Annotated in this window: 68 protein-coding genes (2 of these 68 running past the window's edge); 61 read left to right on the forward strand and 7 right to left on the reverse strand. The window is 28.8% G+C overall.

Features of this window, described 5'->3' with window-relative positions:
- The 10 genes from ACWJJ7_RS00610 to ACWJJ7_RS00655 all read left to right on the forward strand — a co-directional run.
- On the forward strand, positions 1 to 499 hold the final stretch of the coding sequence (locus tag ACWJJ7_RS00610) for a type II secretion system F family protein (protein WP_462963461.1). 503 nt of this gene lie to the left of the window's left edge; 499 of the gene's 1,002 nt are visible here — the last part of the coding sequence; its start codon lies beyond the left edge, outside the window; its stop codon occupies positions 497 to 499.
- A gap of 162 nt (positions 500 to 661) precedes the next feature.
- Positions 662 to 1,795 carry a tyrosine-type recombinase/integrase gene (locus tag ACWJJ7_RS00615; RefSeq protein WP_462963462.1) on the forward strand — a complete coding sequence of 378 codons (1,134 nt, stop codon included), beginning with the start codon at positions 662 to 664 and terminating at the stop codon, positions 1,793 to 1,795.
- On the forward strand, positions 1,788 to 3,764 hold the full coding sequence (locus tag ACWJJ7_RS00620; RefSeq protein ID WP_462963463.1) for a tyrosine-type recombinase/integrase: 1,977 nt from the start codon (positions 1,788 to 1,790) through the stop codon (positions 3,762 to 3,764). The genes ACWJJ7_RS00615 and ACWJJ7_RS00620 overlap by 8 nt, the downstream gene beginning before the upstream one ends.
- The gene (locus tag ACWJJ7_RS00625) at positions 3,764 to 4,141 is read left to right on the forward strand and encodes a DUF6262 family protein (protein ID WP_462963464.1); all 378 of its coding nucleotides are present in this window, start codon (positions 3,764 to 3,766) and stop codon (positions 4,139 to 4,141) included. Before ACWJJ7_RS00620 ends, ACWJJ7_RS00625 begins: the two co-directional genes overlap by 1 nt.
- Positions 4,142 to 4,218: 77 nt before the next feature.
- A complete protein-coding gene (locus ACWJJ7_RS00630; protein ID WP_462963465.1) occupies positions 4,219 to 5,118 on the forward strand; it encodes a hypothetical protein in 900 nt (299 codons plus the stop codon).
- Positions 5,119 to 5,134: 16 nt separating this feature from the next.
- Positions 5,135 to 5,476, forward strand: coding sequence for an STAS-like domain-containing protein (locus ACWJJ7_RS00635; protein ID WP_462963466.1), 342 nt, complete (start codon positions 5,135 to 5,137; stop codon positions 5,474 to 5,476).
- On the forward strand, positions 5,469 to 6,014 hold the full coding sequence (locus tag ACWJJ7_RS00640; protein WP_462963467.1) for a type II toxin-antitoxin system VapC family toxin: 546 nt from the start codon (positions 5,469 to 5,471) through the stop codon (positions 6,012 to 6,014). Before ACWJJ7_RS00635 ends, ACWJJ7_RS00640 begins: the two co-directional genes overlap by 8 nt.
- Before the next feature lie 316 nt (positions 6,015 to 6,330).
- Positions 6,331 to 7,185 carry a P63C domain-containing protein gene (locus tag ACWJJ7_RS00645; RefSeq protein WP_462963468.1) on the forward strand — a complete coding sequence of 285 codons (855 nt, stop codon included), beginning with the start codon at positions 6,331 to 6,333 and terminating at the stop codon, positions 7,183 to 7,185.
- 105 nt (positions 7,186 to 7,290) lie between these two features.
- Complete coding sequence (locus ACWJJ7_RS00650) at positions 7,291 to 7,542, forward strand: hypothetical protein (RefSeq protein ID WP_462963469.1); 252 nt, start codon at positions 7,291 to 7,293, stop codon at positions 7,540 to 7,542.
- 32 nt (positions 7,543 to 7,574) lie between these two features.
- Positions 7,575 to 8,234, forward strand: a complete 660-nt coding sequence (locus tag ACWJJ7_RS00655) for a hypothetical protein (RefSeq protein ID WP_462963470.1) — start codon at positions 7,575 to 7,577, stop codon at positions 8,232 to 8,234.
- A gap of 227 nt (positions 8,235 to 8,461) precedes the next feature.
- Here ACWJJ7_RS00655 and ACWJJ7_RS00660 read toward each other — a convergent pair whose 3' ends face one another.
- Positions 8,462 to 8,788: a hypothetical protein gene (locus ACWJJ7_RS00660; protein ID WP_462963471.1), complete on the reverse strand. Its 327-nt coding sequence runs from the start codon at positions 8,786 to 8,788 to the stop codon at positions 8,462 to 8,464.
- Positions 8,789 to 9,094: 306 nt separating this feature from the next.
- Between ACWJJ7_RS00660 and ACWJJ7_RS00665 the strand changes: the two genes are divergently transcribed.
- From ACWJJ7_RS00665 to spo0A, 30 genes are all read left to right on the forward strand, one after another.
- Positions 9,095 to 9,298, forward strand: coding sequence for a type II secretion system F family protein (locus tag ACWJJ7_RS00665; RefSeq protein WP_462965052.1), 204 nt, complete (start codon positions 9,095 to 9,097; stop codon positions 9,296 to 9,298).
- Entirely contained in the window at positions 9,298 to 9,753 is a 456-nt protein-coding gene (locus ACWJJ7_RS00670; RefSeq protein ID WP_462963472.1) for a prepilin-type N-terminal cleavage/methylation domain-containing protein, read from the forward strand. Before ACWJJ7_RS00665 ends, ACWJJ7_RS00670 begins: the two co-directional genes overlap by 1 nt.
- On the forward strand, positions 9,746 to 10,180 hold the full coding sequence (locus ACWJJ7_RS00675) for a prepilin-type N-terminal cleavage/methylation domain-containing protein (protein ID WP_462963473.1): 435 nt from the start codon (positions 9,746 to 9,748) through the stop codon (positions 10,178 to 10,180). Before ACWJJ7_RS00670 ends, ACWJJ7_RS00675 begins: the two co-directional genes overlap by 8 nt.
- A complete protein-coding gene (locus tag ACWJJ7_RS00680; protein WP_462963474.1) occupies positions 10,177 to 10,620 on the forward strand; it encodes a prepilin-type N-terminal cleavage/methylation domain-containing protein in 444 nt (147 codons plus the stop codon). Before ACWJJ7_RS00675 ends, ACWJJ7_RS00680 begins: the two co-directional genes overlap by 4 nt.
- Positions 10,610 to 11,056: a hypothetical protein gene (locus tag ACWJJ7_RS00685; protein WP_462963475.1), complete on the forward strand. Its 447-nt coding sequence runs from the start codon at positions 10,610 to 10,612 to the stop codon at positions 11,054 to 11,056. The genes ACWJJ7_RS00680 and ACWJJ7_RS00685 overlap by 11 nt, the downstream gene beginning before the upstream one ends.
- A 30-nt stretch (positions 11,057 to 11,086) precedes the next feature.
- Positions 11,087 to 11,863 (forward strand): hypothetical protein, encoded by a 777-nt coding sequence (locus tag ACWJJ7_RS00690; protein ID WP_462963476.1) that lies wholly within the window; start codon positions 11,087 to 11,089, stop codon positions 11,861 to 11,863.
- A gap of 6 nt (positions 11,864 to 11,869) precedes the next feature.
- Entirely contained in the window at positions 11,870 to 12,319 is a 450-nt protein-coding gene (locus ACWJJ7_RS00695; RefSeq protein WP_462963477.1) for a hypothetical protein, read from the forward strand.
- 2 nt (positions 12,320 to 12,321) lie between these two features.
- Positions 12,322 to 12,744 (forward strand): hypothetical protein, encoded by a 423-nt coding sequence (locus tag ACWJJ7_RS00700; RefSeq protein WP_462963478.1) that lies wholly within the window; start codon positions 12,322 to 12,324, stop codon positions 12,742 to 12,744.
- Positions 12,745 to 13,015: 271 nt separating this feature from the next.
- Positions 13,016 to 13,573 carry an elongation factor P gene (gene efp, locus ACWJJ7_RS00705; protein WP_165412085.1) on the forward strand — a complete coding sequence of 186 codons (558 nt, stop codon included), beginning with the start codon at positions 13,016 to 13,018 and terminating at the stop codon, positions 13,571 to 13,573.
- A gap of 174 nt (positions 13,574 to 13,747) precedes the next feature.
- Positions 13,748 to 14,668, forward strand: coding sequence for a stage III sporulation protein AA (gene spoIIIAA, locus ACWJJ7_RS00710; protein WP_462963479.1), 921 nt, complete (start codon positions 13,748 to 13,750; stop codon positions 14,666 to 14,668).
- A gap of 1 nt (position 14,669) precedes the next feature.
- A complete protein-coding gene (gene spoIIIAB / locus ACWJJ7_RS00715) occupies positions 14,670 to 15,188 on the forward strand; it encodes a stage III sporulation protein SpoIIIAB (RefSeq protein WP_462963480.1) in 519 nt (172 codons plus the stop codon).
- A gap of 15 nt (positions 15,189 to 15,203) precedes the next feature.
- The gene (gene spoIIIAC / locus ACWJJ7_RS00720) at positions 15,204 to 15,401 is read left to right on the forward strand and encodes a stage III sporulation protein AC (RefSeq protein WP_165412083.1); all 198 of its coding nucleotides are present in this window, start codon (positions 15,204 to 15,206) and stop codon (positions 15,399 to 15,401) included.
- A 9-nt stretch (positions 15,402 to 15,410) separates the two neighbouring features.
- Positions 15,411 to 15,794, forward strand: a complete 384-nt coding sequence (gene spoIIIAD / locus ACWJJ7_RS00725; RefSeq protein WP_462963481.1) for a stage III sporulation protein AD — start codon at positions 15,411 to 15,413, stop codon at positions 15,792 to 15,794.
- A 48-nt stretch (positions 15,795 to 15,842) separates the two neighbouring features.
- The gene (gene spoIIIAE / locus ACWJJ7_RS00730) at positions 15,843 to 16,988 is read left to right on the forward strand and encodes a stage III sporulation protein AE (RefSeq protein ID WP_462965053.1); all 1,146 of its coding nucleotides are present in this window, start codon (positions 15,843 to 15,845) and stop codon (positions 16,986 to 16,988) included.
- Positions 16,989 to 17,048: 60 nt separating this feature from the next.
- Entirely contained in the window at positions 17,049 to 17,642 is a 594-nt protein-coding gene (gene spoIIIAF / locus ACWJJ7_RS00735) for a stage III sporulation protein AF (RefSeq protein WP_462963482.1), read from the forward strand.
- Positions 17,643 to 17,694: 52 nt separating this feature from the next.
- Positions 17,695 to 18,345: a stage III sporulation protein AG gene (gene spoIIIAG / locus ACWJJ7_RS00740; protein WP_462963483.1), complete on the forward strand. Its 651-nt coding sequence runs from the start codon at positions 17,695 to 17,697 to the stop codon at positions 18,343 to 18,345.
- A 38-nt stretch (positions 18,346 to 18,383) separates the two neighbouring features.
- Positions 18,384 to 18,887 (forward strand): SpoIIIAH-like family protein, encoded by a 504-nt coding sequence (locus ACWJJ7_RS00745; RefSeq protein WP_462963484.1) that lies wholly within the window; start codon positions 18,384 to 18,386, stop codon positions 18,885 to 18,887.
- Positions 18,888 to 18,968: 81 nt separating this feature from the next.
- The gene (locus tag ACWJJ7_RS00750) at positions 18,969 to 19,358 is read left to right on the forward strand and encodes an Asp23/Gls24 family envelope stress response protein (RefSeq protein WP_462963485.1); all 390 of its coding nucleotides are present in this window, start codon (positions 18,969 to 18,971) and stop codon (positions 19,356 to 19,358) included.
- A 97-nt stretch (positions 19,359 to 19,455) separates the two neighbouring features.
- Entirely contained in the window at positions 19,456 to 19,851 is a 396-nt protein-coding gene (nusB, locus tag ACWJJ7_RS00755; RefSeq protein WP_462963486.1) for a transcription antitermination factor NusB, read from the forward strand.
- Positions 19,852 to 19,999: 148 nt separating this feature from the next.
- Positions 20,000 to 20,848, forward strand: coding sequence for a bifunctional 5,10-methylenetetrahydrofolate dehydrogenase/5,10-methenyltetrahydrofolate cyclohydrolase (locus ACWJJ7_RS00760; RefSeq protein WP_462963487.1), 849 nt, complete (start codon positions 20,000 to 20,002; stop codon positions 20,846 to 20,848).
- Positions 20,838 to 22,043, forward strand: a complete 1,206-nt coding sequence (gene xseA, locus ACWJJ7_RS00765; protein WP_462963488.1) for an exodeoxyribonuclease VII large subunit — start codon at positions 20,838 to 20,840, stop codon at positions 22,041 to 22,043. Before ACWJJ7_RS00760 ends, xseA begins: the two co-directional genes overlap by 11 nt.
- Positions 22,043 to 22,276: an exodeoxyribonuclease VII small subunit gene (locus ACWJJ7_RS00770; RefSeq protein WP_462963489.1), complete on the forward strand. Its 234-nt coding sequence runs from the start codon at positions 22,043 to 22,045 to the stop codon at positions 22,274 to 22,276. Before xseA ends, ACWJJ7_RS00770 begins: the two co-directional genes overlap by 1 nt.
- A 47-nt stretch (positions 22,277 to 22,323) precedes the next feature.
- Positions 22,324 to 23,193, forward strand: a complete 870-nt coding sequence (locus ACWJJ7_RS00775) for a polyprenyl synthetase family protein (RefSeq protein WP_462963490.1) — start codon at positions 22,324 to 22,326, stop codon at positions 23,191 to 23,193.
- 157 nt (positions 23,194 to 23,350) lie between these two features.
- Entirely contained in the window at positions 23,351 to 25,213 is a 1,863-nt protein-coding gene (gene dxs, locus ACWJJ7_RS00780; protein WP_462963491.1) for a 1-deoxy-D-xylulose-5-phosphate synthase, read from the forward strand.
- A gap of 35 nt (positions 25,214 to 25,248) precedes the next feature.
- A complete protein-coding gene (locus tag ACWJJ7_RS00785; RefSeq protein WP_462963492.1) occupies positions 25,249 to 26,082 on the forward strand; it encodes a TlyA family RNA methyltransferase in 834 nt (277 codons plus the stop codon).
- Between the two features lie 38 nt (positions 26,083 to 26,120).
- Complete coding sequence (locus ACWJJ7_RS00790) at positions 26,121 to 27,002, forward strand: NAD(+)/NADH kinase (RefSeq protein WP_462963493.1); 882 nt, start codon at positions 26,121 to 26,123, stop codon at positions 27,000 to 27,002.
- Complete coding sequence (locus ACWJJ7_RS00795) at positions 26,971 to 27,423, forward strand: arginine repressor (RefSeq protein ID WP_462963494.1); 453 nt, start codon at positions 26,971 to 26,973, stop codon at positions 27,421 to 27,423. Before ACWJJ7_RS00790 ends, ACWJJ7_RS00795 begins: the two co-directional genes overlap by 32 nt.
- Before the next feature lie 11 nt (positions 27,424 to 27,434).
- Positions 27,435 to 29,123 carry a DNA repair protein RecN gene (recN, locus tag ACWJJ7_RS00800; RefSeq protein ID WP_462963495.1) on the forward strand — a complete coding sequence of 563 codons (1,689 nt, stop codon included), beginning with the start codon at positions 27,435 to 27,437 and terminating at the stop codon, positions 29,121 to 29,123.
- Positions 29,124 to 29,625: 502 nt separating this feature from the next.
- Entirely contained in the window at positions 29,626 to 30,837 is a 1,212-nt protein-coding gene (gene spoIVB / locus ACWJJ7_RS00805; protein WP_462963496.1) for a SpoIVB peptidase, read from the forward strand.
- 205 nt (positions 30,838 to 31,042) lie between these two features.
- Positions 31,043 to 31,858: a sporulation transcription factor Spo0A gene (spo0A, locus tag ACWJJ7_RS00810; RefSeq protein ID WP_462963497.1), complete on the forward strand. Its 816-nt coding sequence runs from the start codon at positions 31,043 to 31,045 to the stop codon at positions 31,856 to 31,858.
- A 427-nt stretch (positions 31,859 to 32,285) separates the two neighbouring features.
- Here spo0A and ACWJJ7_RS00815 read toward each other — a convergent pair whose 3' ends face one another.
- Positions 32,286 to 33,113: a hypothetical protein gene (locus tag ACWJJ7_RS00815; RefSeq protein WP_462963498.1), complete on the reverse strand. Its 828-nt coding sequence runs from the start codon at positions 33,111 to 33,113 to the stop codon at positions 32,286 to 32,288.
- Positions 33,114 to 33,515: 402 nt separating this feature from the next.
- Between ACWJJ7_RS00815 and spoIIM the strand changes: the two genes are divergently transcribed.
- The 5 genes from spoIIM (at position 33,516) to scpB (ending at position 38,379) form a co-directional block, all read left to right on the forward strand.
- Positions 33,516 to 34,166: a stage II sporulation protein M gene (gene spoIIM / locus ACWJJ7_RS00820; RefSeq protein WP_462963499.1), complete on the forward strand. Its 651-nt coding sequence runs from the start codon at positions 33,516 to 33,518 to the stop codon at positions 34,164 to 34,166.
- A 267-nt stretch (positions 34,167 to 34,433) separates the two neighbouring features.
- On the forward strand, positions 34,434 to 35,312 hold the full coding sequence (locus ACWJJ7_RS00825; RefSeq protein WP_462963500.1) for a tyrosine recombinase: 879 nt from the start codon (positions 34,434 to 34,436) through the stop codon (positions 35,310 to 35,312).
- A gap of 240 nt (positions 35,313 to 35,552) precedes the next feature.
- Positions 35,553 to 36,734 (forward strand): serine hydrolase, encoded by a 1,182-nt coding sequence (locus tag ACWJJ7_RS00830; RefSeq protein ID WP_462963501.1) that lies wholly within the window; start codon positions 35,553 to 35,555, stop codon positions 36,732 to 36,734.
- A gap of 306 nt (positions 36,735 to 37,040) precedes the next feature.
- Positions 37,041 to 37,778: a segregation/condensation protein A gene (locus ACWJJ7_RS00835; protein ID WP_462963502.1), complete on the forward strand. Its 738-nt coding sequence runs from the start codon at positions 37,041 to 37,043 to the stop codon at positions 37,776 to 37,778.
- A gap of 1 nt (position 37,779) precedes the next feature.
- The gene (gene scpB, locus ACWJJ7_RS00840) at positions 37,780 to 38,379 is read left to right on the forward strand and encodes an SMC-Scp complex subunit ScpB (protein ID WP_462963503.1); all 600 of its coding nucleotides are present in this window, start codon (positions 37,780 to 37,782) and stop codon (positions 38,377 to 38,379) included.
- Positions 38,380 to 38,511: 132 nt separating this feature from the next.
- Here scpB and ytfJ read toward each other — a convergent pair whose 3' ends face one another.
- On the reverse strand, positions 38,512 to 38,934 hold the full coding sequence (ytfJ, locus tag ACWJJ7_RS00845) for a GerW family sporulation protein (protein WP_462963504.1): 423 nt from the start codon (positions 38,932 to 38,934) through the stop codon (positions 38,512 to 38,514).
- Positions 38,927 to 39,499: a DUF2953 domain-containing protein gene (locus tag ACWJJ7_RS00850; protein WP_462963505.1), complete on the reverse strand. Its 573-nt coding sequence runs from the start codon at positions 39,497 to 39,499 to the stop codon at positions 38,927 to 38,929. Before ACWJJ7_RS00850 ends, ytfJ begins: the two co-directional genes overlap by 8 nt.
- Before the next feature lie 99 nt (positions 39,500 to 39,598).
- Here ACWJJ7_RS00850 and ACWJJ7_RS00855 point away from each other — a divergent pair, with 99 nt between their 5' ends.
- Positions 39,599 to 40,729, forward strand: coding sequence for a D-alanyl-D-alanine carboxypeptidase family protein (locus tag ACWJJ7_RS00855; protein WP_462963506.1), 1,131 nt, complete (start codon positions 39,599 to 39,601; stop codon positions 40,727 to 40,729).
- Between the two features lie 303 nt (positions 40,730 to 41,032).
- On the opposite strand, the gene ACWJJ7_RS00860 is transcribed toward ACWJJ7_RS00855, so the two are convergent.
- Positions 41,033 to 42,631: a recombinase family protein gene (locus ACWJJ7_RS00860; protein ID WP_462963507.1), complete on the reverse strand. Its 1,599-nt coding sequence runs from the start codon at positions 42,629 to 42,631 to the stop codon at positions 41,033 to 41,035.
- 228 nt (positions 42,632 to 42,859) lie between these two features.
- Between ACWJJ7_RS00860 and ACWJJ7_RS00865 the strand changes: the two genes are divergently transcribed.
- Both ACWJJ7_RS00865 and ACWJJ7_RS00870 read left to right on the forward strand, forming a co-directional pair.
- Entirely contained in the window at positions 42,860 to 43,012 is a 153-nt protein-coding gene (locus ACWJJ7_RS00865) for a hypothetical protein (protein WP_462963508.1), read from the forward strand.
- Positions 43,013 to 43,224: 212 nt separating this feature from the next.
- Complete coding sequence (locus tag ACWJJ7_RS00870; protein WP_462963509.1) at positions 43,225 to 45,543, forward strand: ATP-dependent Clp protease ATP-binding subunit; 2,319 nt, start codon at positions 43,225 to 43,227, stop codon at positions 45,541 to 45,543.
- Positions 45,544 to 45,592: 49 nt separating this feature from the next.
- On the opposite strand, the gene ACWJJ7_RS00875 is transcribed toward ACWJJ7_RS00870, so the two are convergent.
- Positions 45,593 to 46,279 (reverse strand): phosphatase PAP2 family protein, encoded by a 687-nt coding sequence (locus ACWJJ7_RS00875; protein ID WP_462963510.1) that lies wholly within the window; start codon positions 46,277 to 46,279, stop codon positions 45,593 to 45,595.
- A gap of 127 nt (positions 46,280 to 46,406) precedes the next feature.
- Here ACWJJ7_RS00875 and ACWJJ7_RS00880 point away from each other — a divergent pair, with 127 nt between their 5' ends.
- Genes ACWJJ7_RS00880 through ACWJJ7_RS00890 form a run of 3 tightly spaced genes read left to right on the forward strand, consistent with a single transcriptional unit; the run spans position 46,407 to position 49,113 of the window.
- On the forward strand, positions 46,407 to 47,369 hold the full coding sequence (locus ACWJJ7_RS00880) for a sulfide/dihydroorotate dehydrogenase-like FAD/NAD-binding protein (RefSeq protein ID WP_462963511.1): 963 nt from the start codon (positions 46,407 to 46,409) through the stop codon (positions 47,367 to 47,369).
- Complete coding sequence (locus tag ACWJJ7_RS00885; protein WP_462963512.1) at positions 47,366 to 48,643, forward strand: FAD-dependent oxidoreductase; 1,278 nt, start codon at positions 47,366 to 47,368, stop codon at positions 48,641 to 48,643. The genes ACWJJ7_RS00880 and ACWJJ7_RS00885 overlap by 4 nt, the downstream gene beginning before the upstream one ends.
- Positions 48,644 to 48,690: 47 nt before the next feature.
- Positions 48,691 to 49,113: a putative ABC transporter permease gene (locus ACWJJ7_RS00890; RefSeq protein WP_462963513.1), complete on the forward strand. Its 423-nt coding sequence runs from the start codon at positions 48,691 to 48,693 to the stop codon at positions 49,111 to 49,113.
- Between the two features lie 128 nt (positions 49,114 to 49,241).
- Here ACWJJ7_RS00890 and ACWJJ7_RS00895 read toward each other — a convergent pair whose 3' ends face one another.
- Positions 49,242 to 49,427, reverse strand: coding sequence for a hypothetical protein (locus ACWJJ7_RS00895; protein WP_462963514.1), 186 nt, complete (start codon positions 49,425 to 49,427; stop codon positions 49,242 to 49,244).
- A 322-nt stretch (positions 49,428 to 49,749) separates the two neighbouring features.
- Between ACWJJ7_RS00895 and ACWJJ7_RS00900 the strand changes: the two genes are divergently transcribed.
- From ACWJJ7_RS00900 to coaBC, 10 genes are all read left to right on the forward strand, one after another.
- The gene (locus ACWJJ7_RS00900) at positions 49,750 to 49,896 is read left to right on the forward strand and encodes a hypothetical protein (protein ID WP_462963515.1); all 147 of its coding nucleotides are present in this window, start codon (positions 49,750 to 49,752) and stop codon (positions 49,894 to 49,896) included.
- A gap of 269 nt (positions 49,897 to 50,165) precedes the next feature.
- Entirely contained in the window at positions 50,166 to 50,366 is a 201-nt protein-coding gene (locus ACWJJ7_RS00905) for a hypothetical protein (RefSeq protein ID WP_462963516.1), read from the forward strand.
- 248 nt (positions 50,367 to 50,614) lie between these two features.
- On the forward strand, positions 50,615 to 51,610 hold the full coding sequence (locus ACWJJ7_RS00910) for an asparaginase (protein ID WP_462963517.1): 996 nt from the start codon (positions 50,615 to 50,617) through the stop codon (positions 51,608 to 51,610).
- 149 nt (positions 51,611 to 51,759) lie between these two features.
- A complete protein-coding gene (locus ACWJJ7_RS00915) occupies positions 51,760 to 53,115 on the forward strand; it encodes an NCS2 family permease (protein ID WP_462963518.1) in 1,356 nt (451 codons plus the stop codon).
- Between the two features lie 167 nt (positions 53,116 to 53,282).
- Positions 53,283 to 54,437 (forward strand): aminotransferase class I/II-fold pyridoxal phosphate-dependent enzyme, encoded by a 1,155-nt coding sequence (locus tag ACWJJ7_RS00920; RefSeq protein WP_462963519.1) that lies wholly within the window; start codon positions 53,283 to 53,285, stop codon positions 54,435 to 54,437.
- A gap of 342 nt (positions 54,438 to 54,779) precedes the next feature.
- The gene (locus ACWJJ7_RS00925) at positions 54,780 to 55,658 is read left to right on the forward strand and encodes a YicC/YloC family endoribonuclease (RefSeq protein ID WP_462963520.1); all 879 of its coding nucleotides are present in this window, start codon (positions 54,780 to 54,782) and stop codon (positions 55,656 to 55,658) included.
- 14 nt (positions 55,659 to 55,672) lie between these two features.
- Positions 55,673 to 55,945: an extracellular matrix/biofilm regulator RemA gene (gene remA / locus ACWJJ7_RS00930; RefSeq protein WP_462963521.1), complete on the forward strand. Its 273-nt coding sequence runs from the start codon at positions 55,673 to 55,675 to the stop codon at positions 55,943 to 55,945.
- On the forward strand, positions 55,945 to 56,556 hold the full coding sequence (gmk, locus tag ACWJJ7_RS00935) for a guanylate kinase (protein WP_462963522.1): 612 nt from the start codon (positions 55,945 to 55,947) through the stop codon (positions 56,554 to 56,556). Before remA ends, gmk begins: the two co-directional genes overlap by 1 nt.
- The gene (gene rpoZ, locus ACWJJ7_RS00940; RefSeq protein ID WP_462963523.1) at positions 56,549 to 56,767 is read left to right on the forward strand and encodes a DNA-directed RNA polymerase subunit omega; all 219 of its coding nucleotides are present in this window, start codon (positions 56,549 to 56,551) and stop codon (positions 56,765 to 56,767) included. Before gmk ends, rpoZ begins: the two co-directional genes overlap by 8 nt.
- A gap of 1 nt (position 56,768) precedes the next feature.
- A protein-coding gene (gene coaBC, locus ACWJJ7_RS00945) for a bifunctional phosphopantothenoylcysteine decarboxylase/phosphopantothenate--cysteine ligase CoaBC (RefSeq protein WP_462963524.1) crosses the window boundary here: on the forward strand, positions 56,769 to 57,066 show its start. Its footprint extends 893 nt past the window's final position; only the first 298 of its 1,191 coding nucleotides appear in the window; it begins with the start codon at positions 56,769 to 56,771; its stop codon lies beyond the right edge, outside the window.

Genomic DNA, 57,066 nt, shown 5'->3' on the forward strand with positions numbered 1-57,066 from the left:
ATTTCTAACATTAATGATTGTATCATTCTTTTTGCTTATAAAGGTAATCCCAGTATTTATTACAAATTTAAATTCTCTTGATGCAGATATTCCACTAATAACTAGACTTGTTTTAGAATTCAGTAACTTTGTGCGTAGTAATTTATTATGGATTTTAATAACTTTTTTAATTCTTGTTTTTGTTTTTATCGAATGTCTTAAAACAGAAAGCGGAAAGAGTATTTTTGACAAATTTAAATTTATGTGTCCAATAGTAGGTCCGGTGTATAAAAGGCTTATTTATACAAGGTTTTCTAGAGGACTTAATATTTTATTAAGTAGTGGAGTGGGACTACTAAAGGCTTTTGAAATAATTGATGATGTTATTGGTGATAGATATTTTAAGTTAAAGCTTAAAATAGTTTTTAATGATATAAAAAAAGGGGAAAGTTTATCAAACTCATTAAATGCAATGAACCTATTCCCACAATTTTTTGTGGCTATGATAAAAAGAATATAGTGCATTTAATAACATAGTACTTATAGTATTTTATGTTATATTTTTATGTCTAAAAATAACTGTGATTACTAGTAATATAGTTTGAATAAACATAGTAGTTGTAGTAAACTATAAGTAGAGAGAGTAAGATAAAAATATAATACATAAAGGTATGATTATAAAATGGAAGTAGTAAAAGTAAAAACAGAAGAAGGAAAAGAGAGATATTATGTGGCCGATAATGAAGGATTACCCATAGAACCTATATTAAAGTTTATTAGGTTTAAGGATAATACTAATTATGCTAGAAACACACTTAGGATGTATTGTCAGCATTTAAAACTATACTTCGAGTATTTAGAAGAACGAAAATTAGATTTCCAAAAGGTTAATATTGATGACCTATCATTGTTTGTAAATTGGTTGCAGAATCCATATAAGAGTTTGAAGGTTATACCAACACATCAAGTTGATGAAGTAAGAAGCCCAAGAACTGTAAATGTTATAGTGAATGCAGTTTTATCGTTCTATGACTATATTTTAAGAAATGAGGAATATAGCAATAATGTATCTGATAGACTTAAAAAGTTTGTATCGACACCAAGTAGAAATTTTAAAGGTTTCTTATATGGAATAGCTTACGAACAGAAAAAACTTACAAGTAATATATTAAAGCTAAAAGTTCCTAAGTGTAGACCTAAGACGCTTACTAAACAAGAAATAGAAACTCTTATTATAGATTGCAGTAATCTTAGAGATAAGTTTTTATTATCATTGCTTTATGAAACTGGAATGAGAATAGGCGAAGCTTTATCGCTATGGATTGAAGACTTTGATATAAGTGATAGGATAATAGACATTAAAGACCGTGGCCAACTTGAAAATAACGCTGAGATAAAAACAGTATCAAGTCCTCGTAGAATAGATATATCTCAAAATTTGGCCGACATATTTATGGAGTATATAGCTGAATATCATACTGAAGAAGTTGAAACTAATCATATATTCATAAAAATAAGTGGTGAAAACAGATATAAGGCCATGAACTATGTTGATGTTGATAATTTATTTAGAACATTAAAAAAGAAAACTGATATATACGTTACACCACATATGTTTAGGCATACATCAATAACTACTCTTAGAATGGCAGGTTGGCAACCAGAATTACTTAGAGTAAGGGCTGGCCATAAAAATATCTATACAACATTAAATACGTATGTTCACCCTTCGGATGAGGATTTAACCAAAGAATTTGAAAAAACTCAACCCAATTTGAGCTTAGATATTTACAATGAAGGAGAAGGTAATGAATAGTAATTTACATAAGATAAGAGTTGGCCAGCTAAATAAATATGAAGAAATAATCTCATATTTAAAACAGAATAACAAGTATTGGATAGATAATGATAAATGGGATATAACTAATAGCTTCTTTATGAACGGATTCGTTCATAAAATGAGACATATTAAATTTTCAAATTTTAGTAACATATTTTTAAAAAATGAACTAAAGTATTATATTCTTTATAATTTTAAAAATAATATATCAAGTAATAGATATCTTTGTTCGTTAGGAAATGTTTTTCATCATTTGGGCAAATTCACAAATAAATACTATTTTAATGCAAATAGTTTTAGTGAGATTGAATATAACGAATTCTATAAAAAGTGGAAGTTCTATTTAGTAGAACAAGGTATGAATACTGAGAAAACAACTAGTAATGGATTAGAAGTTATTAATATATTGTTCGTAATAAAGTTTATTACGAATTTTTATGATGATAGAGAAGAGAAAGAAAAGGACATATGGTATGCTAAAAATATTAAAGGCGTAAAAATTAGAGCAACTCAAAGCTCAAAATCTAATCGCTTAAATTTTAAGCAGATTCCTGAATATTATAGAGAAACAATAAAAAGATATTTTAGAACAATTATAACAAAAAAATCATTTAGTCATTGCTGTAACACTTCAATATTTTTAAATTACTTTTTTAAATCATTTTATTCAAGAGGGTATAATCACGGATTTCTAGAAAATCTAAATAGAGAAGATATTGAAAAATATATTTTACAATTACTAAATGATAGAAAAGGAATGAATAAGAATGGTACTACTCTTTATATAACAATAATAAGAACATTTTTAGAATACATTCAAATGGCTCAGTATAAACAAGCGCCTAAAAAGGAAGTTTCGTTTTTGATATTTAAAGACGACGTTCCCAAAAGAGAGCGAGATAGCGATAGGCTTAGACGAGGGGTTATGTTTATTCCAGAGCCGATTGTAAAACAAATTGATAGTGCTATTAAGGAGTTATCTAATATTGAATGTGTATCAGTTTATATTCTTTTAAGAGAAACAGGGTGGAGAGGTACAGATATTTTAAATTTGAGATACAACGATTGTTTAGAGCAAATATGGAATAATAAAGAACAGAAATATAATTATTATCTTTGTGGAGAGATAACTAAAACAGGGATATCTCAACTTAAAATACCTATAAGAGACAAAGTGGCTGAAATGGTTGAGAAATGTATTGAAAAGGCAAAAGAAAAAAGTAATGAAGATAACAACCCTGAGAAATACCTTTTTAATACGTACAAAGGGAGAGCAAAAGGACAACCTTTGTCTAAGTCTGTTTTAGTATATTCAATTCAAAAACTAATTAAAGAAAAAGATATTAGAGATGCTAATGGTGAATTATATCACTTTAAAACTCATTCACTAAGGCATACAAGGGCTAAGGAATGGATTGAGCAAGGTATGAGTATTAGTATTATACAGCAAATATTAGGACATACAAGCCTTCAAATGACTGTTCATTATGCTAGTGTAAGTGAGAATTTATTATATGAAAAGTGGAAAGCTACAGAGGACTTAGAATTGTTCAAAGTAAACATAGAAACTAATAAGCTGGAGCAAATAGATTTAAATTCAAAAGGTGGAGAAAATCTAATTAAATATGAATATGTTAAGAAGAATTTAGATGCAGTAAAAGTTCCTTTTGGAGTGTGCTTTAAACCTTCTAAAATACCATGTAAACAACAAATGAATCATTGTCTAACTTGTGCTAGTTTCTGCACTACAATTGAGAATATACCTGAATATGAGGAAGAAATAGAACAAGTAAGAAGGCAAGTAGAAATTAGTGAAAAGTGTGGTAGAGACTTGTGGGCTGAAAAGAACAGAACATACTTAAAATTATTAGAAGAAACACTAGAGAAGGTTAAAGAACATAAATTGGTTCATAAGAATGGAAAGACAAGAGAGGAGTTTCAATAATGGCTGGAAATACTAAAGGATTAAAGAAATATGCAGAAGAAAAAACTAAAATAACTTTAGAAAAAGTAGATAAAGCCATTAGAGAGCTTTCTTTAACTGAACAAAATATTAACTTTAATAGTGTTTCTCAATTAGGGGGAGTTTCTAAAACTTTCCTTTATAATAATGAAGATATTAAGAAAAGAATAGAAGATCTGAGACAAAAACAAGTTAGTAGAGAAATTAATAAAAGGGTTAAGTATGATAAAACAACTAAATCAAAAGATATTATCATAATGGCTAAAGATAAAAAGATTAAGGAACTTCAAGAAGAAAATAAGAAGTTGAAGGAACAATTAGAGATTATTAGAGGGAAATTGTATGGAAAGTTAATATAAAAATAACAACTAACTTATCGTATTTAGTAATTATAATGCTATAATTAGAATAAAATATAATAAAGTGAGTTGTTATTATGAAAGAAGAATATATCTACGTTCTAAGTGAAATAAGAAACGATTATAATAGCTTTGATTTTTTGATTATGTGTTTTAATAAAGTAAGTAATATAGAGAATAAAACAATTTATTTTGATTTCAAGAATACAATATGGTTTGATGCAAATTTATCTTCAGTATTGGGAACTATATTTATGAAGGGATTTGAGAATAAAAACACTATTTTTGTAAATAATTTAAATAACTCTATAAAAACAATTTTTAAGAAAAATAATTTTTATAAAAGATTTGGACTTGGAAAAGATATAGACATACATAATTCTACTATTAAATATACAGAGTTTAACTCCGACGATCGAAATGGCTTTTCAGAACACGTAAGAGAAGAATTAATTCCCAAAATAGATAAAAAGGTACTTATGACACCAGAATTTAAATTAGATTTTAGAAGAGCTCTTGAAGAGTTGTTTCAAAATGCAAGAACACATGGTTGTTGTGATACAATAATTACATGTGGACAATATTATCCTAATTACAAATATATTTACTTTACAATAATAGATTTAGGTATCACTATTTTAAAGAATGTATCAAAAAAACTCAATAAAAAAGTTCTTACTGGTACAGATGCAATATTGTGGGCAACTATAGAAGGTAATACGACTAGAGCAACCGGCGAAACTGGAGGTATGGGATTAGCCCTTATAATGGATTTTTTAAAGAATAATGATGGTAGGATTCAAATAATTTCATCTGACGGATACTGGGAAGAAAATTGTGGAAAACAGTATATATATTCTTTTGAAAATAAGTTTCCAGGTACTATTGTAAATATAAAAGTTAATATGAATGATAATAATTTTTATATGACGCGAAATGAAAAAGACGCTCATGAATTTATAGAAAATATTTTCTAAAATCGGGAGGTAAACTATGATAGTAAATATAAAAGAGCTTATTAATAGTGAGTTTGCTGTTTCACCAGAAGATGGCGATACAGTTTATGATAAAGTAAAGGAATTTATTTTAAGGTCTGAGAAAGTAAATTTAGACTTTTCAAATCTTGATTTAATTACAACAGCATTTTTAAACAATGCAATTGGAAAATTATTAGGGAAGTTTAATTCTGATAAATTGAATCAATTTGTAAAATTTGAAAACATATCCGATAGTGATCTATTTTTATTAAAAAAAGTTATTGAAAGAGCTAAAATGACTTTTGATAAGAAAAATGAGTATACTGAAATTATCAAGGAGGAATTTAAAGATGAGTAATATAATTACAATTTCATCGTATGAACCGAAAAAAGATGAAAAATTCTTTTTTGATACGAATGTATGGCTTTATTTATTTTGTCCAGTTGGAAATTATAATAAAGCAGTTGTTGATAAATATAATTCATTTTTTTCTAGAATATTAGCTAATAAGAGTTTAATATATACGTCTGCGATGGTTATATCGGAATTTTTCAATGTTTATTCAAGAATTGAATTTGGTATAAAACAGAATCTTAATCCAAATAAGTACAAGAATTATAAAAAAGACTTTAGAAATACTAAGGAATATGAAGTTTTTTCAGCTCAAGTATGTGGATTAATAAATGCAAAGATATTAAAATACTCAATTAGAATAGACGATAAATTTTCAACTATAAATACAAGTAATCTACTATGTCAAACCTCAAGCTATGATTTCAATGATAAATATTTTGTTGAGTTATGTAAAGACAATGATTTGAAAATAGTAACAAATGATAGAGATTTTTTGTATTTTAAGAATACTGTAGATATAATTACAAATTGGACAAGCTAAAAGTTTACTATTAAAGATAATTACATATGTTAATAAAAAGCCCCTAATTAATAAGGGCTTTTTATTATACCTAAACAAATTATAAAATATTTTATGGATATTAAACAATATAAAGTACGTGTAGTCTATGTACAAATACAACCATGACAAAGGGGTTTGTACCTCGCTCCATAGATATAAGAGGGTGAAAATTAATGATGATAAAATAGACATATGTATCTTATGGTATACTAGATATATATAAACAACTAATTAAATAATTTGCTACTATTAAGTATAATATAGCAATATTACTAATGATGGAAGGATAAATATTATGAAGACACCAAAAGTTATAAAATCTGGAGTATTAGAAATATTTAATGATTTACCATGTTATGTATTAGATGATGGACAAAGAGTTTTTAGATTATCTAGTTTGACAAAGGCTTTAAGAGAAAAGGAACATGGTAAGTTCGGTAATTATTTAGCATCATCAAATATAATTAAATATTTACCTGAAAGATTGAAACCTTTGACAGATAAAAGTCATGATAGAACTCCTCAAGGGGTTATAGAATTTGAATTTGATGAAAAAATAGAAAAAGGATACAACTCCGAAGATTTTATGGATGTATGCAGTGCATTTGTAACGGCCAACTTAAATAATGAAAAGCTATCAGAAGCTCAACAAGAAATTGTTAAGAATGCGAATAAATTTATTTTAGCTACGGCCAAGATAGGTATTATAGCCTTAATAGATGAAGTTACGGGATATCAAGCAGAAAGAAATTCTAAAGAGCTACAATTAAAAATGAAATATTTTTTAGTTGACGATATGGATAAGGCTAAAGAATGGGAAAAGACATTTCCAGATGATTTATGGTATGAATTTGGTAGATTAACAAAGTGGAAAGGAAGTTTAAAGAAGAGGCCAAAATATTGGTCAAAATTAGTTAATGCTTTAATATATGATTTATTAGATAAAGACATTGCAAAATATTTAAGAGAGATTAAACCTCCAAAATATAATCGCAATATAAAGTATTTTCAGTGGTTAAATGACCAATATGGGACTAAAGAATTAACTCAGCATATATGGCAAATTATAGGTATGGCAAAATCTTGTGAAGATATAAAGGAGTTAAAGCTTTTGGCCAGTGAAAAATTTAATAAAGAAATTGATATATAGGTTAAACTCAGGACTTTCTTATTCAGAAGGTCTTTTTATTTTATAGTGATTCTGATGTTTATAGTGGAATTTAGGGTATAGGTTATTAGTTTATACTGGCAGTCAATGGGTAATTCTAGAGGTGGATGGGAATACTGTATAAAATATAAGGTGATAGATTCATTACTTAAAAAATGGAAACAGGAGGGAATTAATATGAAAATAATTATAACTATAGATACCGAAAAAAATTATTCCAAAATTGATACACTTATTGAATCTCTTAAATTTGATTATAAATTGGAAGAAAATGGGGACATTGTTGGGAATAATTTTATAGAGAGAAATTTTAGTGAAAAAAGGGAAAAATGTAACTGATATAGAATACTTCTTTTGAAGGGGTGATTGCAATGTCAATAATTTCAACAGTTTATATACCTGAGGGGATAATTATGGCTACAGATAGTAGATTAACTGGAACATCTACATTCCCAAATGGAAATGTAGATAGACTCATACTAAGTGATAATTCTCAGAAGCTATTTCTCTTGGAGAAGGTTAATTTTGGAATATCTTGCTGTGGAGATGCAATAATTTCGGGGAAATCTGTCGGTGATTTTTTAAGAATATTTGAAATTGATGAAGTAAAAGATGCTGACACAGTTGAAGAAGTGTCGATAAAGTTAAAAGATTACACTATCAAACAGCATGGAGAGGGTGTTACATACCATGTATGTGGATATTGTGAAGATGAGCAGTTCATTTTTAGAATTGTAAATGATTCAGTCAATCGTCAAAATAAGAAAGGCTTAGATGCTCCATATGCTATTATGTGGAATGGAGAAACGGAAGCATTAGCTAAATTATTGCTTGGCAATAAACCGATGAATTTCAATTTTAACTTAATGCAGTTAAAGGATGGTATAGATTGCGCAGAGTTTTTAATTGATGTAACAATTAAATATCAAAGGTTTGATATAAGGTTAGCTACATGTGGAGGTGCTATAGATATTTTAGTAATTACAAAAGATTACGCTAAATTTATAAAACATAAAATATTAAACCCATAATTTAAAATTTAATTATTAAAACACTCGAAAGGGTGTCTTTTTTAATGCAAAAAATAAATAGATTACATGTAATCTATTTATTAACAAAGCTACGACAAGGAGCTTTCATACCTTGTACGCTAGATATAAAAAGGAGCGAATTTTAATGGAAAAAAAGAAAAAGTTGCTCAAAGATGAACAACTTAGAAGCCATAATATTTTTATTAAACCTGTTTGTACTAATGACGTTAAAAACTATTTGTATCTGTTAATGAATAAGAAATAATTTGATTTATAAATAAAATTAATTGTGGGAAATGAATAACACTCGACGGATTGTTAATAGGTCTAATTTCAACATCCTCAAGATTTAAGGCAATATCTTTCGAATCTCTAACAGTATATGAAACTTCTACTTGTTTAGAATTTGATTTTATAGGGACATCTGATATTGCTTTTATATTACCACTAATAATACCAATTGATGTTATAAATATTGGTTTAATATTTGTAATGCCTTGTTGCTTTAAACCGATAGTTAGATTATTTAATTCTTCAAATATGTTAATGTTCATAGTCGTATACTCCTTTCAATATTATTTACTAAATTATACCACTAATAATAAATATATGAAATATGCATGCAACTTTAATAGAGCCAATTTTTTAAAAAATTATTCCATCTAAATTTATTGAAATAAGAATGTGGCAGATTAAATATAGATTCGAATTGTTTGTATTTTATGGAATAACAGAAAAGTAATATCCTCTAATTGTGAATTAATTATAATCATAAACAATATATACATAGATTATATGTAGTCTATGTATAAAACAAGTAAAATCAATCGGTGTAGCGAGTTGTACACTAGATACTAAAAATAGGCGAAGAAACGGGGAATTTAGATGAAATGTTTTTAACAGCTGCAGATATCTTCTATGAAGATGCTCAGGAAAATGTAGAGAAAGCCACAGTACTATTAGAGCCAATTCTAATAATATTTTTAGGAATTATGATTGGCACGATTATATTAGCTGTTATGCTACCCATGTTAAATGTTATGGACGCTGCGGGTAAATTCTAATGAAGAAAAGCAAATTTATGAGTAGAGGATTTACATTAATTGAGATGATAATAGTTATGTCTATTATGAGCATAATTGTGGGATGTAGCGTTATTTCTGTACAATATTATAAAACAATAAAAAACAAAATAGATGCAGATTATTATTGTAATGCTGTAGTAAGTTTTATTAATAATTCAAAAATATATTGCAAAAAAAATTATTGTAGTGCAGTTATAACTTTTGATATACCAGGAAATCAAATGATGTTACATGCTGATGGGGTGCCGATAAACAATCTAGCATTATCAAATAAGATAATGTTAGATAATGTAAATGTGGACCAAAGTAAAATGGGTATTGATAATAAGGGCTATATTAAGGAGGCGTACACAATAACCTTAAAGGAAAATAATTTAGTGAAACATAAAATTACGGTGAGAGTAGGTACGGAATATATTAAAATTATTGAGTAAAAGGGGATTTACATTAGTGGAGGTATTGTGCAGCCTCGCAGTATTCTCCATTATTTTCATTTGCATGATGTCTTATGAAATAGCTTCTTTAAATATGAAAAAGGATATTAAAACTATGAATAATAATGTGATTGTAATGGAAACTTTAAAAAACAATATTATATACTCTATGACATATGAAGAATTAGAGCAGTTAAAAACAGATAATAAATTTTATATAAACAAAGAAAACATGGGCGTTGATAAGATTAAAACTGATGTAAGGAATGTGTTTTCAGATCAGCAGCCTGTTTCTGGTCCGTATATGAGCTTAACATTTTCAGGTCCAGATAAGAAGGTTTATAAGCTAAATCTTTCATTATATTCTGGCAAGCTAAACAATATTTCAGAATTACAGTGTAGTTTCTATAAAGGTGACTATAAATGAAGAAAAAGGGATTTACACTTATAGAAATAGTAGTTGCTATGGCCTTGGCATTTTTAATGGTAGGGGTGGTAGGTAGTTTGCTTATATCTTATGTGAAAAGTTATAAAAATAGTATATTACAAAACAGGGGATTTAATTATTTGAATGATGCCATATGTATAATAGAAAAAGGAGTGAATCAGAATGCCAGAGAAGTAGAAACTGCTGGAAATATTATTACAATAAATTATTACAAAGGAAGTAGTCCCAAATATATAAAACGGCTTAATGAGAAACTTATTATTTCTTCTAACAAAACGAGTAATTTGGGCAATAATACAATTATTGATGATGTGAAAGATTTTGTGGCTATAAAATCTGGGAAAATTCTTTATATTAAAGTGGTTTGGTACAACGGGCAAAGTATTGAGAGGTGTTTGGCGATAGAAAATGCAAACTAAAAAGGGATTTATATTGATTTATACGATTTTGTTAGGGATTATCTGCTTAACTATCATGATGTATATATTTGATATTCAAATGTCAGAGGTGGAGTATTCTGCAAGTAATAAAAAACATATATTAAAAGAGGATAATTATCAAAGAGACAAAGAATATTTAATGACTTTATTTTTTACTTATATTAATGAAAATAAGGAGAAAATAAAAGCAGATGGAACAACTAAGGTTTTTTGTGATTCTACAGGCGACATATCAGAGTATAAAACAATAGAGCATGATACAGCTAAGGTGATTTACTCTAAAAAAACAAATGAATTAATTTTTAAAACATTTGACCAATATAGGACAACTAGAAATGATTATTTTAAATTAGAAATTATTGATGAAAAGTTTCAGATTATATTTATAAAAACTGAATATATTTACAAAATTTGATTATATTTTTGTAAATGAGGGAGGTAAAAAATGAAATTTAGAAAAAATATGATTTTAGAAGTTTCAAAGCAAAGAATATCAGGTACAGAATTTTCTAAAAGCACTATATTAAATAAAGCTGTAAAGATTGCTTGTGAAAATACGTATTACAAGGACACTCTGAATATAAAAGATTTTAAAATTGATATAAAAGATAGAAATTTATATGTTCTTGTTGAAGGCGAGACAGTATACATTAAGCTAGTAAAATTGCCTTTAGTTAAAAAATATCTAATTAATGGTATGATTAAAAATGAATTAAGATATTATTATAAGGACATAGATCATATTGCATTTACCTATAAGTTGATTAAAGAAGACAAATTCAATATGGAAGTATTAGTTTTTTGTCTAAATGGAAATAGATTAGATATTTTAGAAGACAGCATTAATAATAATATTAATCTGAAAAAAGTAAACTTAATTCAGTTTTGCTTTAAAAACTATTATTCTAACCAAATGAATATGAGAAACTATGTACTAGTTTTTTATTATAATTGCAATTTGTATTTTTTAATATGTCATAATGATGAAATCGTGGTTAATAATATTATAAGTGTTAAGGACTTACTATTATTTAAATTCTCAAATGTAATGAACAAATTTTTAGAGCAGTACAATGATTATGCAAAACTATGTGAGAAGATATATTATGCAAATATTGAAGAATTGAATATTGATGAATTTAAATATTTAGGATTAAATCATCAAATATTAGGTGAGTTAAAGCGGGAAGAATTGCTAAAATATATAATAGTAAGAGGGTAGAAAGGTATGATAAAAAGAACATTCATTCCAAATTGGTACATAGATAAGAAAGATATTATAAGAAATAAAAAAATAAAAGTATGCATTATAGTAACTTTAATAGCAAACATTTTTTTAATATTCTTTATACTAAATATTTCTAATAAAATAAAGATTATAGAGCAAGAGCAAGTTAACGAAAATAAAAATAATATTAATGTGGTAAAAACTGATGAGCCCGGTATAATTACTATAGAAAAATACAAAGAACTCAGTGGTTTTTTTGAGGAAAAAAAGTTTAGTTACGAAAATATTATTATAACTAAAGCTGGTTTGGAAATAGACATTGAAGTTAAGAGTTATGAGGAATATGTTAATGTGATAAGATATATAGAAAATCAGTATTCAATAAAAAATTTAACTCCAAATAATAAAGATGAAGGGAATTTTAACTTCAAAGTTATATTAGAGGTATAAAAATGTGTAAAAATCGAAAATTCAAGGGAACATTAGCTATATTATTAATGTTAATGGCAATGTTATCTTTTAAACTTATTTTTGTGAAGAATAAATTTATTGAATATAAAAAACAGGTGGTATTTAATGTTTCAAAAAACGAAAATGTTACAAAGGACAAAAATGATAATAATGTGGAGAAATATGGATACAGTGATATTTTGGAATGTCTAATAGAAAACAAAGATTTTGAAATGAAATCTATTAATATGATGGAAAATGAGAAATGTAATGTTGAAGTGAATTACAAAGGAGATATAAAATTATTGGGAAGTTCATTATCTGCTTTAGATGAAAGTGAAAATTTTTTAGGGGTTAAGAGTATTAGTATTAATAAAGATACTAATACTACAAATGTAAGTATTGATTTTAAAAAGAATAAGTAATTTATAATATATCTGATTTTCTTATAAAAAATTGGATATATTTGTTTTTTGAAGCTGTATGGACTTAGAATAGTATTTTTATAAAAAAGATGCAATATTTTTAAATAATATACAATTATATTTGCAAATGTCATTAAGTTTTGATAAAATAATATTGTTCCACTGTAATGTTTTTATCTAGAGTGGTTATAAAAATTGGTATTAATTTATCGAGTAAGGTTATAATATAAATGGTTAATTGAATTACTAATGAATTTTGGAGGGATACACAATGATATCAGCGGGAGACATAAGAAAAGGAACTACATTTGATGAAGGTGGACAAGTTTACACCGTAATAGATTTTTTGCATGTAAAACCAGGTAAGGGAGCTGCATTTGTTAGAACTAAATTAAGAAATGTTATTAACCAAGGGGTTACAGAAAAAACATTTAACCCAACTACAAAATTGCAAGAAGCAGTTATAGAAAGAAAAGAAATGCAATATTTATATGCATCAGAAGGATTATACTACTTTATGGATCAAGAAACATTTGAACAAATACCACTTAACTATGAAAAAGTAGAAGATGCCATAAAATACTTAAAAGAAAATATGTTTGCTATAATAAAATTTTATAAGGATGATGCTTTTTCAGTAGAAGCTCCAAACTTTGTAGAATTAGTTATAACTAGCACTGAACCTGGAGTTAGAGGTAACACATCTTCAAGTGTAACAAAACCCGCTACTGTGGAAACAGGTGCAATAATTCAAGTTCCAATGTTCGTTAATGAAGGTGAAACTATAAGAATAGATACTAGAAATGGCGACTACATGCTAAGAGTATAAATCATATATTTTAAAAGAACCAATTTGGTTCTTTTTTTTTGTTCTTTTTTTGAGGGTTAAGACATATATTTTTTTCAGATGACTAAATTAATTTGAATCACATTAAAAAAATAGATTATATGGAATATTTTACAAGGTGGTAAAATAGAAATTATATATGAGAGGGTGAGAAAAATGTTGGCTACAAAAGATTTATTTGAAATATTACCTAAGACTATTAGAAGTAAATTGGAACAGATTGATAATTTGCAGCAACTTGAAGAAATTAGGATAAAAGTAAACAAGCCTCTGTTTATTCATATTGGAAGTAAAGAAGAAATCTGGGATTATATCGCAACTCCAGAAGATATAAAATACATAATGCAGAGGATAAGCAATTACTCAATATATGCTTTTGAAGATGAAATTAGACAAGGATATATAACTATAAAAGGTGGACATAGGGTTGGACTATGTGGGATTTGTGTTATTGAAAACAATAGCATTAAAACTATTAAAGACATTTCATCTATAAACATAAGAGCATGTAAAGAAATTATCGGCTGTGCTGATAAAGTGATGCCTTATATTACTTATAATAATTTAGTACACAATACAATTATTATATCTCCTCCTAAATGTGGTAAAACGACTCTACTTAGAGATATTTCGAGGCAAATATCACAGGGGGATAAAAATAAAAATTTTAACGGTGAAAATGTTTCTATAATTGACGAACGATCAGAAATAGCTGGATCTTTTAAAGGAATACCGCAAATGGATGTGGGAGTGCGTTCGGATGTGTTAGATAATTGTCCAAAGAGCCAAGGAATTATGATGGCAATTAGAAGTATGTCACCTGATGTTATAGTTTGTGATGAAATTGGAACCCAAAAGGATATGGAGAGTATTTTAATGGCATTAAATTCTGGAATTAGTTTAATTACAACTATTCATGGCTTCGGAATTGAGGATTTGTATAAAAGATTAGTTTTTAAAGATATTGTGGAAAATTACGTATTTTCAAGAGGTATAGTTCTTAGTAACAAAAAAGGAATTGGAACAATAGAGTGTATTTATGATTTTACTAAGGGTAAAGATATATGGAGGTCATAATATGATTAAAATAATTGGATGTGCTGTAATATTAGGTGCTTCAACTATGGCTGGATTTATATACAGTGAAAGATTAAAGTATAGGGTTTTTCAGTTAAATGAAGTTCAAAGGGCAGTTTATCAACTACAAAATGAAATAACTTATGTACATGCTCTTTTGCCGGATGCTTTTAAAAATATAGCACATAAAAGTAAAGAGCCTATAAAGGAACTTTTTAATAAAACCAGTGAATTACTATCTGACAATGAATATGAGAATGTATATGAGGCCACGAATAGTGCAGTAAACTTAATGAAAAATAGATTATATTTAAACTCTGATGACATAAATGTTATTTTAGATTTAACTAAAACCTTAGGAGAATCTGATATTGAAGGGCAAAATAATATTTTTTCTTTGACTATAGCAAATTTAAAAAAACAAATTAAAATATCAGAAGAATTTATGAACAAAAATATAAAAATGTACAGATATTTAGGATTTTCTTTTGGAGCAATGCTGGTAATAGTACTAATATAGGGAGGAGGTTTTTAAGTGTTAGATGTTGGTTTGCTGTTTAAAATAGGGGCAACAGGTATTCTAATCATTATTATTGATAAGGTTTTAAAAAGTGGCGGCAAGGAGGATATTGCTGTAGTTGCAAATTTAGCAGGAGTAATTCTACTCCTTATAATGGTGATAAATTTAGTAAACAAGCTATTTGCTTCTGTAAAAACTTTGTTTCAGTTTTAGGAGGATATAATGGAAATAATTAAAATTGTTGCATTTGCTTTCACAGCATTATTTATTGTACTTATATTTAAAGGTAGAAGGGATGATTTAGCTATTCAAGTTAGCATTGCAGCCGGAATATTAATTTTTTTATTTATGATAAACAAACTTACAATAATAATGGGTTTTTTGCAAACATTAGCAAATAAGGCCAATATTGATGTTGTGTATTTAAACACAGTTTTTAAAATACTTGGCATTGCCTATTTAGCTTCCTTTTGTAGTGAAATTTGCAGGGATGCTGGTGAGAATAGCATTGCAGCTAAGGTGGAATTTTCTGGGAAAATATTAATTTTAGTTTTGGCAATTCCTATTTTGATGGCAGTAATGCAATCTATTTTGAAAATAATGTAGAGGTATAGTATGAAAAAAATATTACTAATTTTAATGCAGAGGTATAATATGAAAAAAATAATAATAATTTTACTATTTTTAATATGTTTGCCTATTAGTGTACAAGCCACACAACCAGGTAAACTAGGAGAAAAAGAAGAAAAAGAAATAAGCAATTTATATGAGTATATTACTAACATAAAAACAAAATATGAAATATTTAATGATATGGACCCACGAACTTTTGTAGAACAATTTATAAAAACTGGTGAAAATGGTTTTAGTTTTAAAGAAACATCTAATTACGTTATTAGATTCACATTTAAAGAAGTGGTTGCATCAATGGAGTTAATAGGTAGTCTTATGATTATTGCGATTATATGCGCGTTACTTAATAATCTTCAAAGTGCCTTTAATAAAGAGGGTTTATCTAATATCGCTTATTTTGCGTGTTATGGTGTAATGATCGTGATGATAACTAAAAGCTTTTATATAGTAGTAGAACTGGCTAAAAATACTATTCTTAATATGACAGATTTTATGGCGGCACTTATGCCAGTATTAATGATGCTCCTAGCTAGTGTGGGAGGATTTGCAGAAGCAACCTTACTAGATCCTATAATAATGGGTTTTGCTACCCTAAGTTCTAGAATTTATGTAGATATGATCATTCCTATAATATTTATGAGCTTTGTTCTTCAATTTGTTAAGAACATATCCAGTGATTATAAGATAAATAATTTAACAAAGCTTTTTAAGCAAATTGCTATTTGGTCACAAGGAATAGTGATGACAGTATTTATTGGGGTAATTAGTTTAAGAAGCATAGCGGCAAAAACCATAGATCAAGTTACTATAAAAACAGCAAAATTTGCAGTAGATAATTTTATACCTGTAGTTGGAAAATGTTTATCTGATGCGATTTCAACGGTAGCCGGATACTCACTTCTTTTAAAAAATGCTATAAGTGGGTTAGGGTTAGTTATTATTATAGTAATTGTTTTATTCCCTATTATAAAACTGTTAATTATGGCTTTTTTATATAAATTTGCAGCTGCATTAATTGAACCAATAAGTGACAGCCGCACAGTAGATTGTATGAATTCAGTAGGTGATTCTATTCTTCTTTTAATGTCCTGTGTAATATCAGTAAGTGTAATGTTTTTCATAATGGTTGCAATAGTAGCTTCAACTGGGAAAGGCATAATAAGCTAATAATCAAGAAAAATATTTAGCGTGATATGTCAATTTGCTCATAAAGGAGGTGGTGATAATTTGATAGAATTATTAAAAGTCTGGGTAACAAACATTACCATTGCTATATTTTTCATTACTGCAGTGGAGATGATTTTACCAGACAATAGCATGAAAAAATATGCTAAATTTGTATTAGGACTGATGTTAATTGTGGTAATTATAAATCCTATAATGAAGATTTTTGATAAGGACTTTGATTTTAACGCTTATTCAAATAAAGCAACAACTTACATGGAGGGTAGTAATCCCGAAAAAGATATTAAAAAGTATAAAGATATTAATATACTTAATACAACAGAAAATTTTAAAAAGAATTTAGAGAATGAATGTATTATAAACTTAGAAGAGGAATATCCAGAAAATAAGTATAATGCTGATATAGAGATTGTTTACGATAATAAAGATCAAATATTTAATATTAGTACGGTTGAAATTGGAATTGCAGAAAAAGGGGTTAAAAATATAGAAAACATAGAGATTAATACAAAAAGTGTAAATGCATCTAAAAAAAATATTATTCAGGGTGAACAAGGAAACAAAATAAAGAGGCTCCTAAGTAGTAAATTCAAGATACCTGGTGATGATATTACTGTTTATAAATTAAATTCATAAAACCTATAATTGTTAATCAGTATATAAAAGTAAGAAAGGAGGGGGGGATTCTATGAACAATGATAATTTGCTTAGTAAATTTACTGAGTATATTAAAACAAAATTAAATAGTGGTCAAGGCAACAATAAAAACGATAAAATCAAAAAATCTGACAAGCTATTGGGAAACTTGGTATTAGTGATTTTAGTGGCAGTTGTAATAATTTTAGCAAGTAGTTTTTTTAAATCTCCAAAGCAAACTTCAGCTGTCGCAGGAGATGCACAAAATGATAAAATTGTTAAGGAAAATAAAGCACTACAGTTAAATGATTATGAAGCACAATTAGAAAGCAAACTTAAATCAACACTTGAAGGAATTGAAGGAGTTGGAAAGGTACAGCTTATGATCTATTTTGAGAGCGGAGAGGAGAGTGTTCCAGCAGTAAATGTTAATGATTCTAAAAGTCTTACACAAGAAAATGATACAACAGGCGGAAAAAGAAACATCACTCAAGAAAACAACGGAAGTACTGTTGTTATGTCCAATAATGGAAATGAAAATGCACCATTAATTGTAAAGAAATTTAAGCCTGTCATTACTGGTGTATGTGTAGTGGCAGAAGGATCAAATGAAAAAGTCACTGAACTTAGAATTAGTCAGGCGGTAATTAATTTATTTAATTTACCTAAAAGCAAAGTTAATGTATATCCTATGAATAAGTAGCATATAATTTCAAAGAAAGGTAGATGGGGGGGAATATTATGAATAAAAAACAGTCTGGTATAATTGTAGCTTTGGTAGTGCTTATTGTGTTTGCAGGGTATCTTGCGACAAAGGTGAATGGACCATTATATGTAAATGATGGTGATTTTAGTAGTGAGAAGAGTGCGATATCTTTAAAAGAAACTAAAGGTACTTCATCCTATTTTGAAGAAGCAAAATTATCAAGAAATCAAGACAATGTAAGTACTCTTCAAACGATTAAAGCTTTAATTGATGATACTAATACTCCAAAAGCACAAAAGGCAATTGCGGCTGAGAAATACCTAAACATATCAATGGCTTCACAGAATGAATCAGACATAGAACTTGCACTAAAAGCTCTAGGGTTTGAAGAAGCAATGTGCAGTATAGTAGATGATAAGGTACAAATATTAGTTAAAAGTGATAAAAAACAACTTTCAGAGGAAGAACTTCGTAGCATTAATGATGTTGTAATGAACAAAACAAAATTAGAAAAAATTGACGTTAAAATCAAACAATAATAATTGTAAATGCTATATTTATCTGATATAATAAATATAGCATTGTCATGTATTACCTAAGCTAAATAAGGGGGTACTAATATGGAAGATAAAATTTTAAATGAAACAGAAATGGGCACTGTTAAGATATCCGAGGATGTGGTTAGTGTAATAGCAGGACTCGCTGTTGCTGAAATACAGGGAATCGTTGGTATGAGTGCTAGTCTCGTTGGTGGAATAACTCAAATATTAAGCGGAAAGAAAAATTTATCTAAGGGCGTTAAAGTCAATGTAGGAGAAAATAGTGCAGTAATTGATTTACACGTTGTAGTTGAATATGGTATTAAAATTCCGGAAGTAACTGAAAAAGCACAAATAAATGTAAAAAAATCTGTAGAGCTTATGACAGGCCTTACAGTAGCAGCCGTAAATGTGTATGTACAAAATGTTGTATTATCTAAAACAGAAAAGCTAGAGGAAATAGAAGCATAGTAATAAACACCCTCTGTAATCAGAGGGTGTTTATTACTATGCTTGTTATTTTTATTTAAAAGTATAATTTAAGATGAGAAAATTAGGAGGATTACTAATGAATAGAAGAAAGTCAAGAGAAATAGCAATGAAATTACTTTTTGAAATGTCAATAAATAAAGAAAATTATGAGGAGATAATTGAAAATTTTAAAGAGAACACAGATGTTGATTTAAATGATATTGATATGTCGTATATTACCGAGACACTAGCCGGGATTCATGAAAATGGTAAGGAAATTGATGAAAATATTGAAAAGCACTTAATTAAGTGGAAGTTGCCTAGACTATCAAAAATGAATCTAGCTATTTTAAGAATAGGTGCATATGAAATATTATTCGAGGAAGAAATACCAGGTAAGGTTTCTGTAAATGAGGCAATAGAACTTGCTAAGAAATATGGGGAAGATAGCTCCCCAGCTTTTATAAATGGTATCTTAGCGAAGATGATTTAAAAAAAGGCAAGATTAATTAAATAACAATAAAATAACTAGGGCATCTTTGACTAGTTATTTTTTTTGTAAAAAGAGGAATTTTGAAAGTATGTTAGAACTTTCTTATAATAATTAGTATTTTAAAAATGCATAACAAGGAGAGGATAATATGGGAATTAAAGTTAATGGAAAGATGATAGTTGAAAAGTACAGAGATGAAATTAAGTCAGTTATAAACGACGGGATTAGTAAGGGACTTAGAGTGCCATCAATTAAAACCGTATTAGTAGGTGACGATGGAGGTAGCACGTCATATGTAAAAAGTCAGAATAACCTCTGCAATAAATTAGGTATATCTTATACTTGTATTCACTTGGATAAAGATGTTGATCAAAAAGATATTGTAGATATCATAGAAAAATTGAATGAAGATAATACTGTGGATGGTATAATCATTCAATTGCCTTTACCGAAAAAGTTTAATGAGAAGGAAATCACTTCTAAAATTTCATATAAAAAGGATATTGATGGATTAAGTGATGTAAATATGGGCAGATTTTATAAGGGAGAGAAAAGTTTTATTCCTTGCACTGCTTTAGGTGTCATTGAAATGATTAAAAATACTGGATGCATTATTAAAGGGAAACATGCTGTTGTTATTGGTAGAAGCAATATTGTTGGAAAACCAGGAGCACAATTGCTGCTTAATGAAGATGCAACAGTAACCATATGTCATTCTAAAACAACAAACTTAAAGGGAATTTGTAAGACAGCAGATATAATAGTTGCCGCAATAGGTAAACCAGGTTTTGTAACAAGTGATTTTATTAAAGAAGGAGCAGTTGTTGTAGATGTTGGGACTACAATGGTGAATAATAAAGTAACTGGGGATGTATGTTTTGATGATGTTATTAATCATGCAAGTTATGTTACCCCAGTACCAGGTGGAACGGGACTAATGACTACGACAATGCTTATAAAAAATGCTTGCATGGCATGGAGGGATAATGTTTATTAAAGTATTAACAGTAACTGACCTTAATGGATATATTAAGAAAGTAATAGATAGTGACTTTATATTAAAAAATTCTAATGTTAAAGGAGAACTATCTAATGTAAAATTGCATTCTAGTGGGCACATATATTTTTCATTAAAAGATGCATTTGGAAAGATAAATTGTGTAATGTTTAAATCGCAGGCTTTTAAACTTAATATTATACCTAGAGATGGCATGAATGTTATCATCAGCGGTAGGGTTTCGGTTTATGAGAAAGAGGGGTCATATCAGCTTTATTGTGACTCTATGGAGCCATATGGAGAAGGGCAGTTATATTTAGCTTTTCAAAATCTAAAAGAGAAATTAGAGAAAAAAGGATTATTTGATAAAGTACACAAGAAAAGTATACCTTCATTTCCTAATAGAATAGGAATAATTACATCCCCAACAGGGGCTGCAGTTAAAGATATTATTAATGTAGCCACAAGACGTAACTTAAAGGTTAATATGCTTATATACCCAGCAATTGTTCAAGGTGTAAATGCTAGTGAAAATGTTGCACAAGGTATAAAATATTTTAATTCATTAAGCAATGTTGATTTAATCATTATTGCAAGAGGGGGAGGATCCATAGAGGAATTATGGGCATTCAATGAAGAAAATTTAGCTTATGAAATCTATAAATCTAAAATACCTATAATTACTGGAATTGGTCACGAAACGGACTTTACTATAGCAGATTTCGTAAGCGACCTTAGAGCGCCGACTCCATCGTCCGCAGCAGAAATTGCTGTGAGAAATTTAAAAGAGTTAAATAATGAAATTAAATCACTTAGAGAACTGTTACTAAAATCTGTGGGATTTAAGGTTAATAAAGAATATAATAAAGTTGATTTATTAAATAAAACTTTGAAAATAAATAATCCTTTAAATTTTATAGTTAATCAATATACTCATATAGATAATTTAAAAGAAAATCTAAGTTATAAGTTTAATGCGAAAATTTCACTAGAAAAGCAGAAACTTTCCAAGTTCAATGCTCTTTTGCATGCTCATAACCCTTTAAATGTATTGAATAAGGGATATGCGGTACTTCAAAATAATGAAAATGAAGTTATTAGTGAAATTAGTGATTTGAAAAATATAAAAGAGGTGAAAATTACATTAAAGGACGGTAGTGGTATATTTAATGTAAGCAATTTGGAGGAGTTCTAATGGCAAAGAAAAAAGAATCTTATGAAAACATGATGATAAGACTTGAAGAAATTGTAGACCTGATGGATGGTAATGAAGTTACGTTAGAACAAACTATGATTAATTATGAAGAAGGTATAAAAATCTGCAACAGTTTATACAAAATTTTAAATGATACAGAAGGTAAAATAAAGATATTAACAGCTGAAGGTGAAAGAGATTTTATGACTCTCGAGGATGTCGTTAAAGATTAGATTACACTTTATTATTTTTATAACCTATAATGAAAAGAAGGGATACAATGAATATAAAATTGCTAAAAGGTGAAGTAGAACACTGGATAAATGATTATTTTGACGATAAACCAGAAATTGACAATAGAAATTTCGAATCGATGATTTATAGTATAAAAGTCGGAGGGAAAAGAGTCAGACCAATTTTAATGATTCTTACATATAATATGTACAAGGAAGATTATAGAGATATTTTACCTTTTGCAGCGGCCCTGGAAATGATTCATACATATTCCCTTATTCATGATGATCTTCCTAGCATGGATAACGATGATTTGCGCAGAGGAAAGCCTACAAATCACAAAATTTACGGAGAGGCAATTGCGATACTCGCAGGAGATGGATTATTAAATGAGGCAATGATAATAATGCTAAATCAATGTTTAGATGGAAGTTTAAATAAAATTAAAGCAAGTACCTTCATAGCAAAAGCTTCTGGAGCTCAGGGGATGATAGCTGGACAAATTTGTGATATTTTAAGTGAAGGTATCGCAATATCAGAGGAAGAACTTCTGTATATGCATAGAAATAAAACTGGAGAACTAATTAAAGTAGCAATAATATGTGGTGCTATCTTAGGCAATGCTAGTGAAGAAGATTTAAGCGATTTAAAAGAGTATGGTGACAAATTAGGTTTGGCATTTCAAATTAAGGATGATATATTAGATGTAATTGGAGATGTTGGTGTTCTAGGTAAAAATGTAAAAAGCGACGAATGTAATAATAAAACTACTTTTATAACCATGTATGGTTTGGAAAAATGTAAGGAAAAGTGTAGTGATTTAAGTGAAGAGTGTTTTGAAATATTAAAAAAACTTAAGGTGAATACAAGGTATCTAGAAGAAATGACGGAATTTTTATTAAAAAGGGAATATTGAAAATTAACTAATGTTCTTTGATTAATGAACTACACCTTAAATGTCATTAAATTGCATTTTAAGTCGAAACAGCTTTTGAATTAAATATTATTATATGATATAATATCCCCATAAATGTGGGGATGATAATATAATTAATAAAAGAGGATAGATATATATGAGTAAAATTTTAGATGATTTTAATGACATAAATGCAGTGAAAAAAATGTCTATACAAGAGTTAAATGTTTTTGCAGGAGAAATTAGAAGTTTTCTAATTGAAAAAGTATCTAAAACTGGAGGGCATTTAGCTTCTAATTTGGGTGTAGTAGAAATAACATTAAGTTTATACAATGTTTTTGATTTGGATAAAGACAAATTAATATGGGATGTAGGTCACCAATCTTATGTACATAAAATTCTTACAGGAAGAAAAGATAAATTTGATACACTTAGAAATTTTGGTGGATTAAGTGGTTTTCCTAAAAAAGAAGAAAGCAAATATGATATATTTGAATCAGGGCACAGTAGTACCTCTATTTCTGCAGGACTCGGCATTGCAAGGGCTAGAGATTTACAAAAGGAAGATTATAACGTTATCTCGGTAATAGGGGATGGTGCACTTACAGGAGGTATGTCTTTTGAGGCTTTAAATGACATAGGATTTAGGAAAACTAAAATGATTATTGTTCTCAATGATAATCAAATGTCTATTTCTAAAAACGTTGGAGGCATGTCTAAGTATTTAAGCCAATTTAGAATTGATCCAACTTATAATAGAATAAAAAAAGAAATAAATTCTACTCTTAGAAAAATTCCTAGCGTAGGAGACGGTATGGTTAGTTCAATTCAAAAGCTTAAAAATGGAATTAAACAGGTTGTGGTGCCAGGTATGCTCTTTGAGCATATGGGTATTAAATATTTAGGACCTATAGATGGACATGATATTAAAGAAGTAAGTAAGGTATTGAAGCTAGCTAAAGAAATAGATGGACCAGTTATTATTCATGTTATAACTAAAAAGGGCAAGGGTTATAAATTTGCAGAAAAAGAACCGAATAAATTTCATGGAATAGGACCATTTAATGCTTTAACTGGAGAGCTATGCAGTAGCCACAAGGAAAGTTACTCGGATGCATTTGGACAACAAATTATGCATCTTGCCAAGGAAAATAAGAACATAGTAGCAATAACAGCTGCAATGCCTGAAGGTACAGGGCTAGAAATGTTTTCAAAAGAGTTTAGTAATAGAATTTTTGATGTAGGAATTGCAGAGCAACATGCAGTTACTATGGCGGCAGGGATGGCAACACAAGGTTTAAAACCTATTTTTGCAGTTTACTCTACTTTTCTTCAGAGGGCTTATGATCAGATTGTACATGATGTATGCCTTCAAAGATTGCCTGTTATTTTTGCTATAGATAGAGCGGGCATTGTTGGCGCCGATGGAGAAACACATCAAGGAGTATTTGATTTATCATATTTATCTCATATTCCAAATATGACAATTATGGCTCCTAAATGTATAAGTGAATTGAAGTCAATGCTCACTTTTGCAGTTAAACAAGATTATCCAATTGCTATAAGATACCCAAGGGGTGGGGATAATTGCAATGTTAAAATGTCTCCTATTGAAAACTTTAAGAGAGGGAAATGGGAAACTCTTTTAGGTGGAGGCAAAATAGCATTTATAGCTACAGGTAAAATGGTTCAAAATGCTATTTTAGTTAGAGAAAAATTAAGCAACATAGGAGTAGAAGCTACTGTAATTAATGCGTGTTTTATTAAACCTATTGATAAAGCACTAATTTTAGAGCTAGTGAATAAAAATTATTCTTTAGTAACTATAGAAGATAATCTTGTGCATGGAGGATTAGGTTCTTTAGTACTAGAATATGTGAATTCACTTACGAAAAAAACAAGGGTCATTAATTTAGGATTTAAAGATGAATTTATTCCTCACGGAACAGTTGACATACTGTATAAAGTACATAAACTAGATGTAGATGGAATTTTTGAAAGTATTTTAAAGTTAGTTTAAATAATGCACTTTAGTGGATTCTTAAGGAGTTTTTTATGTTAGAAGATAAACAAAGATTAGATGTTCTTGTAGTTAAAAGGGGAATTTTATTTTCAAGAGAAAGAGCAAAGGAAAATATAATTTCCGGAAATATATTTGTGGATGGTATTATGACTACTAAATGTGGGAAAAAAGTAGATATATCATCTACTATTGAATTCATAGGAGAAGATATTCCTTATGTAAGTAGGGGTGGATTAAAGCTTCAAAAGGCTATAAATTCTTTCGATATTGACCTTAAAGCTAAAGTTTGCCTAGATATAGGTGCATCTACAGGCGGATTTACAGATTGCATGCTTCAACATGGAGCATGCAGGGTATACTCTATAGATGTTGGAACAAATCAGTTAGATGATAAATTGAGAGGCGACGTGCGGGTAGTATCCATGGAAAATACAAACATAAGATATTTAAATGTAGATAGTATAGGAGAACTTGCCGACTTTGCAAGCATTGATGTATCATTTATATCCCTGGAAAAAGTTATTCCAAATTTACTTAACCTATTAAATAATGATGGTAGCGCTGTAGCACTATTAAAGCCACAATTTGAAGTAGGTGTAGGCATCGTAAATAAAAAAGGTGTGGTTAAAAAACCTAGTGAACATGTAAAGGTAATAGTTAGAGTTTTAAACCTTTTGAGATGTCTAGATGTAAAGGTTATTAATGTTAATTACTCATCCATAAAAGGACCTAATGGTAATATTGAATATTTAATTTATTTTACAAAATCTAAAGAGAAATATGTTAATTATATTGAAGACGATATAACTCACATAGTTAGTGAAGCTCATAAAGACTTAAATAGGCTAAGCGAAGATAAAAATTAATAGTTGATATATGCTATAGAAAGTGGCAAGGAGGAAATATGAAAAAAATTGGCATTAATATAAATACAACTAAGGATAAAGATGGGAAAATAAGTGAATATGTAAAAAGTATTATTAGTAAATATATAGATGATACTAACATACTTATATTTAAAGATTCAATTGGCCTTGAAAATATAAAATATAACGATTTAGATATTATTATTGCTTTAGGTGGAGATGGAACTATTTTAAGAACATCACGAAATTTAAACAACTCTAATATTCCAATTTTAGGTGTGAATATAGGCAATTTGGGATTTCTTTCCAGTGTGGAGCTACTAGAGTTTGAAAATGCTATGAAAAGATTTAGTGAAGATGATTATTATGTAGAAGACAGAATGATGCTTAATTGCACTTTGCCATATCGAGATAAAACTGAAGAATATACTGCTTTAAATGATATAATTGTATCAAAGGGAACACTAGCGAGAGTTGTTAAATATGAACTACACATAGATAATAAGTTTTACATTGAGTTTACGGGGGATGGACTTATAATATCTACGCCAACAGGTTCAACAGCATATTCATTATCAGCAGGAGGTCCTATAATTTATCCTAACTTAGATGTTATAGCTGTAACTCCTATTTGTCCATTAACTTTATCTATGAGAACTATAGTGCTGGACTGTAATAGTAAAATATCTATAAGTATAAAAAGTGAACATGAAAGCATATTTTTGACGTTAGATGGACAACGGGCAATAAAGCTAAATAATTATGAGGAAATATTAGTAAGTGTTTCAAATAAAAAGTGTAGATTGGTTAAATTTAATGATTATAATTATTTTAAAATTTTGAGAAAAAAAATAATTTCTAGAACAATGGATTGTGAGGGAGAAAAAAATGAAGATTTCACGTCATGCAAAAGTAATTGAGATTATTCAAGGTAAAGAGATTGAAACTCAAGAACAGTTAGCAGAAGAACTTAAAAACAATGGATTTGATATTACTCAAGCAACTGTATCGAGGGACATAAAGGAATTGAAATTAATTAAGGTTATGAATGCACATGGAACTCACAAGTATGCGACTAGTTCGCCGGCTGATAGTTTCTTATCAAATAAATTAGTTAATATTTTTTCTCAAACAGTTCTTTATGTTGACCACGTAGATAAATTTATAGTGTTAAAAACGATATCAGGAGCTGGAGCTGCTGCAGCTGAAGCTTTAGATTCTTTAAAATTCAATGGTATTGTAGGTACTATAGCTGGAGATAACACTGTTTTTATATTAGTTAGAAAAGAAGAAGAGACAAAAGAGATACTCCAAAAAATTAAAAAAATGATTAGTGAATAGGAGGAGGTAGTATGCTCCTACAATTAAATATTATGAATTTTGCTCTAATTGAAAATTTAAGTATTAATTTTGAACAAGGATTTAATGTCCTTTCTGGTGAAACAGGAGCGGGGAAATCAATTTTAATTGATGCTATAAATTATGTATTAGGGGGTAAATTCAATAAGAACCTAATTAGGACAGGTGAAAACAAAACTTATGTTGAGGCAATATTTAGCATGGATACTAAAAATAACAAAAATGCTTTAGATGATATGGATATTGATTATGAAGACATGGTATTTATAAGTCGCGAAACTTTTCAATCTGGAAAAAGTATTGCTAAAGTTAATGGTAAATCAATGCTACTTTCAAAGGTTAAATATATTAGTAAAAATTTATTGGATATTCATGGTCAACATGATAATCATAATTTATTAGATAAAGTTAATCATATATTTTATGTGGATTCCTTTGGAACTGATAAAATTCATAAGTTTATTGCGGGATATAATGGGAAATATGTAAGAATGACTACAATCAAAAATAGAATTAATAAACTTGAAGGAAATGAAGGACAGCGAGAAAAAAAAATTGATTTCTTGAATTACCAGTTAGAAGAAATTAAAAGTGCTAATCTCAAAATTGGTGAAGACCAGGAGCTTTTAGAAAAATATGCAATCATTAGCAATGCAGAAAATTTGGAAAAACATTTATCAAAAAGTTATGTATTATTAGATGCTAGCGATGAGGAAAATACTTCCGTTTTTTATAATTTAGCTATGGCTATTAGGGAATTAAGAAGTATTGAAAAGCACATGGAAGAAATAAAATTAATTGCAGACTCTATAGAAGAAAGCTACTTTAATATAGAGGAAAATATTACAGATTTAAGAAACTTAAAAGAGACAATTTATTATGATGAAAAAGAATTAGAATATATGAATAGTAGAATAAACCTGATTAATACTTGTAAGAAGAAGTATGCACCTACCATTGAGGAGATTCATGAATATAAAGAAAAAATTCAAATTGAATATGAAGAATTAATTAATAGCAGTGAAATAATCACTGCTCTTAAAAAAGAAAAAATAGCTCTTGAACATGAAATGAAAATTATAGCAGATCAAATTCATGAAATTAGATGCGATACAGCAAAAAAACTCCAAGGTAAAATAAAAGATGAATTAAATTATATTGGACTTGAAAAAAGTGAGTTCTACATAGAAGTAAAACTCGTGAATGAATTTTATGAAAATGGCTGTGATAAAGTTCAATTTTGTATATCTACCAATCCTGGAGAACCACTAAATCCATTAGAAGATATTGTGTCTGGTGGAGAATTATCACGTATAATGCTTGCACTCAAAACTGTATTCGTTGATAAAGATGAAATACCTACTGTTATATTTGATGAAATAGACACTGGTATTAGTGGTAGAATCGCCCAATGTGTTGCAGAAAAGATGTATTCAATATCATTAAACCATCAAATACTTTGTGTAACTCATTTGCCCCAAATAGCTAGCATGGCAGATACAAATTATTTAATATCTAAAAATGTTTTGAAAAATAAAACTTATACCAATGTTATAAAAATGAATGATGAGGAAAAACAACAAGAAATAGCTAGAATGATTGGTGGTACAGAGGTTACTAAATTAACCTTGGAAAATTCTAAGGAAATGATAAATATGGCAAAGAAACAAAAGAAACATTAATTTTTTTTTTAGGTTAGCATAGTTATAAAAATAGGTTTTATAGGGAAAATTAAAGTCATAATTTTATGGCTTTATTTTTTTTCGTTTTTTAAAATTAGTTAACTCACATTTTACTTATTACATAAAATTTAAGAAATTAATATCGTAAATATAAAAATCATTGTACTTAACGACATTTTAGAAGGAAAGTCTCCCATTTCTATAAATGGGAATACAATATTATAACAAAGAGAAAGCTTCAGTGGAAGTATAAATCTCCTTCTGAAGTCGTTAATATTTCAGCTCCGCAGGAGATGATTTAATATAAAGTATAAATACTCTAAGTTTGTATAATTAATAAAAAAGGTAAAAATAATTGCAATATAGGGGAATTTTTTTAATTTAGTATAAATTAGTTTTGAATCTATGTCTTTGACTATTTTTGAATTAATGTTATAGCATAATATGGAGAATTCGAGGGTAACTTAAAGTTATAATTATAACAGAAAAGGAGGTAAAGCTTATGAAGAAAAGGTTAAATGTAATATGTTTGATTATAACACCTTTAGTAATAATTGCTTTAAGTGCGTATCTTAAAGTCCAAAATAAAATTATTACAACATACGATAGACCAATGGAAACATTATATTCTAACCAACTTGTAAAAGTAAAAGATGATAAAGACATTATTCTTAATAAACCAAATATAAATAATAAAAAGAAAAATGAGAAAGTTAATTTAGAAGCTGAATCAACATATATAAAAGACAAATCAGATATAATGGTTTATCCAGGAGGACAACCGATTGGTGTTAAACTGAATACTAAAGGTGTCTTAGTAGTAGCTTTATCTGATATTAAAGGTATCAATGGTAAAATAGCAAGTCCTGCCGCAAATGCAGGTGTACAAATAGGTGATAGTATAATAAGTATAAATGATGTTGAAATAAATCATGCAGAAGATTTAATCAGATTTATAAATAAAGAAAAAAATTCCGAATTCACTCTTAAAATACAACGTAAAGATGATTTGAAATTTTTTAAAGTTAAGGTTAAGCCAACTATTGATTCTGAAGATGGCAAACAAAAAATTGGTTTATGGGTACGCGATTCAACTGCTGGTGTGGGAACATTAACTTTATATGATGATAAAACTAAAAAATTTGCTGCACTAGGTCATCCTATTACAGATGCTGATGCCGGAACAATATTGAGTGTTAATAATGGTGTAATTATATCATCTAATATTGTATCAGTAAAAAAGGGAACAAGAGGAAGTCCGGGAGAATTAAGAGGCCTTTTCATTGATGAAAGTAAAATAAAAGGTCAAATAACTAAAAATACGGAATGTGGTATATTTGGAGAAGGAACTAAAAGTCTTATAAATAATAAATTTGATAAACCTATGAGAATAGGTCTAAGAAATGAAATTAAAGAAGGAAAGGCTCAAATTTTAACTACGATAAATGGCAATGAACCACAATTGTTTCAAATAGAAATTCAGAAACTATTACCTCAAAATAAATCCGGATCCAAAAGTATGGTGATTAAAATTATAGATCCTAGGCTCCTAGAAAAAACTGGTGGCATCGTTCAAGGCATGAGTGGTAGTCCGATAATTCAGAATAATAAAATTATTGGAGCGGTAACCCATGTTTTAATTAATAAACCTGATGTAGGGTATGGAATATATATAGAATGGATGCTGAAAGATGCAGGTATTTTATCAAATTAACTAGCATTATTTAAAAAAAGGGGTTAAAATAGATATTAAGCAATAAAGGATAGCGAATGCTATCCTTTATTTTATAAAAAATGATGAGTAATGATAAATAATTATTTATTTGTAAATTTTCTTAATATAAGAAGGAATTGTAATTCTTTTGTCGAATTAATATTTGTTAAGATATGGGAATTTATTTATAAAGGGGAGTTATAATATGGAAGAAGCTAGAATTAGTGTGCTTATTGCAGATGATAATAAAGAATTTTGCAATATTTTAAATGATTATTTATTAAGCCAAAGAGATATTATGGTTACAGGTATTGCAAAAGATGGAATAGAGGCTCTTAAGTTAATAAAAGAGAGAAAACCTGATTTGGTAGTATTAGACATAATAATGCCACATTTAGATGGTCTTGGGGTACTGGAAAGATTGAGTAGCGTGGATCTTGATCCAATACCAAAAATAATAGTATTATCTGCGGTTGGGCAAGATAAAATTACACAAAGAGCTATTGCATTGGGAGCAGACTATTATGTAGTAAAACCATTTGACATGGAAGTTTTTACAAAAAGAATTAGACAAATGTTTAATAATACAATTTCTAGTGACAACAGCAAAAAATCAATATCTTTTATTGATACATCTGAAACTAGAAAAAGTAATCATAACGAACCAATGGATTTAGAAGCTGAAATTACAAATATAATTCATGAAATTGGTGTTCCAGCTCATATTAAGGGATATATGTATTTAAGAGAAGCAATCACTATGGTAGTTAACGATATTGAACTTCTATCCGCAGTAACAAAGGAATTATATCCATCTATTGCTAAAAAATTCAATACAACTGCTAGTAGGGTAGAGAGAGCAATAAGGCATGCTATAGAAGTAGCATGGGGACGTGGTCAAGTTGAAACAATAAATAAAATATTTGGTTATACTATACATAATGCTAAAGGAAAACCCACAAACAGTGAGTTTATAGCTATGGTAGCTGATAAGTTAAGATTACAAAACAGGGTGTCTTAGCCTTATATATATCAACTGTTCAAATAGTTCGCTTTTTATCAAAACTGATTATTTAGTTAATATTGAGTATGATTTTATAAAATAAAACTAATGGACTTCTTCATTTATTAAGTAAATGAAAAAGTCTATTAGTTTTTTTTGGAAATAATTGAGATTCAAAAAATTTATTAAATTAGCCAATACTTTTATAGGGGATTTTCATATAGAAATATAAGTATTAATATAACTCACTAAAACACATTTTAAACGCTAAGAAATACAGTGCCTATATTTATACTCAAAGACAACTACAATCGCTAGTGGGTCAAAATAATCCACTCAATAATGTGTTGTGTTCTATTTGTACAGTAAATACTTTACATAATCCGGAAAAAATTAAGTGAAAATTGAAAAACATCTCTATTGGTAGGGATGGGAGTACCGCTCTTTATTTTTTAAAGACCATACTTCTTATTATATAAATTCTATTTGGAGAAGTGTATCCCATAGCTAAGTATGACCTTCCATATTCTAAAGCAAAAGTTAAACCCTCACTTTCACCTGGGTTATTAAAATGATAAGTAGCAATTATTATGCCTTCATAATTTAATACTGTAATTTTATTGTTTGTATATAAATAAATGTATTTGCCATCTGTTTCTAAGCCTTGTGGAACACCTTGCGTAGCAATATTAAAAGTATTTATTACATTCATGTTGGCTAAATTAATAATAGTAAATGTTGGATTGCCATTATCAGCTCCACTTGAAATGGTATGCAATATTAAATAATCATGGACATTATCTATCGCAAGTAAAGCTGATGTTCCCAAACTTTCATAGCTTAAATTACTTAATATTGCACTTTTAGTATAATCAACAACATAAATATGAGTTAAATTAGTTCCACCACCATTAGCAACATAGATTTTGTTTGTTTTGGTTCTATATCCAAGTTCAGCACAATGGCCTACAGACATAGATGCTGTTTCACAAATTTTCTTTCCTGACATATCATATTTAATTATTTTCCCTTTTCCAGCTCCTAAATCAAAGCCACAGTAAAAATATCCATCAGAAAATGTTAATCCTTGAAAATTTTTAGTAGATGGAATATAAAATAGTAACTCATATTGAAGTTTTTCACGCGTACTAGGTGTATAGGAAGGTATTAACTTTGATGAAACTAATTTTTCTGCTTTACTATTCGAAGATATCCTGTCATTTTTAATTGCAAATGCTAAATTATTTTCGAAAGTATTAATAGATAAAGCCAAGGCAAATACGCATAAGCGTATTCTATAAGTTTTCAGTTTAATATCACCTGCCTTTTACTTTATAGTATGTTTATAATCATACATTTTAATGCTAGTGATTTCTAGGGCATGGCATAAAAATATTCACTTATGGAGCAAAGTAAATTAAATGGTAAATATGGTTAAGAAAAAAACTAGATTTTTATTAATGTTAAATTAAATATGAATATAACCCTCTTTGATTTCATAAATATGAATTAAGTTATAATATTTATATTAAATTTTAACGACATTTCAGCTTTAAAGATGATGATTTAATTCATATAAGGAGAATTTTAGCATACATATAACGTAAGTAAATTTTAACAATCCATTATGAGTAGCTAAAAAATAAGCTAAATGATTAACAAAGGGGGATAATTTATGTCATCTAATACTTTAATAGGAAATATAAATAAACATATACAAGAGAATTTTTGGCTATATATTATAAGTATTCTTTGCGTATTTACAGGCATAATTTTAGGAATCTACAGTGTGAAATACATGGGGGATTTTGAACGAAATGATTTAGTAAATTACTTGAGGAATTTTATTGAGCCTTCAAATACAAGTGGGATTAGTTATAAATTAATATTTTTACAATCGATTAAAAATAATCTGCCTGTTATTATTTTTCTTTGGTTCTTAGGTTTAACTATTGTCGGAATACCAATAATTATAATTATTGATTTATTGAAAGGATTTACAGTTGGATTTACCTTTAGCTTTATGATTAGTGGCCTAGGAAAGAATGGCATTGGTATAGCAATACTAGGCGTACTACCTCAGAATTTAATTTATATTCCATGCATTATTTTTGCATCTGTAGTATCAATGGAATTTTCTATAATGCTACTCAAGAATAAGTTTAATAAACAATGGACAAGTAGTTTATCTAGCAGAATACTATATTATAGCGTAATATTTATTGTATTAATAATTTTCTTGTTTATAGGGATAATTATAGAATCTTATATTGCACCGCATTTTGTTAAAAATCTTATTAATAATTTGGGATCAGTAAGCAAATGAAGCATAAGGATATATTGCACTTTGTAATGTTAACAATAAAATGTTTTATAATTTTACTAGTAATTGGAATTTGCTTGCCTAAAGCTGTGGATTGCTTGCTTCAAAATTTAATTAATAATACAAAAATCTACAAAAATAGTGTTGTAGTTTATAAATTAGTTGATAATAATTATAAATTAATTTATAATTATATTCTTACATTTTATTTATTCTTTAGAGTATAATGTATGTATATATTAATATTCTCTATAATATGGGAGATACATTATGAATAATTTATTAAAAATCTATAGCGATAATCTAAAAAATAATAAGCTAACGAGAAATACTATTGAAGCTTACATTCGAGATGTTAAACGATTCATTGAATTTACGGAATATAGAAATGAAAGTGTAAAAACAGTTGATAGCATAACAATAATGGCATATTCGGAGCATCTTAGAAAAGAAGGCTGTGCAAATAGTTCCATAGCAAGAAGTATAGTTTCCATTAGAAATTACTATAAATATCTTATTAAAAACGATTTTGCAGAGCATGACCCAACAGCCTATTTTTCAATTGCAAAAATTAAACGAAATATACCTCAAATTCTATCTATCGAGGAGATAGATGAATTATTAAATCAACCAGAAGAATCAACGACCAAAGGATGTAGAGATAAAGCAATGCTAGAATTAATGTATGCTACAGGCATAAAGGTTTCAGAACTTTTAAGTTTAACAATATATGATATTAATTTAGAATTGCTATACATAAGGTGCAATAATGGTAAGAAAAATGAAAGAATAATTCCTATAGGTACCCAGGCGGTTAGATGTCTATCACAGTATTTAAAGACCAGATCTATTATGAACTTAAATAATTTAAGTTTACTCTTTCTAAATACAAAAGGTGATAAAATGACAAGGCAAGGATTTTGGAAAATTATTAAAGAGTATGCTAAAGAGACTAACATTAAAAAAACAATAAATTCTTATACAATAAGACATTCATTTGCTGTACATTTATTGCAAAATGGTGCTGGTATAGCATCAGTTCAAGAACTATTAGGTCACAATAGTATGTCTACAACTCAAATTTATTCAACTATAGTTAAAAAAAGTAAAATAGCTGAAATTTATAAGAACACTCATCCTAGAGCATAAGTCATTAATATGACAACTGATTTAACTACAATGTAGAATTATAAATAGAAAATAGAAGTATAAAATCCACTTTCACTAATTATGAAAGTGGGTTTTTATTTTTGGTTATGATTATAATAAATTTTTTATTTTATTATAGATAAACAGTTATAATATTAATGCAAATTGGTAAAAATAATGTTATGAATTTTCAATAACGCAGATATTTAGTCTAGCGAAATTAATATGAGGAGGATACATATGAAACGAAAATTTAGAAATGTATTATGTTTAATTTTATCGTTGATTTTTACAACACAGTTTTTTTCTCTGTCAGCTAAGGCAGAAGAAGAAAATAAGGATGATAAAGGAATTGTAGTAGAAGCAAAGTCAGCACTACTAATGGAACCATCAACTGGCAAAATAATATACGAAAAAAATGCTCATGAGAGATTTGCACCAGCATCAGTAACTAAAATAATGACTATGTTATTAGCTATGGAGGCTATAGATTCAGGTAAGATTAAATTACAAGATAAAATAACAGTAAGTGAAAACTCGAAAAAAATGGGTGGAAGTAGCATGATACTTGATACCGGTGAAATTAGAACCGTGGAAGAAATTTTAAAAGGAATTGCCATTGCATCAGGAAATGATGCAGCAGTGGCAATGGCAGAATATCTAGGTGGAAGTGAAAGTGCTTTTGTAAATATGATGAATGAAAAAGCAAAAAGTCTTAATATGAAAGATACTGCTTTCAAAAACTGCACTGGACTAAGTGCAGTAGGGCATTTTACAACTGCCTATGATATTTCAATTATGTCTAGAGAACTATTAAAACATCCTAAAATATTAAAATATTCAGGAACCTATATGGAAACTATTTCTGAGGGAAGAAAGGCACCTATAGGTCTTGTAAATCATAATAAGCTTGTCAGATTTTTTGCTGGATGTGATGGACTTAAGACTGGATTTACAAATGAGGCAATGTATTGTATGTCTGCTACTGCAACGCGAAGCAATGTAAGGATGCTTGCAATAATTATGGGTGCGCCAACTTACACAAAAAGAAATAGAGATGCTAGCATGTTAATGAATTACGGATTTACAAAATTTGAGACGAAAAAAGTAATAGAAAAAGATCAAGAATTAAAAAAAGTAATTTTAAATAAAAAAGGTGATAAGTTCCTAATAGCTAAAGCACAAAAAGATTTTCTTATAACTCTTGAAAAAGGTAATAAAAATAAAGTTACTAAAAAATTTGTTATAGAGGAAGGGTTGAAAGAGTATAAAAAGGATGCTGCAATTGGATTTTGTGAAATATATGTTGATAATAAGTTATTTGGTAAGATCGTTGTTTACAGCGATAGGGATATAAAAAAATCTAGAGTGTGGGATAATATTAAAAATAATTTTACAGACTTATTTGATAAAGCAATTTAACAAAACGTTATAGCAGTGTTTACACATTTATGTAGATATAAAAATATAGCTTCTAGGCAATAAATTATTTGCTTAGAAGCTAAGTTTTTATAAAATATTATATCTTAGGAATAAAATGTAAGACTTAATTGGGAATATTACTAATATAAAGGGACTTGAAAAGCGTAGTATGACGCAAAACAAGCTAGTAAATTTACTAGTTATTTTTCCGAAGATGCATTATACTTAGAATAGACCTGATATAAAGAAATCAAAGTAAATTTGATATTTCTTTATAATTAATTATTTATTTAGGAGAGAGTATACATGCCATTAAGTATAAAAGTAACTAATTTTGAAGGCCCATTCGACTTGTTATTACATCTTATCAAGAAAAATGAGATGAACATATATGATATCAATATTGTTGAAATTACAAATCAGTATTTGGAGTATCTTAAAGGTATGAAGGAAATGGATTTAGAGGTGACATCAGAATTCATAGTTATAGCTGCAACTTTAATTGAAATTAAATCCAAATATTTGTTGCCTAAGAATAAAGAGGAGCATAGCGAAGAAGAAATTGATGTAGAAAAGGAATTGCTAAATAAATTGATAGAATATAGAAAATATAAAGCCATCGCTGAAAATTTAAAGATGTTGGAACAGGGTACAGGTATAATGATTAGTAAAAAACCTGAAATAATTGAAGAAGATAATAAAAATACTAAGGAAATGGATTTTTTAAAAAATATTACAATGGCTGATTTGTACAATTCATACAATAAGTTAATGCAAGAATATATGAATAAAATGAATACTGATAATATTATAAATAAAAAAATATTATTAGATGAATATAAAATAGAAGATAAAATGAAAGAATTAAAACGAGAGCTTGAATCTTTTGGAAAAATTCATTTTACAAAGTTGGTATATGGATATTCATCAAAATTAGAAATTATTGTTACGTTTCTAGCATTACTTGAGCTGATAAAGATCAGAAGTGTGATAGTAATTCAAGAAAGTAATTTTAAAGATATATATTTAGAAAGGGTAAATTAATATGAATGAATTTAACACTAAACAATTAGAGATTGAAGAGGTTTCCACTAAAAACATATATTTTTCTATTATCGAATCCTTGTTGTTTGTTGCTGGCGAATCATTAAAGCTAACCGAAATAGCAAATATATTAGAATGTAGCATTGATTTCACAAGAGAATTAACAAATGAATTAAGATTAAAATATGAAGAAGAGCAAAGAGGAATTAAAATTATAGTAACTAATGATGAATACCAATTTGTTACAAAATCTTGTAATAGTGAATATGTACAAAAACTATTAAAGACAAATATTAGACAATCTTTATCTCAAGCGTCGATTGAAACTTTAGCAATAATTGCGTACAAGCAACCCATAACCAGAGTAGAAATCGAGGAGATAAGAGGAGTTAAGAGCGATAGAGCAATTTACACTTTGTCAGATAAAAATTTAATTAAAGAAACTGGACGAAAAAATGTTCCGGGAAGACCAATTATTTATGCAACAACGGATGAATTTCTTAAACATTTTGATTTTCACAGTCTAAATGAAATGCCTTCTTTAGAGGATCTTAATAAAGAAAAAGTACAACAAAATGTTGTTAGCAATCAAACTGAGTAGATATCTTTTGAAGATGATTTATCTATACACTTATTAACCCCACTATAATAAAAATTTCCATAGGAAAATTCTTATTATAGTGGGATTAATATTTTTAATTTAATTATATATGATTTGTATAATTAAGGGCAATTATTCATCATACTTTTCTGTATCTTCGCATTCTGTATGCTTATCACAGTTATCTTTAAACATACCCTTAATAATATCGATAACCTGTGGTACAGTATCAACAATTTTATCATATGTATTTTGTTGATCTACAGGTAATAGTCTTACTGAATCGTTTTTAACAACTAAAAATGCAACGGGCTTAACAGTGACGCCAGCTCCAGAACCACCACCAAAAGGATATTTATTACTTGAGTCAGAAGACTTAACACTATCGAATTCACTACCTCCAGATGCAAAACCAAAACATACTCTTGAAATAGGGATAATTGTAGTGCCATCTAATGATTGGATAGGCTCTCCTACAATGGTATTCACATCTATCATATCTTTTATGCTTTCCATTGTGCTCCTCATCAAATTTTCAATTGGATGATTATCCATGTACACTTCCTCCTTTAAATTTTTTTATATTCATTTTGTTATGTTTTATGGTTATAAGGCAAATTAACATAATAAATGCTATATAAGTAATTTTTGCTAAATTGATGTAAATTATACTCGAAATTTCCATAACACAATCATTTTTTTTAAAATGAGGGATAACTTTAAGATCAATGTTTTTAACTTTTACAAAATCTATTAATATTAAATACAAAAAACTATAAGTGGAATGAATTAAACCAAATAAAATAGCGACCAATGCAGCATCATCAAATCCATATTCTAGTTTAGTATTAAAAGTTAATGTTGGTTTAAATTTTAATTTCTTAATTTTATAAACAATTAATTTTACATCACTTAAAATTAAGGATTTAAAGAAATTTTCTTTTGGTTTACTTTTTAAATCTTTTTTATTAGCACTTTTTGAAGCTTTTTTAACCTTTAATTTCTTATTATATATGTAGATTTCCAAAATTTTGTTTGAGTATTTAAGGGTTATTTTTAAATGGATTGGAAATAATAAAATTATTAGAGTTAAAAGAAATACTATTATACATTTAAACATATTAACCTCCCAAGCTATCTAATAACTGGTATTATGCCCAATGATTTATAAAAATATCAACTTGTGAATATAATACTCAAATTTAAGAGAGGTGAAATAATGAGAAAAAATTTTAAAGTATATTTATCATTATGTTTAAGTTTGTTTTTTCTATTTTCATCATTAGTTGAAAATGTTTTTGCGCAAGATTTATACGTTAATGCTATAAGTGCTATAGCAATAGATGCTGATTCGAAAATTGTTTTATATGAAAAAAATGCATATACACCAATTGAAATTGCAAGCACTACAAAAATAATAACGGCACTTGTAGCAATAAAATGTGGAGATTTAAACAAGAAAATAATTGTATCAGAGAAAGCGGCATCTATACGCGGTTCAGAAATAGGATTAAAAAAAGGAGAAGAAGTAACCTTAAAAGAGTTATTGTATGGACTTTTGTTGAGATCTGGAAATGACGCCGCAATTGCAATTGCTGAAGGAATTAGTGGAAGTGTTGAGGAGTTTTCAAAGCTTATGAATGAGTATGCCTTAGAAATTGGATTATTGAATAGCAACTTTGAGTCTCCTCACGGGTTAGACAGTGCTAATCACTATTCTACAGCATATGATTTAGCTTTAGTTACTGCAAAGGCAAAAGAAATTAAATTTTTTAATGATATAGTAGGATCTAAAGATGTTGATGGTAAACAGAACAACTTTACTAGAAGTTATCATAATATAAACAAGATTTTATATCTTTTACCAAATTCAACAGGAGTAAAAACAGGATCTACTGGAAAGGCAGGCAAATGTTTAGTAACTTCTGTTAAAATTCAAAATAGAGATGTTATTATAATTACACTAAATTGTACACCTAGATGGAAGGAAACCGAAAAAATAAGTAAGTATATTGAAAAAAATTATGAATATAAAAAATTAATTAGTAAAAATAACATTTTAGAACACCTTAGCATAAAAAACGGAATGGGTAATGTTGAAATAGTAAGTAAAAGAGATATTATAATTCCAGTAAAAAATAATCAAAAGATAGAAGCCAAAATTAGAAAGCCACTATATGAGATTTATGCCCCAATACATGAAGGAGAAGACGTTGGTAGGATAGATATATATGCAAATAATAAACTCCTGTTTACAGAAGCCTTAGTGGCTAAAAATTCTATAGAAAAGAAAAATAAGGTTAGACAAGGATTCGATAAAATTAAAGATTTAATTATACCTAACAAATAAGAGAGAATATAAGTCTCTCTTATTTGTTAGAAAACTTTAAAAGTACACATATACAATTTCTAGTTATTTTTCAAGGTGATTCATTGATAATAATGAGCTATATAATTTGCTGTTTCTAATATATGAAAATTGATTAAGTATGAATATTAAATTTAAATTGTAACAAATTTCACAATTTCAAATATTTTAATAGTATAGTACTTTAGGAGGTTATAATGATGAGTTATGAACCCTACGATTGCATTGATGTAGGAAGTGAATTTTGTCCTAGCCACACTAAACTGCGATAATTAGTTTAGTGTTTTAATTTAAAGACATTATATTAATTTTTACAATGCCTTTAGCGCCATCCCAATATATTGAGTTTACAACATTATTAATTAATAAGCGTTTGTTATTAAAATCTAAGATATCCATTATTGATGAAAAGTTATTTAAAGAATTTAAAAATTTATCTACAATCGAATTATTGTTTTTATATTTATAGGCAGTAGCGTTTAAGTTTTTATATTTAACAATTAATTCTTCTAATTCAACTCCTAATTTGGAAATTTGAGGCCTTATATATTTAGAGATTTCATTGTCCAAAGATAATTGATTTACTAGAATATCTATTTGATCTTGTTTTATATTTATTTGTGATGATAAACTCTCTATTTCAGATTGCACCAAATTGGTTTTTGATATTTCAGATTTGATTTTATTTAACTCTTCTAATAAAATGTTTCTGGAAATTGTGATGTTTTTTAAATTATCTATAACTATTTTTTCGAGTTCATCTACGCGTATATTAGGATTATTACACCGCGTGCCTTTTGAATAATCTTTAGTACTACAAACATAATACTGAATTTTTTTATTAGTTGCTGCACTAATATGACCATGCTTAACAATCATACTTTTACCACATTTAGAACATTTTAAAGTTCCAGTAAGTAATGCTGCGGCAGAGGTTCCGAGCCGAGGTGCTTTATTTTTATTTTCATCTAATATTTGTTGAACCTTAAGCCAATGGGAAGCATCAATAATTCCTTCATGTTTAGAAATAGCGGCTATCCATTCTGTTATGTCCCGCTTAATCCTAGCACCTTTACTCTTATTATAAGTTATAATACCTTGTTTATTATTAGCGTTTCCCATTACATTCATGCCAATAAGTTGAAGGTGATTCATAACAGCTTCATTTGCTCTAACGTATAGGGGGTTTCTTAATATAAGTTGAATCCTCTTCTTATTAAAGTCAGCGCCATTTTTTGTTTTAATATTCTTTTTAAAAATGTAAGTAAAGACCTGGTTAATAGATTTATACTGTAGATATTTATCAAAAATAATTTTTACTACATCTAATTCCTTTTTTATCGGTGATAATGTATACATAGCTTTTTCTCTGAATTCACCATCCAAATAGGATAGTTTTTTACTTTCATACCCCAAAGGGGTTTGGCCTCCTAGCCATCTTCCACTTTTAGCGAGTTCTAACATATTGTCGCGAACCCTTTCACCAATAGTTTCACGTTCTAGCTGCGCAAAAACAGAGGCAATATACATCATGGCACGTCCCATAGGGGTTGATGTATCAAATTGTTCATTAACACTTATAAAACTAATGTGTAAACTATCTAATTCATTTATAAGAGTAGTAAAATCAGAGATATTCCTACTAATTCTATCTAGTCTATAACAGATTAGTACATGAAATTTTTTTTCTTTTGCATCAATGAGCATTTTTTGAAACTGAGGCCTTTTGATATTTTTTCCTGAAAAACCTTCGTCCTCATATATTATAAATTTTTCGATTTCTAAATGATTACATTCATGTTTACATAATTCAATTTGGTTAATTATCGATTCACCTTTTCCAGTAATTTTTGATTTTCTGGAGTATATAGCGGCAATTTTCAATTTATTACTCCTTAATAATTGATTTATAAAAGCTTATATAAGCATAAGAAATAATAATGATATACTTTATAAACTATAATTTCCTTACAAAATAAAGATATGTATTTTAGAAAAATAATATTACGTAATCATGTACATAATTAAATATATATAGGTATATACATGATTACGTAACACTGTGGTTAAAGATACATACTATAATATAATAGTTTATTTGGAGGATTATAAATGAAAGTTAATTCTACAATTGTTTTGGAATTAAATAAAAAGGAAGTAGAACTCTTGAATGAACAGTATACAAGGACTGTTGCAAAAATAATAGCTTCAGAGCTTTCATTACAAGAAATGAACGAATTAATAGAAAAGTTAATGATTATCTAAGGTATTTAAAATTGTAGGAAAAATAGCACTACAATAAAGAGGAATATATGTATAAGAGTAGAATAAAATAGAAAAGTAAAAGAGTTAAAATAATTATGAGCGGTTATTCTATTAATGAAAAATAAACAATCAGAATATATCGAACAAATTCTATTGAAAGATGATATACTGTTATAATATTGTATACAACATAAAATATGGAGATGATTTATATGAAGTTATGTGAAATATGTAAAAAAAATATAGCAATGATATTGACATCAAAAATTGAAAATGGAAAAACTGAAACTATAGGATTATGCATAGAGTGTGCTAAAAAGAGGGGTATTCCAGTTATGGATCAATTAGTGCAACAAGCTGGATTATCCACAGAGGATATTGAAAACTTAAATGAGCAAATGGGCAATATGTTCAAAGATATGAATTTAGAAGATATAAACCTTGAGGATTTAAATGATTCCAATATGGATATTGAGAATAGTGATAAAAAAAATACCATTGGTAATATTTTTAATGGATTATTTTCACCTGCTGATGAAAATAGTGATTTTATGGAGGATGAAGGTGAAACCTCTTCAAAGATTAAAGAAACATCTGAAGATAAATCAAAAAAGAATTGGTTTAAAAAGAAGCGAAAGAATTTAGATACATATGGTATAAACCTAACTAACAAAGCAAATCTAAATGGTGTTGACAAAGTTGTTGGACGGAATAAAGAAATCGATAGAGTGGTACAGATTTTAAATAGAAGAAGTAAAAATAATCCAATATTAATTGGAGAAGCAGGTGTTGGTAAAACAGCTATTGCAGAGGGGTTAGCTGTAAGAATTGTAGAAAAACAAGTTCCAGAAAAATTATTTAATGCGGAAGTTTACTTACTTGACCTAACTGCGGTGGTTGCAGGAACACAATTTAGAGGCCAATTTGAAAGCCGCATGAAGTCAATTATTGAAGAAGCTAAGCAAAATGGAAACATAATATTAGTTATTGACGAGGTGCACAATATTATGGGCGCTGGTGAGGTTCAGGGGGGGGCAATGAATGCAGCAAATATTTTGAAGCCAGCTTTGGCCAAGGGGGAAATACAAGTTATTGGAGTTACCACCTTGGAAGAATATAGAAAATATATAGAAAAAGACGCAGCACTTGCGAGAAGATTTCAGCCAGTCCTAGTTGAAGAACCTAGTATAGCTGAGACAATAGAAATTTTAAAAGGAATAAGAGGCTACTATGAAGAATACCATAAAGTTAAAATATCTGATGAAGTAATTGAAGAAGTTGTAAATTTATCTGAAAGATACATAACAGAAAGGTTTCTGCCAGATAAAGCTATTGATGTTATTGATGAAGCCGGATCTCGTGCTAATTTAAAAAATAAAGGTCTTGTTGAACTTGCAGAATTAAAAGAGGAATCAGAAAAAATTCAAAATGGAAAGAAGGAAGCTGAGGTTAGCGGAGATTTTGAAAAGGCTGCAGAATATAGGATGAAGCTATGCAAAGTAAAAGAAGATATTAATGAAACCCAGAAAAAATACAGTGATGTTCAAATTACTCTAGAGGATATTGCTTTTGTGATTGAATCATGGACTAGAATTCCAATTCAAAAGATTACAGAAAAAGAGGCGAAAAAGCTATTAAATTTGGAAGGTAGGCTACATAAACGAGTTATAGGTCAAAATGAAGCTATTATAAGTTTATCTAGAGCAATTAGGCGGAATCGTTCCGGATTTAGAAAAAAGAAAAAGCCATCTTCTTTTATTTTTGTAGGACCAACAGGGGTCGGGAAAACAGAGCTAGTTAAAGCACTATCTTGTGAGCTTTTTGGAAGTGAGGAATCATTAATTCGTATAGATATGTCTGAATACATGGAAAAACATACAGTTTCGAAGCTAATTGGTGCACCACCAGGATATATAGGATATGATCAGGGTGGACAATTAACTGAAAAAGTCAGAAGAAAGCCATATTCAGTAATTCTTTTAGATGAAATTGAAAAGGCTCATCCGGATGTTTTTAACATGCTGCTTCAAATTCTTGAAGATGGAATATTAACGGATAGTCAAGGAAGAACTGTTTCCTTTGAAAACACTGTAATAATAATGACGTCTAATGCAGGTACTAAGTTTAATTCAGGTAATATTGGTTTTGTTCAAGGTGATTATGATATCTTAGAATCACGTGTAAAGGACGCTTTAAAAGAAACATTTAGACCCGAATTTTTAAATAGAGTAGATGAGATTATTGTGTTTACCATTCTTAAAAAGGAAGAACTACGTAAAATAGTAGATTTAATGATGATGGAAGTAATAGGAGAGGTAAAGGAAAAGAAAATTGCATTGCATGTTTCAGAAGATGTAAAGGACTTTATATTAGAAAAAGGATACGATGATAAATACGGTGCAAGGCCACTTCGAAGAACTATTCAAAAATACATTGAAGATGAAATTGCAGAGCATTATCTTGAAAATAAATTTAGTGAAGGGTCAAATATATCCATAGAATTAAAAGATGACAAAATTGTTATAATATAAAGTTAAAAAGCTGCTGAAAATTATTCAGCAGCTTTTTGATTTAGCAGTATTATTGTTCAATATCTTGTTTTGGGAAGTTATAAACTTTTTTGGAATTATAAAGTTTGTAATGTTCTTCTACATAAATGATTGAAGTGAATATCACATTACATAAGAATATTGCGAAAAAAATATCCATTATTACGTGTTGTTTAACAAATTCAGTGGATATAATAATGAGAAATCCTAAGATATTAACTGGAATTTTAATACGTTTTCTAGCATTAGTAGCGTTAATCCCTTTAACAGCCAGGTACGCAGTAATTACATGGATGCTTGGAAAACAATTATATGGTCCATCAGAATTATAGGTAAATAAAATCAGCTTCGAGAATATATCATCCCCTGTAACAATAGGTCTTGGAACAGTTGTTTGAAAAAAGTAATAAGTGACAAAAGCAACAACATAACATAGGACTAAAGTAAGCATAATCCTATAATAAACTTTTCTGTTCTTAAAGCATAAAAAAACAAAACAAAATGCTAAGAAAAACCACAAAGTCATATAAGGTATTATAAAAATTTTTATAAGTGGTAAAGATCTATCTAAATCAGTAGTTAGATCATAAACTCCTCTTTGAGTATTATTTAATGTCCAATAAAATAAATTGGAAAAAGGAACAGAACCAATAAGTAATAATGGCAATAATTTTTTTAAAAAAGCTTTCAAATAATCAGTCCTTTCTTCAATGACCATTTTAACGGAAAATAACAATAATTTCAATGATTTTTGTGAAAAGTTTTTATGAATATTATGTAATTAATATGAAAATTAAGTGATTGTGTGTATATAAGTATAGACTTGATTAAAAGAATATCGCAGTTTGGCGTCTCAACCATGTCCTTGCCATCTGGCAGAAACAGGGGACTGCATATTATGTTCACAGCTAGCAGGTAAAGATTTCTGCGACTGCTGCAACTTTAATGGGGTATGTATATATCAAGAATATGTTTCAAACAATTATAAAGCTAAAGAGGGTAGGAAATATTATCATTGTAAAATATTAGAAAAAAATAAATTAGAGGACAATGTTATTATACTTACAGTAGGTGCAAGTGATAAATTGGTAAGTGAATTAGTTTATGCGGGAAGTTATATTTTTGCACGAAGACCAGATACAGAAACGAGGTTTGATACGCCAATATCAATATTGGATACTGATACCAGAAATAATACTATAACTATTGCTATAGAACTTAAGGGGACTAAAACTAAAGCATTAGATTTGTTAAAGCTAGGGGAAGAGTTGCTTGTGAAAGGACCATTTTGGAATGGTACTTTAGGACTAAAAAACATATATAAAGTTAAAAATAGTATATGCTTAATTGTAGCACGAGGTATAGGGCAGGCACCTATGATACCAGTACTTAAATATTTGCATGCAAATAATAATGAAAATATAGTTGTGCTTGATAATTCGCCTTATAAAAATAGTTTTGTGAGTGAGTATTTAGAAAAGTATGCTTCAAAAGTTATACAGTGCAATACTATAGAGAATGGAAGAGTAACAGATGAATTTAATAATATATTAAATGATTTGATTAGTAATAATAATATTAGTTTAGTTCACTGCGATGCTGCAGATGTTTTAAATTATGAATTGATGAAGGTCGTAGAAGATATGGACAAAAACATTAAATATTCTTGTTGTAATAATGCCAAAATGTGCTGTGGAGAAGGTGTGTGCGGCTGTTGCACAAGAATAAATAACGACCTTAAATTAAGGCGGCTCTGCAAAATGCAGACAGAACCTAAATATGTATTAGAAGGGAGGAGAATATTTTGAAGGTTATCGTAATTGGTGGTGGGTGGTCTGGTTGCAGCGCGGCAATAATAGCAAAAAAAGCAGGAGCTACGGTTGCGTTATATGAAAAAACAGATATGCTCTTAGGACTTGGAAATGTAGGTGGTATAATGAGAAATAATGGAAGGTATACTGCGGCAGAAGAAATGATAGCGCTTGGGGCAGGAGATTTAATACATTTGACTGATGAAAACACTAGACATAAAAATATTGATTTTCCGGGGCATAAACATGCCTGGCTTTACGATGTAAACAAGATCGAACCAGCAGTGGTAAAATATTTAAAAGCTATGGATATAGAATTAAACATGATAACAAGAGTGGTAGATGTTGAAAAAGAAGGCGATAGAATAAAAGGAATATATCTATCAGACGGGGAATATGTTGAGGCAGATGTATTTATAGAAACTACAGGTTCAACAGGGCCAATGGGTAACTGCTTAAAATATGGAAATGGATGTTCAATGTGTATTTTAAGATGTCCAGCTTTTGGGCCAAGGGTAAGCATAAGCTACAGAGCAGGAGTTGAAGACTTAAAAGGAGAAAGACAAGAAGACGTATATGGAGCTTTTAGCGGCTCGTGTAAACTAGCTAAGGATTCTTTAGCCGATGACGTTGTAAAACAACTAGATGAAGCAGGAGTGGTTGTTTTGAAGATTCCAGAAGAAGATATAAATTTAGAAAAACTTAAATTAAAGGTATGTCAGCAGTATGCCCTTAAAGAATTTGCAGAAAATGTAATTTTATTAGATACAGGTCATGTAAAGCTTATGACTTCATATTATCCATTAGATAAGTTAAGAAAAATTAAAGGACTTGAAAATGCAAAATATATAGATCCATATGCAGGGGGAAAGGGAAACTCTATAAGGTATCTATCAGTAGCTCCAAGGACAAATAGTATGAAGGTTATAGGACTGGATAATTTGTTCTGTGCAGGCGAGAAGTCTGGATTATTTGTAGGTCACACAGAAGCAATGATAACAGGGGCTTTAGCCGGACACAATGCCATAAGAAATTATATAGGAATGCCTCTTTTGATGTTGCCAAGGTCCCTTGCCGTTGGAGACATAATGGCCTATGCGAATGAAAAAATGAAATCTAAAGAAGGAAGAAGAAACAGATATACTTTTGCGGGAGCAGGGTATTTTAAGAGAATGCAGGAACTTGGACTTTATACTTTAGATATAGATGAAATTAAAGGGAAAGTAGAGAAATTAAATTTAACTAATATATTTAATGAAAAACTTATATAAAAGAGAGTTAGCAGTATATTTTACGAGGTAATACACACAATATTCTCATGTGGAAAAGATTTATTATATATGGATTTTTAGGACTTTTAGCAGAGATTTTGTGGAATGGGTTTGGAGCAATGATTAAGGGGGATGTATTACTTAGGGGTACTACCTGTATCTGGATGTTTCCTATATATGGGCTTGCTGTATTTCTTGAACCTGTGCATTATAGGATAAAACATCTTCCGCTTATTGTGAGGGGAGGCATATATATGGTTCTTATATTTGCAGTAGAATTAATTAGCGGACTACTGCTTAGGGCGATTTTAGGTGAGTGCCCATGGAACTATGTAAACAAAAGAAATTCAATATGTGGAATAATTACATTAGGTTATGCACCAGTATGGATGGCCTATGGAATTATATTTGAAAAAATACATGATGGTATAGTACGAATTGAAAACAGTCTCAGTAGTAATGCTAATTAGGTTTAGATTAGGTCTTAAAAATTATAAAAACTTGATGATGTAGGTTTAATGTAACAAATACATTAAACTTACCTCAACAAGTTTTTATTTATTATGATTTTAATGTTAATATAATTTGAAATTGTAATTTAAAAATAAATGGATAGCATTTTATAAGTATAGTAAAGCAATAACATAGCTAGAATACCTACTATAATCCAAAAAACAGCTAGTTTATAATCATTTTTTTTAACCTTTGGAGTGGAAATATCAACAATGTTATTAAGTGGTTCATTAATTTCTTCATGTATTATTTTTTTTAAGTCATCGTCCATTTAATACACCTCATTAATTAATTACTTATTTATATATATTATCTACATATAAATTAATATTCCATTTGTGGATAATTTTATAATTAATATAAATTTTACCATCGAATTGTGGAAATAAACTAAAATGGAGTTATTATAAAACTAAAACTTTAACATATATGAAAATAAATTCTAAGTTAAGATGCTGGGTATAATAAATATTATATTGAGGGAAAATAATAAAATAAATATATAAAGAATTTTAAAATAAATGAATTTATTAAGGTAAAAGTTTCAGATTCTATTGAAAAATGGAACATAATTAAATTTGAAGGGAGTTTTAATGATGCCTGATCATCAACATATTGGAGGTAGCAAAAATAGTAATATTAATGTTAAACGGGACAATATTAGTAAACCTAAGAAGAGTGAAGGAGATAAGAAAAAACCACCTTTGTATGAAAATTTCAATGGAGAAACCCTTGATTAGATAAAAAAACTAGTAATAGTGTTGCAGTTTTTTAAACTAAATAAATTTTAAGAAAACACTATTTGAAGGAGGGTCAATAATATGCAAAAGGGCAAGAAAAGTGAAGTTAATAGTCAAGAAATTAATATTGGGACTAAAAGAACAGATGCTAGCGATAAGCAGAAAGGTGTGAAGAAAGAAAAAAGAAATTAAAATAAATTTTCAGACTAAAAGATACAGTTTTTTTAATTTTAAAGTATTAACTGTAGAAAGAAACGGAGTGTGATTTAATGATAAATAAAGTAGAGGATTTTATACATGAAGGTTATAAAATAATGAAGTTTGAACGTGATATTGATAAAGTTACTGGTCAAGAGATAGGGAAGATTGAAGTTAAGGCATTAGATGGCTATAGGCAATATATAACCTTAGATGATAATTGTGCCGATGAAATAGAAAAAAAATTATTTGAATATTTAAAAAGTAAATAGTATGGTTAGCTATGCTATTGTTGTAATAAATAGAGTATAATGAAAATAATGTTAATAAGATATGCTTATAATTATAATTATAAGCATATCTTATTTTTTTGGTGCGCCATCATGTGAGTATGCAAATACATGAAAAACTCATTTGCTAATATTTGTGTGATAAGCTATTTAAGGTTATAATTATTTTACAGTTTAAAAATAAACAAAAAAATATCTAATTTTAAGACTGAGGGTAGGAGGAATTTTAATTGAAAAAAGTTGCGGTTATTTTTAATGGAGGAACAATCTCTATGACGGTTGACCCAAGAATAAAGGCTGCGGTTCCAACGCTAAGTGGAGAAGAAATAATGTCTATGGTTACGGGAATTGAAAATTATGCAGAAATAGAATCATATACTTTTTCAAATTTACCGGGACCTCACGTGACACCTGAACTAATGATGGATTTATCTAAATATATACAAAGTTTCTTATGTAGAGAGGATATATGTGGAGTTGTAGTTACTCATGGTACGGATTCACTTGAGGAAACAGCGTATCTATTACACCTAACTATTGATAATCCAAAGCCTGTAATTGTTACAGGTTCAATGAGAAATAGTTCGGAACTTGGATATGATGGCCCAGCAAACTTATCAGCTTCCATTTGTACCGCTATTTCGGAAGATGCACGTAATAGGGGAGTATTAGTATGTTTAAATGACGAACTTAATTGTGCTGGAGAGGTTACTAAATCGCATTCAATGCACTTAAATACTTTTCAGAGTCCAGAGTTTGGCCCAATAGGGATTATAGATAATAATGAAGCAATATTCTATAGAGAAAGTTTAAAAAGAGAACATATTATAACAGAAAAGATAGAAACTAGAGTAGATTTAATAAAAGCTTGTGCTGGGATGGATTCGAAATTAATTGACTTTTGTGTGCAGCAAGGGGCAAGAGGAATTGTTATTGAAGCTATGGGACGCGGAAATATTCCACCTAAAATGGCAGATGGAGTAAAAGCAGCTATAGAAAATGGAGTGACAGTAGTTATGGTATCTAGATGTTTCAAAGGAAGAGTATTAGATTCTTATGGATATCCAGGCGGTGGAAAAGGACTTAGAAATGCTGGCGTGATTTTTGGAGATAGCCTGCCAGGCCAAAAAGCTAGAATTAAACTTATGCTTGCACTTGCAAGTACAACAAGTATAGAAGAAATTAAATGTATATTTGAAAGTGGTCGGTACAAAAGCCGAATTTAAAAATTAAATTAAACTTAAATATTCGTAATGGTATTGACGTACATACCTATTTTTGTTATTATGTTTGTGTAAAAGTAAAATAACCACTATGGTTTCTTATGAACCATAGTGGTTTTATTTTGCATTGCAAACATATGGAGGGGAACTGAATGGAATATTTTAAGTTGAAAGAAAATGGAAGTGACGTAAAAAGGGAACTTATTGGAGGGATAACTACATTTTTAACCATGGCATACATTATTGCAGTTAATGCAAATATATTAGGCGATCCTGCTGTAGGAATGCCTGCACCTGCTGTTGTAACGGCAACTTGTCTAACAGCGGCCTTCGCTACAATATTTATGGGATTATATGCTAACTTGCCCTTTGCTTTAGCATCCGGGATGGGATTAAATGCATTTTTTGCTTATACTGTAGTAATAGCAAATAAAGTTCCATGGCAAGTAGCATTAGCTGCTGTTTTTGTAGAAGGAATTATTTTTATTATACTATCATTAACTAGTGTGAGAGAAGCTGTAGTTAATGCTATACCAACAACTTTAAAATTGGCAGTTACCGCAGGTATTGGACTTTTCATTGCATTTATTGGTTTTGTAGATGCGGGTATTGTAGTTACTAGTAAAGCAACAAAGGTAGCTATGGGTAACTTTACAAGTCCTACAGTATTAATAACTGTAATAGGAGTAATTATAATTGTAGTGTTGTCAAAAAAAAATATTAAAGGAGCTATACTATGGGGAATAGTTGCAAGCACCATATTAGCTTGGTTATTTGCAACTATATCACCAGAAGTAGCAGCAACTTATAAAATAGTCACACCACAAGGTATATTTAAATTTGAATCATTAAAACCAATTGCAGGTAAACTAGATTTTTCATACTTAACTGATACAACTAGGATATTGGAATTTATGACAATAGTTTTAACGTTTTTATTTGTTGACTTTTTTGATACTGTAGGAACTTTAGTAGGAGTTGCTTCAAAAGTTGGAATGGTTGATAAAGATGGTAAGGTAAAAAATGCTGGACGTGCGTTACTTGTAGATGCCGTTGGTACTACTGTGGGTGCTTTCCTTGGTACATCAACAGTAACTACTTATGTAGAAAGCTCAGCGGGAGTTGCAGTAGGCGCTAGGACTGGACTCGCGTCCGTTGTAACAGGAATGTTATTCTTAATAGCGATGTTCTTTTCACCTTTGTTCATTGCAATACCATCATGTGCAACTGCACCTGCTTTGATAATTGTAGGATTCTTTATGATGGAGAATATAGTTAAAATAGATTTCAGTGATTTTACAGAGGGAGTCCCTGCTTTCTTAACAATCGCACTAATGCCTTTAACTTATAGTATTGGAGATGGGTTAACCATAGGTATTCTTTCTTATGCAGTGTTAAACCTAGTAAACAATATATTTACCAAGGATGCTAGCAAAAAGAAGAAGGTTTCAGCTGTAACTTATATTTTGGCAGTATTGTTTATTATTAAATTAATTGTCACTGGTTAAATTATCTCCTGTGGAGCTGAAATAATAAGGACATTAAGAAACTACTATAGCATGAGAGTACAAAACTTATCATGTATAGTAGTTTTTTACGCGTATAAAAAAACTACTGTAACATAGTTAGTGCCACCTGAATAACATAATAAAAAAAATGTATAAAGGGTGATATTATGAAAATAAATAATAGACTATCTAATGTTGATGAATATCATTTTAAAAAAATAAACGATAAAAAAAATGAAGCTTTTCTGAACGGGAAAAAAATTGTTGACCTTAGTATAGGGGATCCAGATTTAACAGTTCATTCAAAAATTACCGATGCCTTAATAGAGGGATTAAAAGATGATAGATATAATAATTACCCTCCATACGATGGGTTAATGGAACTTAAAAAAGCGGTTATAAGATACTATAACCAAGTTTACAGCGTAAGTCTAAATTTGGATGAAGTAATAATTCTTATAGGATCAAAAGAAGGTATAAGCAATATAATACCAGCCGTATGTGATATAGGGGATTGTGTAATAGTGCCTGAACCTGCATATCCTGTTTACAGTACTTGTTCAAAACTCTGGGGTTGCGTGCCATATACTGTACCTCTAACACAAAACAATGGATATATGTTGAATCTTGAGGTCATCCCTGAAGAAATTGTTAACAAATGCAAGCTTATTTTTATAAATTATCCCAATAATCCAACAGGTGCAGTAGCGAGTGCTGAGTTTTATAAAAGGATTATAAAGTTTTCTTATGATAATAATATTGTTTTATGCAATGATTCAGCATATAATGAAATAATTCAGGTAAATAAAAAAAATATAAGTCTTATGCAATATGATGTAAAAAGGAAATGCGTGGAGTTTGGAACTTTATCTAAAACTTACAATATGACAGGGTATAGAATAGGGTATGCTGTAGGTAATGCTAAAGTAATAAATTCTCTTTTAAAGATAAAAAGCAATTGTGACTCTGGTCAATTTATTCCAATTCAAAAGGCTGCTATTGCTGCTCTTAATTTAGAACGTGATTATGTTCATAATACAAGAAAAATATATGATGAAAGACGTGAAGTTGCTAAAAGTGTTCTGTTACAAAAGAATATTGTTTTTTTTGATGCAGAAGGCACTTTTTATTTGTGGTGTAAAACACCTAAAAATTATACAACTAATGAGTATTGTGAAGAACTGTTGGATAATTATGGCATTGTGGTTACGCCTGGAAATGTATTTGGAAAACTTGGATACGATTATTTTCGTATAGCATTGACCAAAGATAAGCTTATTATTGAAAAAGCTTTAAAATCTCTAAAAAAATGTGGTGATTAATATTATTATTGGTATAATATTAATTATATAGGAAATATTTTAGTATAAGGATGAGCTGTTTTTAAAATAAGTCGATTTATAGTTTGACGACATTTCAGAAGGAAAATATCCTGCTTATATAAGTGGGGGGGTACATACTATAACAAAGAGAAAACTTCAGTAGAAGTATAATTTCCCTTCTGAATTCGTTAATATTGCATCACTTAGGTGAGAATTTAAAAGTATTTTTTTTATGTGAAAATCGTAATAAAAGTGAGAACTTATAATTTTAGCTTGAAACTTAGGTGATAGTTTATGTATAATTATAAAGGTTCACAATGAACATTGGAAGGATGCGTTGTTATGATTAGGAGTATGACTGGGTTTGGAAGAGGAAACTGTGAAAAAGATGGTAAAAGCTTTACCATAGAGATTAAAAGTGTTAATCATAGATATTTTGAAACTAATATAAGAATGCCTAGAGTATTAATAGCGTTTGAGGATAAAATTCGGAAGATAATTGGTGAAAAAGTAAAAAGAGGAAAGCTTGATGTTTTTATAACTCAAGGAAATTACGATAAGGAAGATGTTGGGGCTTATTTGAATGAAAAATTAGCTGAAAGCTATATAAACTGCTATCGAACATTAAAAGATAAATATAATCTGGATGGCGATATATTAGTTGACACAATAGCTAGATTACCTGAGGTAATAACGCTTAAACAAAAGGAAGAAGAGGGTTCAGAAACTTTTGATCAGATTGAACAATCACTAACAAAGGCTCTTGAAGCTCTTCTTTTTATGAGAGAAAGAGAAGGCCAAAAATTATTAGAGGATGTTATAAGTAAATGTGATTTAATCAATGGGTTAGTTGATGAAGTTAAAGGAAGAGCACCGTTTATTGTTTGTGAGTATAAAGAAAAACTAGTTCAAAAACTAAATGCTTTGCATAAAGAAGTAGTATTTGATGAGAATAGAGTTGCCATGGAAGTTGCAATTTTTGCTGACAAAGCTGGAATTGATGAAGAAATTGTAAGATTAAGTAGCCATATAGAGCAAATGAAGGAAACTTTAATTTTAAACGAACCAATTGGTAGAAAGCTTGATTTCATTATTCAAGAAATGAATAGAGAAACTAACACTATAGCATCAAAAGCAAATGATTTAGAAATTTTAAATACAGTAATTAATATGAAAAGCGAAATAGAAAAGATTAGAGAACAAATACAAAACATAGAATAAACAGGAGGCACACGATGAATATAAAATTGATAAACATAGGTTTTGGGAACATTGTTTCAGCAAACAGATTAGTAGCCATAGTTAGTCCTGAATCGGCTCCAATTAAAAGAATAATTCAGGAAGCGAGAGATAGAGGTATGCTAATTGATGCTACTTATGGAAGAAGAACCAGAGCGGTTATTATAACTGATAGTGATCATGTTATTTTATCAGCTGTTCAACCTGAAACTGTTGCACATAGGTTGTCTGTTAAAGATGATGAACATATAGACGAGGTTGAGGAATAATGAGGAGTAAAGGACAGCTAATTGTTATTTCGGGCCCTTCTGGTGCCGGTAAAGGGACTGTATGCAAGGCGCTTCTTGAAAAAAACAATTTTTGGATTTCGGTCTCCGCGACTACAAGAAGTCCAAGAAACGATGAAATAGAAGGAATAAACTATTATTTCATAACTAAAGAGAAATTCCTAGAAAAAATCGCAGCAGAAGATTTTCTTGAATACGCAGAGGTTTATGGAAACTATTATGGTACGCCTAAATCTGAAGTTTTAAAAATATTAGATGGTGGTAGGGATGTAATACTGGAAATAGATATTCAAGGTGCACTTAAGGTGAAAAGGGCTTATCCAAGTGGTTTATTTATATTCATTCTTCCACCGTCTATGGAGGAATTGAAAAATAGAATTACAAATAGGGGCAGTGAAACACCAGAGTCCTTAATTACTAGATTTACATCAGCTCATGAAGAAATTAGTTTTGTATCAAAATATGATTATGCAGTTGTAAATGACACTGTAGATAATGCTTGTGAAAAAATTCAAAGCATTGTAATTGCAGAAAGATGTAGAGTCGATAGAATGAATGGAGATTTTCTAAAGGAGGAAATTAGTAATGAATAATTCAATGATTAACCCATCAATAGTAAATTTATTAGAAAAAGTAGATAACAGGTATTCGTTAGTTGTAGCAACATCAAAAAGGGCAAGACAAATAATAGAAGGTCAAAGCCCACTTGTACAGGTGGATTCCACAAAGCCAGTTACTATAGCTATACATGAAATTTATGAAGGAGCTATTGCGGCTATTACAACAAAAGAAGGAATAAAATAGTATGGAAAATAAAAAGACGGTAGTTATTGGTGTAACAGGTGGAATAGCAGTATATAAGGCTTTAGATGTTATTAGTAGATTAAGAAAAGAAAATGTTTGCGTACATGTTATCATGACTAAATCTGCTATGGAGTTTGTAACCCCTCTAAGTTTTCAATCTATGAGTCAGAACATTGTCATTCATGATATGTTTGATGAGCCTAAAGCATGGGAACTACAACATATATCTCTTGCTAAAAAAGCAGATATATTTGCTGTAATTCCAGCAACGTCCAATATAATTGGTAAAGTTGCAAATG

The sequence above is a fragment of the Clostridium sp. CM042 genome (assembly GCF_055080995.1).

What these genes read in the sequence shown, in the direction of transcription:
- ACWJJ7_RS00790 (WP_462963493.1), top strand. Translation starts at nt 26,121, where the DNA reads ATGAAAAAAATTGGCATTAATATAAATACAACTAAGGATAAAGATGGG.
- xseA (WP_462963488.1), top strand. Translation starts at nt 20,838, where the DNA reads ATGTTTATTAAAGTATTAACAGTAACTGACCTTAATGGATATATTAAG.
- ACWJJ7_RS00895 (WP_462963514.1), bottom strand. Translation starts at nt 49,427, where the DNA reads ATGGACGATGACTTAAAAAAAATAATACATGAAGAAATTAATGAACCA.
- spoIIIAA (WP_462963479.1), top strand. Translation starts at nt 13,748, where the DNA reads ATGTTGGCTACAAAAGATTTATTTGAAATATTACCTAAGACTATTAGA.
- ACWJJ7_RS00825 (WP_462963500.1), top strand. Translation starts at nt 34,434, where the DNA reads ATGAATAATTTATTAAAAATCTATAGCGATAATCTAAAAAATAATAAG.
- ACWJJ7_RS00750 (WP_462963485.1), top strand. Translation starts at nt 18,969, where the DNA reads ATGGAAGATAAAATTTTAAATGAAACAGAAATGGGCACTGTTAAGATA.
- ACWJJ7_RS00920 (WP_462963519.1), top strand. Translation starts at nt 53,283, where the DNA reads ATGAAAATAAATAATAGACTATCTAATGTTGATGAATATCATTTTAAA.
- ACWJJ7_RS00660 (WP_462963471.1), bottom strand. Translation starts at nt 8,788, where the DNA reads ATGAACATTAACATATTTGAAGAATTAAATAATCTAACTATCGGTTTA.
- scpB (WP_462963503.1), top strand. Translation starts at nt 37,780, where the DNA reads ATGAATGAATTTAACACTAAACAATTAGAGATTGAAGAGGTTTCCACT.
- spoIIIAB (WP_462963480.1), top strand. Translation starts at nt 14,670, where the DNA reads ATGATTAAAATAATTGGATGTGCTGTAATATTAGGTGCTTCAACTATG.
- ACWJJ7_RS00655 (WP_462963470.1), top strand. Translation starts at nt 7,575, where the DNA reads ATGTCAATAATTTCAACAGTTTATATACCTGAGGGGATAATTATGGCT.
- ACWJJ7_RS00635 (WP_462963466.1), top strand. Translation starts at nt 5,135, where the DNA reads ATGATAGTAAATATAAAAGAGCTTATTAATAGTGAGTTTGCTGTTTCA.
- ACWJJ7_RS00640 (WP_462963467.1), top strand. Translation starts at nt 5,469, where the DNA reads ATGAGTAATATAATTACAATTTCATCGTATGAACCGAAAAAAGATGAA.
- spoIIIAE (WP_462965053.1), top strand. Translation starts at nt 15,843, where the DNA reads ATGAAAAAAATAATAATAATTTTACTATTTTTAATATGTTTGCCTATT.
- ACWJJ7_RS00630 (WP_462963465.1), top strand. Translation starts at nt 4,219, where the DNA reads ATGAAAGAAGAATATATCTACGTTCTAAGTGAAATAAGAAACGATTAT.
- ACWJJ7_RS00700 (WP_462963478.1), top strand. Translation starts at nt 12,322, where the DNA reads ATGTGTAAAAATCGAAAATTCAAGGGAACATTAGCTATATTATTAATG.
- ACWJJ7_RS00785 (WP_462963492.1), top strand. Translation starts at nt 25,249, where the DNA reads ATGTTAGAAGATAAACAAAGATTAGATGTTCTTGTAGTTAAAAGGGGA.
- ACWJJ7_RS00680 (WP_462963474.1), top strand. Translation starts at nt 10,177, where the DNA reads ATGAAGAAAAAGGGATTTACACTTATAGAAATAGTAGTTGCTATGGCC.
- ACWJJ7_RS00925 (WP_462963520.1), top strand. Translation starts at nt 54,780, where the DNA reads ATGATTAGGAGTATGACTGGGTTTGGAAGAGGAAACTGTGAAAAAGAT.
- ACWJJ7_RS00865 (WP_462963508.1), top strand. Translation starts at nt 42,860, where the DNA reads ATGAAAGTTAATTCTACAATTGTTTTGGAATTAAATAAAAAGGAAGTA.
- ACWJJ7_RS00795 (WP_462963494.1), top strand. Translation starts at nt 26,971, where the DNA reads ATGAAGATTTCACGTCATGCAAAAGTAATTGAGATTATTCAAGGTAAA.
- ACWJJ7_RS00905 (WP_462963516.1), top strand. Translation starts at nt 50,166, where the DNA reads ATGATAAATAAAGTAGAGGATTTTATACATGAAGGTTATAAAATAATG.
- spoIIIAG (WP_462963483.1), top strand. Translation starts at nt 17,695, where the DNA reads ATGAACAATGATAATTTGCTTAGTAAATTTACTGAGTATATTAAAACA.
- ACWJJ7_RS00835 (WP_462963502.1), top strand. Translation starts at nt 37,041, where the DNA reads ATGCCATTAAGTATAAAAGTAACTAATTTTGAAGGCCCATTCGACTTG.
- gmk (WP_462963522.1), top strand. Translation starts at nt 55,945, where the DNA reads ATGAGGAGTAAAGGACAGCTAATTGTTATTTCGGGCCCTTCTGGTGCC.
- ACWJJ7_RS00775 (WP_462963490.1), top strand. Translation starts at nt 22,324, where the DNA reads ATGAATATAAAATTGCTAAAAGGTGAAGTAGAACACTGGATAAATGAT.
- ACWJJ7_RS00855 (WP_462963506.1), top strand. Translation starts at nt 39,599, where the DNA reads ATGAGAAAAAATTTTAAAGTATATTTATCATTATGTTTAAGTTTGTTT.
- ACWJJ7_RS00625 (WP_462963464.1), top strand. Translation starts at nt 3,764, where the DNA reads ATGGCTGGAAATACTAAAGGATTAAAGAAATATGCAGAAGAAAAAACT.
- ACWJJ7_RS00745 (WP_462963484.1), top strand. Translation starts at nt 18,384, where the DNA reads ATGAATAAAAAACAGTCTGGTATAATTGTAGCTTTGGTAGTGCTTATT.
- ACWJJ7_RS00645 (WP_462963468.1), top strand. Translation starts at nt 6,331, where the DNA reads ATGAAGACACCAAAAGTTATAAAATCTGGAGTATTAGAAATATTTAAT.
- recN (WP_462963495.1), top strand. Translation starts at nt 27,435, where the DNA reads ATGCTCCTACAATTAAATATTATGAATTTTGCTCTAATTGAAAATTTA.
- ACWJJ7_RS00770 (WP_462963489.1), top strand. Translation starts at nt 22,043, where the DNA reads ATGGCAAAGAAAAAAGAATCTTATGAAAACATGATGATAAGACTTGAA.
- ACWJJ7_RS00875 (WP_462963510.1), bottom strand. Translation starts at nt 46,279, where the DNA reads ATGGTCATTGAAGAAAGGACTGATTATTTGAAAGCTTTTTTAAAAAAA.
- ACWJJ7_RS00915 (WP_462963518.1), top strand. Translation starts at nt 51,760, where the DNA reads ATGGAATATTTTAAGTTGAAAGAAAATGGAAGTGACGTAAAAAGGGAA.
- ACWJJ7_RS00890 (WP_462963513.1), top strand. Translation starts at nt 48,691, where the DNA reads ATGTGGAAAAGATTTATTATATATGGATTTTTAGGACTTTTAGCAGAG.
- ACWJJ7_RS00760 (WP_462963487.1), top strand. Translation starts at nt 20,000, where the DNA reads ATGGGAATTAAAGTTAATGGAAAGATGATAGTTGAAAAGTACAGAGAT.
- spoIIM (WP_462963499.1), top strand. Translation starts at nt 33,516, where the DNA reads ATGTCATCTAATACTTTAATAGGAAATATAAATAAACATATACAAGAG.
- ACWJJ7_RS00615 (WP_462963462.1), top strand. Translation starts at nt 662, where the DNA reads ATGGAAGTAGTAAAAGTAAAAACAGAAGAAGGAAAAGAGAGATATTAT.
- dxs (WP_462963491.1), top strand. Translation starts at nt 23,351, where the DNA reads ATGAGTAAAATTTTAGATGATTTTAATGACATAAATGCAGTGAAAAAA.
- ACWJJ7_RS00900 (WP_462963515.1), top strand. Translation starts at nt 49,750, where the DNA reads ATGATGCCTGATCATCAACATATTGGAGGTAGCAAAAATAGTAATATT.
- spoIVB (WP_462963496.1), top strand. Translation starts at nt 29,626, where the DNA reads ATGAAGAAAAGGTTAAATGTAATATGTTTGATTATAACACCTTTAGTA.
- efp (WP_165412085.1), top strand. Translation starts at nt 13,016, where the DNA reads ATGATATCAGCGGGAGACATAAGAAAAGGAACTACATTTGATGAAGGT.
- ACWJJ7_RS00690 (WP_462963476.1), top strand. Translation starts at nt 11,087, where the DNA reads ATGAAATTTAGAAAAAATATGATTTTAGAAGTTTCAAAGCAAAGAATA.
- ytfJ (WP_462963504.1), bottom strand. Translation starts at nt 38,934, where the DNA reads ATGGATAATCATCCAATTGAAAATTTGATGAGGAGCACAATGGAAAGC.
- ACWJJ7_RS00830 (WP_462963501.1), top strand. Translation starts at nt 35,553, where the DNA reads ATGAAACGAAAATTTAGAAATGTATTATGTTTAATTTTATCGTTGATT.
- spo0A (WP_462963497.1), top strand. Translation starts at nt 31,043, where the DNA reads ATGGAAGAAGCTAGAATTAGTGTGCTTATTGCAGATGATAATAAAGAA.
- nusB (WP_462963486.1), top strand. Translation starts at nt 19,456, where the DNA reads ATGAATAGAAGAAAGTCAAGAGAAATAGCAATGAAATTACTTTTTGAA.
- spoIIIAD (WP_462963481.1), top strand. Translation starts at nt 15,411, where the DNA reads ATGGAAATAATTAAAATTGTTGCATTTGCTTTCACAGCATTATTTATT.
- rpoZ (WP_462963523.1), top strand. Translation starts at nt 56,549, where the DNA reads ATGAATAATTCAATGATTAACCCATCAATAGTAAATTTATTAGAAAAA.
- ACWJJ7_RS00620 (WP_462963463.1), top strand. Translation starts at nt 1,788, where the DNA reads ATGAATAGTAATTTACATAAGATAAGAGTTGGCCAGCTAAATAAATAT.
- remA (WP_462963521.1), top strand. Translation starts at nt 55,673, where the DNA reads ATGAATATAAAATTGATAAACATAGGTTTTGGGAACATTGTTTCAGCA.
- ACWJJ7_RS00650 (WP_462963469.1), top strand. Translation starts at nt 7,291, where the DNA reads ATGGGTAATTCTAGAGGTGGATGGGAATACTGTATAAAATATAAGGTG.
- ACWJJ7_RS00850 (WP_462963505.1), bottom strand. Translation starts at nt 39,499, where the DNA reads ATGTTTAAATGTATAATAGTATTTCTTTTAACTCTAATAATTTTATTA.
- ACWJJ7_RS00685 (WP_462963475.1), top strand. Translation starts at nt 10,610, where the DNA reads ATGCAAACTAAAAAGGGATTTATATTGATTTATACGATTTTGTTAGGG.
- ACWJJ7_RS00670 (WP_462963472.1), top strand. Translation starts at nt 9,298, where the DNA reads ATGAAGAAAAGCAAATTTATGAGTAGAGGATTTACATTAATTGAGATG.
- ACWJJ7_RS00870 (WP_462963509.1), top strand. Translation starts at nt 43,225, where the DNA reads ATGAAGTTATGTGAAATATGTAAAAAAAATATAGCAATGATATTGACA.
- ACWJJ7_RS00695 (WP_462963477.1), top strand. Translation starts at nt 11,870, where the DNA reads ATGATAAAAAGAACATTCATTCCAAATTGGTACATAGATAAGAAAGAT.